At 42.1% G+C, this 57,671-nt stretch carries 49 protein-coding genes and 1 pseudogene (2 of these 50 only partly in view); 22 read left to right on the top strand and 28 right to left on the bottom strand.

Translation table 11 applies throughout. The annotated features are described in order from the left end of the window. Positions 1 to 244, bottom strand: the 5' end (the start) of a protein-coding gene (locus tag FFL34_RS08800) for a hypothetical protein (protein ID WP_138603126.1). The gene continues 944 nt to the left of window position 1, outside the view; only the first 244 of its 1,188 coding nucleotides appear in the window; its start codon is at positions 242 to 244; its stop codon lies beyond the left edge, outside the window. A gap of 228 nt (positions 245 to 472) precedes the next feature. Further along, complete coding sequence (locus tag FFL34_RS08805; protein WP_138603127.1) at positions 473 to 1,978, bottom strand: malate:quinone oxidoreductase; 1,506 nt, start codon at positions 1,976 to 1,978, stop codon at positions 473 to 475. Positions 1,979 to 2,308: 330 nt separating this feature from the next. Here FFL34_RS08805 and FFL34_RS08810 point away from each other — a divergent pair, with 330 nt between their 5' ends. Both FFL34_RS08810 and FFL34_RS08815 read left to right on the top strand, forming a co-directional pair. Continuing rightward, positions 2,309 to 3,058 (top strand): uracil-DNA glycosylase family protein, encoded by a 750-nt coding sequence (locus tag FFL34_RS08810; RefSeq protein ID WP_138603128.1) that lies wholly within the window; start codon positions 2,309 to 2,311, stop codon positions 3,056 to 3,058. Positions 3,059 to 3,269: 211 nt separating this feature from the next. Then, positions 3,270 to 4,640, top strand: a complete 1,371-nt coding sequence (locus tag FFL34_RS08815) for an FAD-binding oxidoreductase (RefSeq protein WP_234031466.1) — start codon at positions 3,270 to 3,272, stop codon at positions 4,638 to 4,640. A 74-nt stretch (positions 4,641 to 4,714) separates the two neighbouring features. Here FFL34_RS08815 and FFL34_RS08820 read toward each other — a convergent pair whose 3' ends face one another. Genes FFL34_RS08820 through FFL34_RS08830 form a run of 3 tightly spaced genes read right to left on the bottom strand, consistent with a single transcriptional unit; the run spans position 4,715 to position 8,699 of the window. Beyond that, positions 4,715 to 6,508: an ABC transporter ATP-binding protein gene (locus FFL34_RS08820; RefSeq protein ID WP_138603129.1), complete on the bottom strand. Its 1,794-nt coding sequence runs from the start codon at positions 6,506 to 6,508 to the stop codon at positions 4,715 to 4,717. Further along, positions 6,505 to 8,238, bottom strand: coding sequence for an ABC transporter ATP-binding protein (locus FFL34_RS08825; protein ID WP_138603130.1), 1,734 nt, complete (start codon positions 8,236 to 8,238; stop codon positions 6,505 to 6,507). The genes FFL34_RS08820 and FFL34_RS08825 overlap by 4 nt, the downstream gene beginning before the upstream one ends. Next, entirely contained in the window at positions 8,235 to 8,699 is a 465-nt protein-coding gene (locus FFL34_RS08830; protein WP_138603131.1) for a MarR family winged helix-turn-helix transcriptional regulator, read from the bottom strand. The genes FFL34_RS08825 and FFL34_RS08830 overlap by 4 nt, the downstream gene beginning before the upstream one ends. A gap of 230 nt (positions 8,700 to 8,929) precedes the next feature. On the opposite strand from FFL34_RS08830, the gene FFL34_RS18245 reads away from it, so the two are divergent. Next, positions 8,930 to 9,094, top strand: a complete 165-nt coding sequence (locus FFL34_RS18245; protein ID WP_171046337.1) for a hypothetical protein — start codon at positions 8,930 to 8,932, stop codon at positions 9,092 to 9,094. A gap of 5 nt (positions 9,095 to 9,099) precedes the next feature. Here FFL34_RS18245 and FFL34_RS18250 read toward each other — a convergent pair whose 3' ends face one another. Beyond that, positions 9,100 to 9,243 carry a hypothetical protein gene (locus tag FFL34_RS18250; RefSeq protein WP_171046338.1) on the bottom strand — a complete coding sequence of 48 codons (144 nt, stop codon included), beginning with the start codon at positions 9,241 to 9,243 and terminating at the stop codon, positions 9,100 to 9,102. Positions 9,244 to 9,419: 176 nt separating this feature from the next. Here FFL34_RS18250 and FFL34_RS08835 point away from each other — a divergent pair, with 176 nt between their 5' ends. The 8 genes from FFL34_RS08835 to FFL34_RS08870 all read left to right on the top strand — a co-directional run bounded on the left by FFL34_RS08835 (position 9,420) and on the right by FFL34_RS08870 (position 19,569). Further along, entirely contained in the window at positions 9,420 to 10,217 is a 798-nt protein-coding gene (locus tag FFL34_RS08835; RefSeq protein ID WP_138603132.1) for a LysM peptidoglycan-binding domain-containing protein, read from the top strand. 500 nt (positions 10,218 to 10,717) lie between these two features. Continuing rightward, a complete protein-coding gene (locus tag FFL34_RS08840; RefSeq protein ID WP_234031467.1) occupies positions 10,718 to 11,527 on the top strand; it encodes a transposase in 810 nt (269 codons plus the stop codon). Positions 11,528 to 11,693: 166 nt separating this feature from the next. Next, positions 11,694 to 13,265, top strand: coding sequence for a PucR family transcriptional regulator (locus tag FFL34_RS08845; protein WP_138603133.1), 1,572 nt, complete (start codon positions 11,694 to 11,696; stop codon positions 13,263 to 13,265). Positions 13,266 to 13,535: 270 nt separating this feature from the next. Further along, complete coding sequence (locus tag FFL34_RS08850) at positions 13,536 to 15,905, top strand: molybdopterin-dependent oxidoreductase (RefSeq protein WP_138603134.1); 2,370 nt, start codon at positions 13,536 to 13,538, stop codon at positions 15,903 to 15,905. A gap of 12 nt (positions 15,906 to 15,917) precedes the next feature. Further along, positions 15,918 to 16,553, top strand: a complete 636-nt coding sequence (locus tag FFL34_RS08855) for a 4Fe-4S dicluster domain-containing protein (protein ID WP_138603135.1) — start codon at positions 15,918 to 15,920, stop codon at positions 16,551 to 16,553. Between the two features lie 3 nt (positions 16,554 to 16,556). After that, positions 16,557 to 17,747, top strand: a complete 1,191-nt coding sequence (gene nrfD / locus FFL34_RS08860; RefSeq protein WP_138603136.1) for an NrfD/PsrC family molybdoenzyme membrane anchor subunit — start codon at positions 16,557 to 16,559, stop codon at positions 17,745 to 17,747. Positions 17,748 to 17,923: 176 nt separating this feature from the next. After that, positions 17,924 to 18,598 carry a TorD/DmsD family molecular chaperone gene (locus FFL34_RS08865; protein WP_138603137.1) on the top strand — a complete coding sequence of 225 codons (675 nt, stop codon included), beginning with the start codon at positions 17,924 to 17,926 and terminating at the stop codon, positions 18,596 to 18,598. 38 nt (positions 18,599 to 18,636) lie between these two features. Further along, entirely contained in the window at positions 18,637 to 19,569 is a 933-nt protein-coding gene (locus FFL34_RS08870) for a 4Fe-4S dicluster domain-containing protein (RefSeq protein ID WP_138603138.1), read from the top strand. A gap of 159 nt (positions 19,570 to 19,728) precedes the next feature. Here the strand turns inward: FFL34_RS08870 and rlmH are convergent, their stop codons facing one another. Beyond that, on the bottom strand, positions 19,729 to 20,208 hold the full coding sequence (gene rlmH, locus FFL34_RS08875) for a 23S rRNA (pseudouridine(1915)-N(3))-methyltransferase RlmH (RefSeq protein ID WP_138603139.1): 480 nt from the start codon (positions 20,206 to 20,208) through the stop codon (positions 19,729 to 19,731). Between the two features lie 203 nt (positions 20,209 to 20,411). Here rlmH and FFL34_RS18920 point away from each other — a divergent pair, with 203 nt between their 5' ends. Further along, positions 20,412 to 20,954, top strand: coding sequence for a nuclease-related domain-containing protein (locus FFL34_RS18920; RefSeq protein WP_318279654.1), 543 nt, complete (start codon positions 20,412 to 20,414; stop codon positions 20,952 to 20,954). After that, positions 20,917 to 21,225, top strand: coding sequence for a hypothetical protein (locus tag FFL34_RS18925; protein ID WP_318279652.1), 309 nt, complete (start codon positions 20,917 to 20,919; stop codon positions 21,223 to 21,225). The genes FFL34_RS18920 and FFL34_RS18925 overlap by 38 nt, the downstream gene beginning before the upstream one ends. A gap of 1,091 nt (positions 21,226 to 22,316) precedes the next feature. Here FFL34_RS18925 and FFL34_RS08885 read toward each other — a convergent pair. Together FFL34_RS08885 and FFL34_RS08890 are read right to left on the bottom strand one after the other, a co-directional pair. Further along, positions 22,317 to 23,069, bottom strand: coding sequence for a hypothetical protein (locus tag FFL34_RS08885; protein ID WP_138603140.1), 753 nt, complete (start codon positions 23,067 to 23,069; stop codon positions 22,317 to 22,319). Positions 23,070 to 23,253: 184 nt separating this feature from the next. Further along, positions 23,254 to 24,663: a SpoVR family protein gene (locus tag FFL34_RS08890; RefSeq protein WP_138603141.1), complete on the bottom strand. Its 1,410-nt coding sequence runs from the start codon at positions 24,661 to 24,663 to the stop codon at positions 23,254 to 23,256. A gap of 371 nt (positions 24,664 to 25,034) precedes the next feature. Here FFL34_RS08890 and gdhA point away from each other — a divergent pair, with 371 nt between their 5' ends. Beyond that, complete coding sequence (gene gdhA / locus FFL34_RS08895) at positions 25,035 to 26,417, top strand: NADP-specific glutamate dehydrogenase (protein WP_138603142.1); 1,383 nt, start codon at positions 25,035 to 25,037, stop codon at positions 26,415 to 26,417. A 153-nt stretch (positions 26,418 to 26,570) separates the two neighbouring features. Further along, on the top strand, positions 26,571 to 26,918 hold the full coding sequence (locus tag FFL34_RS08900; RefSeq protein WP_138603143.1) for a hypothetical protein: 348 nt from the start codon (positions 26,571 to 26,573) through the stop codon (positions 26,916 to 26,918). Between the two features lie 119 nt (positions 26,919 to 27,037). Here FFL34_RS08900 and yhbH read toward each other — a convergent pair whose 3' ends face one another. The 4 genes from yhbH to FFL34_RS08920 form a co-directional block, all read right to left on the bottom strand. Continuing rightward, positions 27,038 to 28,207 carry a sporulation protein YhbH gene (gene yhbH / locus FFL34_RS08905; RefSeq protein WP_138603144.1) on the bottom strand — a complete coding sequence of 390 codons (1,170 nt, stop codon included), beginning with the start codon at positions 28,205 to 28,207 and terminating at the stop codon, positions 27,038 to 27,040. Between the two features lie 136 nt (positions 28,208 to 28,343). Then, positions 28,344 to 30,239: a PrkA family serine protein kinase gene (locus FFL34_RS08910; protein WP_138603145.1), complete on the bottom strand. Its 1,896-nt coding sequence runs from the start codon at positions 30,237 to 30,239 to the stop codon at positions 28,344 to 28,346. Positions 30,240 to 30,513: 274 nt separating this feature from the next. Further along, positions 30,514 to 31,494, bottom strand: a complete 981-nt coding sequence (locus FFL34_RS08915) for an ornithine cyclodeaminase family protein (RefSeq protein ID WP_138603146.1) — start codon at positions 31,492 to 31,494, stop codon at positions 30,514 to 30,516. 42 nt (positions 31,495 to 31,536) lie between these two features. Further along, on the bottom strand, positions 31,537 to 32,841 hold the full coding sequence (locus tag FFL34_RS08920) for an MFS transporter (RefSeq protein ID WP_138603147.1): 1,305 nt from the start codon (positions 32,839 to 32,841) through the stop codon (positions 31,537 to 31,539). 207 nt (positions 32,842 to 33,048) lie between these two features. Between FFL34_RS08920 and FFL34_RS08925 the strand changes: the two genes are divergently transcribed. Further along, positions 33,049 to 34,680, top strand: coding sequence for an acetolactate synthase large subunit (locus FFL34_RS08925; RefSeq protein WP_138603148.1), 1,632 nt, complete (start codon positions 33,049 to 33,051; stop codon positions 34,678 to 34,680). Between the two features lie 22 nt (positions 34,681 to 34,702). Further along, positions 34,703 to 36,139: an aldehyde dehydrogenase family protein gene (locus FFL34_RS08930; protein ID WP_138603149.1), complete on the top strand. Its 1,437-nt coding sequence runs from the start codon at positions 34,703 to 34,705 to the stop codon at positions 36,137 to 36,139. Positions 36,140 to 36,261: 122 nt separating this feature from the next. Here the strand turns inward: FFL34_RS08930 and FFL34_RS08935 are convergent, their stop codons facing one another. From FFL34_RS08935 to FFL34_RS08945, 3 genes are all read right to left on the bottom strand, one after another. Next, entirely contained in the window at positions 36,262 to 37,428 is a 1,167-nt protein-coding gene (locus FFL34_RS08935; protein ID WP_138603150.1) for a TraB/GumN family protein, read from the bottom strand. A gap of 143 nt (positions 37,429 to 37,571) precedes the next feature. Further along, on the bottom strand, positions 37,572 to 38,186 hold the full coding sequence (locus tag FFL34_RS08940; protein WP_138603151.1) for a YpjP family protein: 615 nt from the start codon (positions 38,184 to 38,186) through the stop codon (positions 37,572 to 37,574). A 213-nt stretch (positions 38,187 to 38,399) separates the two neighbouring features. Beyond that, positions 38,400 to 38,954, bottom strand: coding sequence for an O-acetyl-ADP-ribose deacetylase (locus FFL34_RS08945; protein ID WP_138603152.1), 555 nt, complete (start codon positions 38,952 to 38,954; stop codon positions 38,400 to 38,402). A gap of 200 nt (positions 38,955 to 39,154) precedes the next feature. Here FFL34_RS08945 and FFL34_RS08950 point away from each other — a divergent pair, with 200 nt between their 5' ends. The 3 genes from FFL34_RS08950 (at position 39,155) to FFL34_RS08960 (ending at position 40,681) form a co-directional block, all read left to right on the top strand. Further along, complete coding sequence (locus tag FFL34_RS08950; protein ID WP_138603153.1) at positions 39,155 to 39,715, top strand: GNAT family N-acetyltransferase; 561 nt, start codon at positions 39,155 to 39,157, stop codon at positions 39,713 to 39,715. A gap of 16 nt (positions 39,716 to 39,731) precedes the next feature. Beyond that, positions 39,732 to 40,019, top strand: a complete 288-nt coding sequence (locus tag FFL34_RS08955; protein WP_138603154.1) for a hypothetical protein — start codon at positions 39,732 to 39,734, stop codon at positions 40,017 to 40,019. A gap of 284 nt (positions 40,020 to 40,303) precedes the next feature. Next, a complete protein-coding gene (locus FFL34_RS08960) occupies positions 40,304 to 40,681 on the top strand; it encodes a DoxX family protein (protein ID WP_138603155.1) in 378 nt (125 codons plus the stop codon). Positions 40,682 to 40,877: 196 nt separating this feature from the next. Here the strand turns inward: FFL34_RS08960 and FFL34_RS08965 are convergent, their stop codons facing one another. The 12 genes and pseudogenes from FFL34_RS08965 to FFL34_RS09020 form a co-directional block, all read right to left on the bottom strand. After that, positions 40,878 to 42,080 (bottom strand): S1C family serine protease, encoded by a 1,203-nt coding sequence (locus tag FFL34_RS08965; protein ID WP_138603156.1) that lies wholly within the window; start codon positions 42,078 to 42,080, stop codon positions 40,878 to 40,880. A gap of 38 nt (positions 42,081 to 42,118) precedes the next feature. Next, positions 42,119 to 42,904 (bottom strand): MBL fold metallo-hydrolase, encoded by a 786-nt coding sequence (locus FFL34_RS08970; RefSeq protein ID WP_138603157.1) that lies wholly within the window; start codon positions 42,902 to 42,904, stop codon positions 42,119 to 42,121. After that, positions 42,888 to 43,832, bottom strand: a complete 945-nt coding sequence (locus tag FFL34_RS08975) for a two-component system regulatory protein YycI (RefSeq protein WP_138603158.1) — start codon at positions 43,830 to 43,832, stop codon at positions 42,888 to 42,890. The genes FFL34_RS08970 and FFL34_RS08975 overlap by 17 nt, the downstream gene beginning before the upstream one ends. 2 nt (positions 43,833 to 43,834) lie before the next feature. Beyond that, positions 43,835 to 45,142, bottom strand: coding sequence for a YycH family regulatory protein (locus FFL34_RS08980; protein WP_138603159.1), 1,308 nt, complete (start codon positions 45,140 to 45,142; stop codon positions 43,835 to 43,837). Beyond that, positions 45,142 to 46,968 carry a cell wall metabolism sensor histidine kinase WalK gene (walK, locus tag FFL34_RS08985; protein ID WP_138603160.1) on the bottom strand — a complete coding sequence of 609 codons (1,827 nt, stop codon included), beginning with the start codon at positions 46,966 to 46,968 and terminating at the stop codon, positions 45,142 to 45,144. The genes FFL34_RS08980 and walK overlap by 1 nt, the downstream gene beginning before the upstream one ends. 9 nt (positions 46,969 to 46,977) lie before the next feature. After that, positions 46,978 to 47,682 (bottom strand): response regulator YycF, encoded by a 705-nt coding sequence (gene yycF, locus FFL34_RS08990; RefSeq protein ID WP_138604708.1) that lies wholly within the window; start codon positions 47,680 to 47,682, stop codon positions 46,978 to 46,980. 328 nt (positions 47,683 to 48,010) lie between these two features. Further along, on the bottom strand, positions 48,011 to 49,501 hold the full coding sequence (locus FFL34_RS08995; RefSeq protein ID WP_234031468.1) for a peptidoglycan DD-metalloendopeptidase family protein: 1,491 nt from the start codon (positions 49,499 to 49,501) through the stop codon (positions 48,011 to 48,013). 376 nt (positions 49,502 to 49,877) lie between these two features. Beyond that, on the bottom strand, positions 49,878 to 51,164 hold the full coding sequence (locus FFL34_RS09000; protein ID WP_138603161.1) for an adenylosuccinate synthase: 1,287 nt from the start codon (positions 51,162 to 51,164) through the stop codon (positions 49,878 to 49,880). A 178-nt stretch (positions 51,165 to 51,342) separates the two neighbouring features. Further along, the gene (gene dnaB / locus FFL34_RS09005; RefSeq protein ID WP_138603162.1) at positions 51,343 to 52,716 is read right to left on the bottom strand and encodes a replicative DNA helicase; all 1,374 of its coding nucleotides are present in this window, start codon (positions 52,714 to 52,716) and stop codon (positions 51,343 to 51,345) included. 57 nt (positions 52,717 to 52,773) lie between these two features. Beyond that, complete coding sequence (gene rplI / locus FFL34_RS09010; protein ID WP_138603163.1) at positions 52,774 to 53,220, bottom strand: 50S ribosomal protein L9; 447 nt, start codon at positions 53,218 to 53,220, stop codon at positions 52,774 to 52,776. Continuing rightward, positions 53,217 to 55,189: pseudogene (locus tag FFL34_RS09015) on the bottom strand (DHH family phosphoesterase). The gene rplI and the pseudogene FFL34_RS09015 overlap by 4 nt, the downstream one beginning before the upstream one ends. Positions 55,190 to 55,216: 27 nt before the next feature. After that, positions 55,217 to 56,158 (bottom strand): YybS family protein, encoded by a 942-nt coding sequence (locus FFL34_RS09020; RefSeq protein WP_138603164.1) that lies wholly within the window; start codon positions 56,156 to 56,158, stop codon positions 55,217 to 55,219. Between the two features lie 452 nt (positions 56,159 to 56,610). Here FFL34_RS09020 and FFL34_RS09025 point away from each other — a divergent pair, with 452 nt between their 5' ends. Both FFL34_RS09025 and modA read left to right on the top strand, forming a co-directional pair. Next, complete coding sequence (locus FFL34_RS09025; RefSeq protein WP_138603165.1) at positions 56,611 to 57,099, top strand: hypothetical protein; 489 nt, start codon at positions 56,611 to 56,613, stop codon at positions 57,097 to 57,099. Between the two features lie 10 nt (positions 57,100 to 57,109). Further along, positions 57,110 to 57,671 carry the 5' portion of a molybdate ABC transporter substrate-binding protein gene (gene modA, locus FFL34_RS09030; RefSeq protein ID WP_138603166.1) on the top strand. Its footprint extends 203 nt past the window's final position, so the window shows 562 of its 765 coding nt (coding positions 1–562); it begins with the start codon at positions 57,110 to 57,112; its stop codon lies beyond the right edge, outside the window.

Below are 57,671 nucleotides of genomic sequence, written 5' to 3' on the forward strand. Positions count from 1 at the left end.
TAAGCTCTTGCAGCGACAGCAATGTCCCCATATTTACAACCAACAGATACATTAATGCCGTCGCAACAACCGATGGAATACCTGCTTCCGCAACAATCTCTTTCGGGAAAAACGTCCAATACCCTAATAAAAATAGGATGGCACAAATAAAAATGGAAGGAACCCACGCCTTCGTCCTCACAGCGACAAAGTCTCCAATAAATAAAATGAGAATAACAATAGCTAGTGCAAGCATCTGTGACATAATCCGACAACTCCTACTAAAATGTGAGATAATATTAAGTATTGTAACAATTAATTCATATAAATAAAAGAATTTTTTATCATTTTATCTATGAAAATATTTCCTTTTACTAAAGGGGGGAAAAAGGGTTGGGGCAAATAGTTTATAATACTTATCTTATTTAAAAAATGAAAAGGAAGCATCCATTGCTGAAACAGCAAATGGATGCTTCCTTTACTTACTTTTCAATTATACCGGATTCGCCTGGCTTTCATCAGCCAAACCTAGTGCCTGGGCCGTTGTTTTATGAATGTCCTTGACTAATTCCGGATTATTTCGCAGTGACATGCCATATGAAGGAACCATTTCTTTTATTTTTGGTTCCCACGCGTCTATATACGCTGGGAAACATCTCTCCAAAATCTCCAGCATGATGGAAACCGAAGTAGATGCCCCCGGAGATGCCCCGAGCAATGCCGCAATCGTACCATCGTCGGAGTTAACAACTTCCGTACCAAATTGCAGTGTTCCTCTGCCACTGTTATCTGTATCTTTGATCACCTGTACACGCTGACCGGCAGTCACGATGTCCCAGTCTTCATTTTTTGCTGTCGGGATAAATTCACGTAGTTGCTCAATATATTGGTCTTTCGATAACATGAGCTGCCCAATTAAATACTTGGTTAGAGGCATGTTTTTAGCACCTGCCGCTAACATTGTAAGGGCATTGTTCGGTTTAACTGATCCCAATAAATCCATATTCGAACCGGTTTTTAGAAACTTTGGTGTAAATCCGGCAAACGGTCCAAACAATAACGTTTCCCGACCGTCAATATACCGTCTGTCAAGATGTGGTACAGACATTGGGGGCGCCCCAACTGGAGCTTTACCATATACTTTTGCCTTATGTTTTGCTACAACATCAGGGTTATCGCAAACTAAGAATAGTCCGCTTACAGGAAATCCGCCAACATGTTTACTCTCTGGAATACCTGTTTTTTGCAGTAATGGCAACGCTCCTCCACCAGCACCGATAAAGACGAAATTCGCCGTATGCGTCTCCAGTGTTCCGCGTTCAAAGTTCCGCACATCCACTTCCCATGTGCCATCGTCCGTACGTTTGATATCATCAACTGTGTGACTGTATTTGATATGAACATTTTTCTCTTCTAAATAATCCAGCAGTTTACCCGTTAAAGCTCCAAAGTTGACATCAGTCCCGGTGTCCATTTTCGTTGCGGCAATCGGCTGATGGACAGATCGCTCTTCCATGATTAACGGGATCCATTCCTTTAGCTTTTCCGGGTCATCGGAAAACTCCATCCCTTTGAACAGCGGATTATCTGACAGCGCTTTAAAACGCTTTTTCAAGAACTCTACATTATCTTCGCCGTGAACTAAGCTCATGTGTGGCAAAGGCATGATAAAGTCCTGCGGGTTATCAATCAAATTGTTGTTTATAAGATGGGACCAAAACTGCTTTGACACCTGAAATCTTTCATTAATGGTTAGTGCTTTACTAATATCAATCGACCCATCCGGCAGTTCCGGCGTGTAGTTAAGCTCACACAACGCAGAATGCCCAGTTCCAGCATTATTCCAAACATTGGAGCTTTCTTCCCCGGGGCTATCGAGTTTCTCAAAAATGGTAATGTCCCAATCCGGTGCTAATTCTTTTAAAAGTGTAGCTAATGTAGCGCTCATGATTCCGGCACCAATCAGGATAACGTCCGTTGTCGTATGTTTGTTACTCATGCTTTCATCCCCATCCTTTAATATTTACAGAAAGGATGCAAATGCTACTACTGATACTTTCATACATCCCTTCTAAATCAAGAATCTCTTATTATAGTTTACCAAAGTTTCTTAAAGACTGAAATATATATTTAATAAATATTCATTATCCATAGTATGATTACAGTTTATAATTGGTAGTAGGCCCAGTGGGTAGGCCCAGTAGGCCCAGTGGGGACAGGAACCTTGGACCACTTTTTCGTGGACCAGCGTTCCTGTCCCTCTGGTTCTCTCCCGTGCACCGGGGTTCCTGTCCCCTCGGTCCCTCAGAATAAACAAGGAGGCTGGCATATGTTACATGCAACGATTGAGCGATTTTTGCCATTCATTCGAACACTGGATACTGATCAACCGCTTACCAAGCAGGATTTATTGACAACATCTTTATTGATGGAGTGCGATGGTGACCTGTGTATGTACTATGCTCCCCATAACGACTATATCAATAAAGACGCAAGCATTGTTATTGTTGGAATCACCCCAGGTTGGCAGCAAATGAAAATCGCCTTTGAGCAATTTGTAAAAAGCCTTTCGTCTGGTGATTCACTGGAAACATGTCTGAAAGAGACAAAACATGCCGCTCGATTTGCTGGTGCAATGAGAAAAAACCTCCAATACATGCTTGACGAATGTGGTATTCCGAACGCACTCGGCATCCCTGCATCAGCTAATTTGTTCGGCAACAGCAGACACTTGCTTCATACAACATCAATCATTAAATATCCGGTATTTATCAACGGAAAAAATTATACTGGACATCAGCCGCCTATTCGCAGTTCAGCGATATTACAGCATTATGCCTGGGTAACATTCCCGGATGAACTGGCAAGTATCCAGCCACCCACGCTCGTTATCCCACTTGGAAAAACGGCGGAACAAATCATTACTAGACTGGCGGAAGAAAAGAAACTGCATGGTCATACGTACTTAACCGGTCTCCCACATCCATCCGGTGCAAACGGTCATCGTGTGAAACAATTCCAACAACAAAAACGGCAACTTCAGGAGAAAATCAAGGCATGGGCTGACGGGAGAATGTGATGGCCCAGTGGGGACAGGAACGCTGGACCACTTTTTCGTGCACCAGCGTTCCTGTCCCTCTGGTTCTCCGCTGTCCCTCTGGTTCTCCGGTGTTTACGGATCAAGTGGTTAATGGTAAACTTTGGTCGGTTTATTTCACGTAATTTTTCCACTAATGTGGCATAGAATTTACCTGTGAAAAAAGTGATCATTTATGATGGAGGGGATTGCATTGAGCGAACATATCAAAGCGAAAGACGAGGTAATTATATTTCCGGATCATCCTACATATGAGGAAAAAAGAAAGGTATGGAACACTGGGATCAATCGCTATCCGGCAGCCATATTTGTGTGTAGAAATGAAGAAGATGTTGTTGCTGCAGTAAATTATGCGAAGAAGCATGAATTAGACATAGCCATCCGTGGGGGAGGCCACCATTTTGCAGGCACAGCTGTTTGTGATGACGGGGTTATGATCGATTTGTCATCTATGAATCATGTTAAGGTGGATGAAAAGCGGCAAGTGGCCATTGTAGAAGGAGGCGCCAAGCTTGGTGATGTTGATGCGAAGACACAACAATTTGGTCTGGCTACACCGACAGGAACCGTTTCGGAAACCGGTATAGCAGGACTTGCACTTGGTGGTGGTTTTGGCTATCTCCGTGGTAAACATGGATTAACCAGTGATAATATTGTCGGAGCACGGATGGTCACAGCTGATGGCCATTTGATTGACGTCAATGAGAATAATCACCCGGACCTCTTCTGGGCAATCAAGGGTGGTGGCGGAAACTTCGGTGTCGTGACAAGCTTTGAATTTCAGCTGCACCCAGTTGGGCCTGAAGTGATGGCACTTGATGTTATGTACGATTACAATGACCTGGATACAGTTATTTTTAACCTCCAGGAGTATATGAAGACTGCTCCCGATGAGATCACAGTTAATCTGGCAATCGTACAGCTGCCTCCTGCACCGTTCCTACCGGCAGAATTGCATCATAAACGGGTTATCATGCTTTCCGGGATGTATGCAGATGAGGTCAACGATACAGTGGAAGAGGCAGTTATACAGCCGCTACAACATTTAGCCAATCCTATCATGGACCATACCGGCAAAGTAGCATATAACGAACTGCAAACGAAGCTGGATCCAATGGTACCGAATGGTGTACCGGTTGGTGGCACCTCCCTGTTTTTCAAGGAAATGACAAACGAAATGCTGTCTGTTTTAAAAAATGCAATTGAAAACGCAAATCTTCCAATGGTTATGGCTCAATTATGGCCACTTCATGGGAAAATAAATCGTGTACCAGCTGAAGAGACGGCATTTGCAGTAAGAGATGCGGGTTATATGCTGCTCATTGATGCTGAAGTTTCAAAAGACGACCCGGAAACATGCGAGCAATGGCTAGCTTCCGTTTATGAGCAACTGTTGCCATATGCCCATCAGAAGACGTCTTATCTAAATGGCATTAACCCGGATGAAACAATTATCAAAAACACTTATGGCGCCAATTATCAAAAGCTCGCCAATATCAAGGGAAAATATGACCCCAATAATGTATTCTGTCATAACCATAACATCGCACCCGAAAATGCCTAAGGCGGACCAGTGGGGACAGGAACCTTGGACCACTTTTTCGTGGACCAGCGTTCCTGTCCCTCTGGTTCTCCCCATTACCCGGCCTGTTCTTCGGCGAATTGGCTGTTGTATAGGTCGGCATAGAAGCCTTGTTGTTCCATTAATTCGTCGTGTGTGCCTTGTTCGATGACGTTGCCTTGATTCATGACAAGGATTTTATCTGCATTCTTTATGGTAGACAGCCGGTGAGCAATGACAAAGCTGGTTCTGCCTTCCATCATCTTGTTCATTGCTTCTTGAATAAAGACCTCTGTTCGTGTATCTACACTGGATGTGGCTTCATCAAGAATCATGATTGATGGGTCAGCCAATATTGCTCGGGCAATCGTAAGCAGCTGCTTTTGGCCCTGGGATATATTGGAAGCATCCTGGTTCAACATCGTATCATAGCCATCCGGTAATGTTCGAATGAACTGGTCAGCGCGTGCTGATTTGGCTGCTTCAATCACCTCGGTCTCAGACGCATCCCGTTTACCGTAGGCGATATTATCCTTGATTGATCCGTTAAACAACCATGTATCCTGCAGTACCATGCCAAATTGTGCACGCAAATCATGCCGTGACATGGAAAGAATATTTTTACCATCAACCTCAATGGAACCTGCATTTACTTCATAAAAACGCATCAGTAAATTGATCAATGTTGTTTTGCCGGCGCCGGTTGGTCCAACAATGGCAACCGTCTGCCCGGGCTTGACGTCAATATTCAAATCCTCCATCAACCATTCGTCGTCATAGCCAAATGCGACATGATTGAACGTAACAGCACCTTCTGCCGGGGGGACGTCTCCCGATGCTGTTTCAGGAACCTCTTCTTCTTCATCAAGGAGATTGAATACACGCCTCGCAGCTGCAATGGTTGCCTGAATGATATTAGCAATGTTGGCTGTTTGGTTAATTGGCTGATTGAATTGTTTTGTATACGTAATGAATGCTTGAATATCCCCGATGGAAATGGCCCGTTGTGTCACCAATAGACCACCGACAATACTGATCAGGACATAGCTTAAGTTTCCGATAAACGTCATAACCGGATTAATGATCCCGGATATAAACTGGGCACGGCGCCCTGCATGATAAAGCTCTTCGTTCATATCGTCGAATGTCTCCTGTGCATATGCCTCCTGACCAAAGGCCTTGATGATCTGATGATTTGTATACATTTCCTCGATATGACCGTTCAGCTTACCAAGTGAATGTTGTTGATTGGTAAAATGGCTCTGTGACTTTTTTAAAAATGGCTTAATCACAAACAAGGATACAGGGATACTGACGACGGCAATAAGCGTCAATAGCGGACTGATGGTCAACATCATTATTGCGATACCTACAAGCATCACCATCGAACGGATGAACTGCGTGATACTTTGCTGCAATGTATTGCCGATGGTGTCGATGTCATTGATTACCCGGCTCAGCGTATCCCCGTGTGAATGACTATCATAATAGTTAAGCGGCAGCTTTTCCAATTTCTTAAAAATATCGGCCCTTAAGTCATACACTGTATTCTGCGCGACACTTGCCATTAAATATTGCTGTATAAATGTAAACAGACTGCTGAAGACGTATAACCCCGCAAGCAGAAGGAGCATTTTGCCAACTTGGACAAAATCAATCCCCTCGCCGGTACCTGTTAGCTTGGCATAGGCGCCTTCGAATACCTCTGTAACCGTATCACCCATCACTTTAGGTCCTAAAATGGCGAATAACGTACTTAACATCACAGCAATCAGAACAACGACTAACCGCGTGCGCCTTGGAGCAAGATAACGAAGGAGCCGCTTCAGTGTTGCCATTGATTGATTTGTGTTTTTGTTCGGTTGACTCATGCGATCCCCTCCTCACCGTACTGGGACTTGACAATTTCGCGGTAGGTGTCACTGGATGCTAGCAGTTCCTTATGTGTACCAACGCCGTCTATCTGGCCATTATCAAGGACGATGATCCGGTCTGCATGGATGACGGAACTGACTCTTTGTGCCACGATAAGAATAGATGCATCAGTCACTTCATCCGCTAAAGCTTGCCTTAGTTTGGCATCTGTTTTATAGTCAAGTGCTGAGAAACTGTCATCAAATAAATAAAGATCCGGGCGTCTGACAAGCGCTCTGGCAATGGCCAAACGCTGCTTTTGACCACCTGATAAGTTCGTGCCACCTTGATCGAGATTGGTGTCATAGCCGTGTTCCATATTGGAGATGAAATCATCCGCCTGGGCAATTTTTGCTGCCCAGCGAACTTCCTCTATGGAGGCATCCGTTTTACCGTAGCGAATGTTGTCGGCAATTGTCCCGGAAAATAAAGACGCTTTTTGTGGAACAAGACCAATCCGCGAACGAATATCAGCCTGATCGATTTCTCTGATGTCGGTTCCATTCACACGGATGGCCCCTTCTGCAACATCATAGAAACGTGGAATCAGATTGATTAGCGTGGACTTTCCTGATCCCGTCCCACCTATAATGGCCGTGATTTCACCTGGATTTGAGTGGAAATCTATATCTCTCAGGGCAGGCTCCTCGGCACCTGGATAATAGAATGTGACATGATCAAATTCCAAGGAGCCTTTTTCCTTGAAGTCTTCTGTTGTTGCACTTCTATTTTTATCTATGATGGTCGGCTTGGTCTGGAGCACCTCATTAACGCGATTAGCCGAGACAGCTGCACGCGGCAACATGACAAACATCATGGAAGCCATAACGAGGGAGAACATAATTTGCATGACATACTGGATAAACGCCATCAAATCACCAATCTGCATATTCCCGCCACTAATACGGATACCGCCAAACCAGATAATCGTAACGACCGTTAAGTTCATGAGCAACATCATAAGCGGCATTAAGAAAGCCATCAGTTTATTAACTTTAATCGTCACATCGGTCAAATTGGTGTTAGCTGTCTTCAATCGGTCTGATTCAACAGCTTCTTTGTTAAAAGCACGAATAACACGCACACCTGTCAAATTTTCCCGCATAACTAAATTCAGTTTATCTAGTCGCTTTTGGACAGCTTTAAACAGTGGCATGCCTTTTTTCAAAATAAGAACAATAGCCGCTACTAAAAACGGCATAACCCCAAGGACAACGAGGGATAATTTGGCATCTTTGGAAACTGCCATAATGATTCCGCCAGCCATCATAAGCGGTGCCATAATAACCATACGGAGCAGCATCATCATCACGCGCTGTATTTGGGTAATATCATTGGTCGTCCTTGTGATAAGGGAAGCTCCCCCAATTTCATCAAATTCCTGGGATGCAAAAGTTTGGACATGACTGAACACGTCCCGGCGAATGTCCCGCCCGTGCCCCATGGCAATTTTCGAGGAATAAAAACTCGCCAGAACCGCAACACCGATGCCAAGTGCAGAGACACCAAGCATAACTGCGCCAACCTCCCAAATATAGGAGATATCCCCTTCAACGACGCCGTTATCAACGATGTTTCCCATCAATGTTGGCAGTAAAAGGTTCGACATGGCTTGTGCAAAAACAAGTCCAAATACCAATGCAAGTTGCCATTTATAGGGAGATAATTTTTTGAGGATCTTGATCATTCGGTTCCACCACCTTCAAAAAACGATACAATATGCTGGTGCATATGAATGAGCTCGTTAAACTGTTCTTCTGTAAAGGAATTAACAGCATTATTAAAACGGCTGTGCACACCGTCTTCCTGTGATTTCATATCATCAAGCAGTTCCTTGCCGCGATCACTTAATGATACATTCATTTCCCGCCGGTTTCCTTCAACATGACTCCGATTAAGCAAATCGGCCTGGACAAGTCCGTCTATCGCATGGCTCAACGTGCTTTTAGGATAATGCGTCCGGGCCTGCAGTTTTTTCTGCGATATTTGCTTGTTGTGCTGCATCATGACAAGGATGGCAAACTGCGGCACCGATAAGTCATTGTCAGCGGCCGTCTGTTTGACCTGCGTCATAATTGATTTCTGCAGCTGCCAGAATGATTGCATAAGTGCCATTGGCCGATTAACTTCATACATATCCTTTCCCATATCCTCACCCACTTTCAAAGGAAAATTTATAAGAATGTACAATTTTAAACTGTTCAAATATGAACCATTTATGTATATTATACCTGTTTAACTATAATGTCAATGGGGACCAGAGGGACAGGAACCTTGGACCAGTTTTTTGTGAACCAGCATGCCTGTCCCCATGGTTTGAAAAATGAATACTTTTTTCGTCTTTTTCCATACTAAAAGAAAAAGGAGGAGAGCACACAATGGCAAAACGAACAAAGAAAAATGACCCGCAGCAAAAGAATAAACAGGGCTTTGATTCCAGTAAAACTGACTCAGAATTTTCCAAGGAGTTTGGCAGTGCTAGTGCAAATCAGGCACATAAGGAGAAAGCAAAAAAGAAAAGGGAACTCAGGTCAACAGACTAGAACAACTATACTTTTAAAAGAGGGCCAATTAAAATAACTAAATCCAACCACCAACAAGCAGGGTCATAGTAACGTTGATAGCTATAGGTACAAAAAAGCATCCCTTTATTTTCAAGCGTAAAGGGATGCTTTTTCTTTTCAACAGTCATTCTATAGGCACTTCCCTATGTCGTGTTATACCGCATGAGGAAACAATTAATGCGGCAAGAGTGATATCTCCACAGCCTTCTTGCAAGCCTCGGCCAATCCTAGCCTATTTTACATTCACCACTGTTTATGTAGGCGAATACCATAAATAATAAAAATGAGCGCAGGAGTGATTTTAATGCCTATTGTTAGTGGGACTTCTTTTGTCTATACAGTTAAACAAGGCGACACACTTTATTCGATCGCCTCAATCGTAGGAGGAACCGTGCCGCTCTTAGTAGAAGCAAATGCGATTTACCCCCCTGTTACCGATCCATATCTCATTTTCCCTGGTCAGGTTCTAGTTATTTCAAAACCTGGTACTAGACAAGTTAATCACATTGTCAGCAACGGAGAAACACTAAGCCGAATTGCCCGACGGTACGCAGCAAGTATAGATTTATTGCAAGGAATAAATACGCATGTCACGAACCCTAACTTTATTTATCAAAACCAGATTCTTCAAACTCCGGCCCTGATTTATTCAGTCGAACGAGGGGATACATTAAACAAAATAGCTCAGCGCTTTGGTGTTTCCTTATCCTCATTATTAGAAGCAAATCGTGAGCGCCCGGGTATCTCACCCGATATTATTTACCCTGGATACCAACTCATTATCCCACTTCCGACATCAAATAATATCGTTGTGTTCCAGCCACTGCCTGGGACAAAAATACGTGAAGGTCAAATACTTTCGGGATTTGCACGTGCATTTGAAGGAACAATCCTTTACCGCATAATTGATCATAATGGTCAAATTGTAACGGAAGAATCACCTATTCAAACAGCTGCAGGCGCCCCGGCTTACGGCTCATTTTCCACTTCCATTAGATTTAATCAGCAACCAGCTACACAGACAGGTGAACTATGGGTCTACACAAAAAGCCCACGAGATGGCAGCATGCAGGATTTAGTGCAAATAGCGGTAGCTTTTTAGGGGACAGTGGGCAGGGGCCCGAGGGGACAGGAACATTGGACCATTTTTTGTGAACCAGCGTGCCTGTCCCCATGGTCATTTCCTATTTTTCTAAAAGCGACTTCATTAAATTGGGTAGCAATCGAAAGAATAAGCCTTTATATTTTAAATCAGCCAAACCAGCAATAAAAAGGATTGCTGCCATTAAAAATAACAATGGTTTTTTGTTGTATTTGGTAAGCTTGATCATAGATTTATACCTCACTTTGCTAAAGAACCAGGGGGACAGGAACATCGGACCATTTTGTGAACCAGCGTGCCTGTCCCCATGGTCCTGCCAAAAAATTTTTTTAACTAACTTAAAAGTGGTATTTTAGAGCTATTGTAAGATAGTTTTTAAACTTTTTCTATAAAAAGGCAAGTGAAATATTCGTTTCAAGAGAAAAACGAGGCGAAAACTACTATTTGATGCAAATACGTGTTTTGACCTCGCTGCAGATATACCTTATATTATTGATAAAATGCGGAGTGGCGCTGCGCAGTCATTCCAGATTGATGAGGTGATTCATCTGGTTAGAAAACCGAGGAAGAAAAGTCGTACTGGCATCTATCATATTATGCTGAGGGGGGTTAATCGACAAGTAATTTTTGAGGATGAAGCGGATAAGCATAGACTTTTGGAGACGATAAAACGCTTTAAAGAGAAAAGTCATTTTAAAATCTATAGTTATTGTTTGATGGATAATCATATTCATTTGTTAATGAAAGAGACGGAAGAGCCTGTTTCAATGATTATTCAAAGAATCAGCTCAAGTTATGTCCATTGGTATAACAACAAATATGATCGTACTGGCCATTTATTTCAAGAAAGGTTTAAAAGTGAATGTGTCGAGACTGTTTCTTACTTCTTAACCGTTCTCCGTTATATCCACCAAAATCCCATAAAAGCCGGATTGGCATCCAATGTTTTAAAATCTGAATGGACGAGTATACATGAGTATATCGACAAGCCACGGTTTATAGATATTAATTTGGGCCTCAAGTTATTTTCCCCGGACAGAGCAAAGGCCATCCAATTATTCACCCTATATATGCAGGAATCAAATGATGACAAGTGTTTGAATGACCACATAAGGCTAAGAATGACTGACAACGAAATTAGAATCTATCTGGCCGAATTGGGCGTACCAAACAGCAGCCTGTTGCAACAAATGGGAAAGAAAGAGAGAAATGAATTGCTTGTTAAACTAAAAGCATTGAATGGTGTATCTCACCGGCAACTGGCCAGAATGACCGGCTTATCAAAAAGCGTGATTACACGAGCACGTTAAATGGTTTGAAATGAACCGAGGTTCCTGTCCCCTCGGTTCCTACATGTCCCCTTGTTTCCCACAATAGCGGGTTGAATAAATTTTTGTTAAAATATATGTGTAGGTTCGGCGACGTGTGTATTTGCGACTAATTATAAAAATCCTCTGAGAAAAGGGTAATGACCAAATGAAGATTTCATTTAATGATGTTTTAATATCCGTTCCATTGTATCAATTGACGTTTTTAACCGTTTTTCCACAGGAGGAAATTTTTTATGAACACATTACCACGAAGATTCTTGATGAATGGTCAAGTGGTTCAACGCTACTTGTTGTTAAGACAAAAGAGGAATGGAACAAGCTAAATGATATCCGCATTACCAACCAGGTTATTCAGCGTCCAAATCTGTGTGCGATTGTGGTCTGTTATGAGTCAGGTCATTATTTTAACAGAGAGGCTCTAGAGACTTATCAACAGTGTCAGATTCCTATTGTGCAAATAAATAATGTCCATCTGATTGAGGATTTATTTGAGGCAACTCAACCTATCTTTCATTATAACAATTTAAGTTTAGAGTTGGATGGGTTTTATAAACGGGGCTTTATGGATATCGCATCAAACTTATCTTTAGCTTTTCATACCCCTTTTCTTTTTCTGGATGATCATTACGAATTGCTTTGGCATGTAGGTTCACCTCGAAATGTAAGCGATTGTATTCAATGGCTTCATACAAATCAACAGACAGTAAATATGATGGTGGAAGAAAATCAAAAGAATCAATTTCAGGCAAATGATGCTTTACCATATGAACTATATACGCTGGCAATCGCCGGTCAAGCACAACTTATTCTAGTGACAGATTCAGGACTTGCTTTATGGCAAAAAAGGATAATCGACAAATTGATTGGATTCACTGCTGTTTTGTTTCAAACAGAAGAGGTAATTCGCGACCAAAATGATCGATTTAAAGAATCCTTTATGTATGAATTGTTTTATCGTAAATTTGAATCGAAAGAAGCGCTTGTTTCTCAAGGAAAGGCTTGGAATTGGAACCTAGAAAAACCTCATCATCTGTTAGTGATCGAAATTGAAGCGATGACTGAAGAAACAAATAAAGATATCACTCTGCTTGATGAAATAGTCTTCCATTTAGAAACTAGAAAGTCGGAATTGGAACGTCCGCTTATTATTATATCTTTCCAAGAGCATATCATTATTCTGATAGAAAGTGATGAATACCACAATATGCAGAGAAACAAGAAGGCGGCCATGGCCGTTGCTTACTGGGCTGAACAAGAAATGAAGTCAATCCAAGATCAATATAATGCGTATATCGGTATAGGGAAATGGTATAAGGATACGATTGATCTTAATAAAAGTTATCAAGAAGCGAAGATGGCCATTCGATTCGGTAAAGTGTGGTTTGAGCAACAACGTGTTTTTCATATGAGTGACCTCGGTGTTGTTCATCTATTATCCAATATTGATCAGGATACTTTATTTGCTTTTTGTAAAGATTATTTGGCCCCGTTAATCAATAGTGACAAACTTTATGATACGGACTATCTTCTAACGTTGAAAAACTACTTTCATTTCCACGGGGCCATCAACGAGGTCGCGGAGTCATTATATATTCATCCTAATACATTGAGGAAACGGTTGAATAAGATTGAGAAAATCACTGGGTTCAATCGTCAAAACTTCGAACAGCTTCTAACAATCATGATTGCTATTAAAATATATTATTCATTTACTTAACGCAATAAATCACCAACGAGCCAAGTTTTCCAATTTGGGGAGAACTTGGCTTGTTTTATCTTAAATTGTACATATATTCGCCACATTTTGTTCATTAACACTATGAACGTGGAAGTAACGATGTATGAATTCCACTTTCTCGGTGGGTGAAGTGTGGTATTCCGTCCACTATCTTAAATCGATAAAACTGATTAGGATAAAGTTAGAACTTGTTTCACACAACATATGATCATCATTTATTTTACCTAGAAAATGAAATGGGGGCTCCGAATGGGTATCTCAAGAAGAAATTTTATCAAAGCTGGACTAGCAGGCTCCACGGCGCTCGGATTATCTGGTCCGATGGCATCTAAGAAATGGTTTCAATCAGCTACAGATAATAGCAAGCAAGCAAACGAAATCGATGCGTTCACTTATCATACGCCTAACTGTGGCGGACGATGTGCGTTCAAATGTACTGTAAGGGATGGTAAACTCTCTCTAATTCAACCAAACACATGGGCAGATAATCGCTTTTCAACCATTTGTTTAAAAGGGTTAAGTGAAGTCGAGCGTGTGTATAGCCCGGATCGTTTGCAAACGCCGCTGAAGCGAGTAGGAAAACGGGGTGAAGGGAAATTTGTTCCTATTTCATGGGACGAGGCTCTTGATTCGATTGCCGATAATTTAAAAAAGGTGATTGATAAACATGGTGGAAAATCAGTCCTTTTAAGTCTTTCATCAGGTGTCGAACATAACTATCAACACTTAAGCACGTTACTAGGCACGCAATGGGTTTGTGAACATGGCATCGATATCGGTGCTGCGAATGGTCTTGAAAAATGTATCGGTGGAAATGTCTATGCCTACGTCCAAAATGAAGTGACTGACTGGGTCAATTCTTCAACAATTATTATGTTAGGTTGCAACTTACTCGAGACAACGATTACAGATTCGAAATTTTTCTTTGCTGCTAAAGAAGCGGGAACAAAAATAATTGCCGTTGATCCGAACTATTCCACAACAGCTTCTAAATCAAACCAATGGATTGCAATTAATCCAGGAACAGATGGTGCATTATTGTTAGGGATGATTTCGCTCATTATTGATAATGAATGGTATGATCACGATTTCTTAGTGAAAAATTCTTCATTCCCGTTCCTAGTACGAGAAGATAATGGTCAATTCTTGCGTTCTAATCAATCAGTTAAAGAAGATGACATTCAACCACCACTTGTTTGGGATGAAATCAGCAACTCAGCTAAACCTTTTAATAAAAAAGGTATCAAACCAGCTTTGGTTGCAGAACACACCATTGATGGCGTCAAAGTGAAGACGGTCTTTAGCCTTTTAAAAGCGAATCAAAAACAATATACATTGAGCTGGGCAGCCGAAGAAACAGGTATTGAAAAACATATCATTACGGAATTAACGAAAGATTATGCGACAAAAGGTCCTGCAGTGCTAGGTTGGGGATTCGGTGGTTTGGACAAGATGTCGAATGCGGATATTGTCGGACACGCAGGAGCCATTCTAGGAACATTAACCGGTAACTTTGGACGCGTAGGCGGTTCTGTAGGTGCATTAACACACCACGCTGCGGCATGGAGCGCCAAGCTAAACGACTGGAAATTCCCTAAAAAATTTCAAATTTCACCACTTGAAATGCCAACATCTGATTTCCGGGAGAAGAAAAGCTCTGTTAAAGCAGTCATCAATGTTGGGAATACATTACAACAACATTTCGCGAATTTAAGTAAAACACAAGATTGGATTCAAAACTTAGATTTTCTGTTAACGATTGAACCTTTCCATAACCCTAGTGTGAATTATTCTGATATTGTGCTTCCGGCAGCGACACCTTTTGAAAGTGAGTATGACATCGTTAACATGCAAATTAACCGTTCTCACGTATTGTTATCAGAAAAAGTAATTGATCCGTTATATGAAAGTAAGTCTGATTTTCAAATTGAAAAAGAAATACTAACTAAGTTTGGTCTAGATAAATATCTTCCCAAGACTCCAGAGGAATTAATCGAGCATCAGCTCAACTCAAAAGACCCTGCTTTGAATGGTATTAATGTTAAAACACTTAAAAAAAATAACTTCATTATGAGATTGAATGTTCCTGATAAACCTTACCGGGGGTTAATGGATCAAAAGTATGATACACCAACTGAAAAAATTGAAGTTTATACTGAACAACTAGTTGCGTTTAATCAAGCATTACCTAATTATGAACGACCTTCTGAAGTATATAAAGGTAATCCTTTAATGGAAAAATATCCTTTGCAATTTATTCAAGCCCGTTCGAGATATCATGTTCATTCGCAATTCACGAACGTAAAATGGCTTACGCAACTGGAAGGTGGCGGACCGAAATTGGACATAAATCCGGCTGATGGGAAAGCAAGAGGGTTAGCAAACAATGCAAAAGTTGAGATATTTAATGATCGAGGTTCATTTAAAGCGACCTGTAAATTTACAGAGGCCATGAGACCTGGACAAGTGAGAATGCATGAAGGTTGGTGGACGGAACATATGATTGAGGGAAATTTGCAAAATGTGACGAACGATACGTTTATTGACCGACACTACAAATTAACAAATGGCCCGGTTATTCCTTTTAACGACACATTAGTCGAAGTGAAAAAAATATAGGAGGTGCTTTTAATGTCAAAAATGGGTATGGTCATTGATTTAAACAGGTGTATAGGATGTCAAACATGTGTCATGGCATGTAAAGTGCAAAATAACGTTCCGGATGGAATGCTTTGGAATCGTGTCTTAACGATGACGGAGGATGAAGAAGTCGATGGGGTGGAAGGTACTTACCCTTATGTATCAAAACAGTATGTGCCAGTTTCATGTCAACACTGTGAAAATGCCCCATGTGTTAAGGTTTGTCCGGTGGAAGCAACGTACAAAGATGAAAATGGTCGAGTATTAATTGACTATGATCGTTGTATCGGTTGTCGTTATTGTATGGCAGCTTGTCCTTATAATGTACGTGTATTCAGATGGGAAGAAGCTGTCCAACATCCTAACTTTAAGTTTGGAGATGGAAGAGTGCCCGAAAGAAAAGTAGGAATCGTTGAAAAATGTACGATGTGTAAAGAATTGACAGACGATGGGCAAGAACCGCGTTGTGTACAATGTTGTCCGGCAGAGGCAAGAATTTTCGGTGACTTGGATGATCCTGATAGTAAGATCAATACATTAATTCGTGATAAAAATGGGGAAGTCTTGTTGAAGGATAAAGGAACAAAACCACAAGTCTATTATTTAGGCCTGAATGGGGGAAAATAAACCATGACAAAAACAGCGAAATTTAATTTTTCTATCGGTATCCTTGGTTTATTAACACTTTTAGGTATGGGTGCGTTGGTATATCAACTGGTCAACGGACTAGGTGTTACAGGAATGAACAACGTTGTTTCCTGGGGATTATATATTACGATGTTTATGTTTTTCGTTGGGTTATCAGCTGGAGGGCTCATTGTATCGTCCTCTGCAACAGTATTTAACATTCCTGCTTTTAAAGTAGTCGCAAAGCCGGCAACCATTTTATCGACAATATGTATTGTGTTAGCTACTGCTTTTATAGTAGTTGACTTAGGAAGTCCTTTTAGAATGTTCAACCTTATTTTACACAGTCAGTTTAAGTCGCCATTGATGTGGGATGTTATTGTTATCTCTCTCTATTTAACAATTAATCTCGTATACTTATATTTGTTGACAAGAAAAGAACCTAATCAAAAAATTTTAAAGATCACATCAAGTATTGCTTTACCTGTGGCTATCCTTGTGCACTCGGTTACAGCATGGGTTTTCAGTCTGCAAATTGCACGTGCAGGATGGCATAGTGCACTGATGGCTCCTTTATTTGTTGCATCTGCACTGGATTCAGGCCTTGCACTTCTCCTGCTTGTTTTAATTGCATTAACTGCTTTAAACATCTTTCATGTTGATAAAAAGCTGATCGGAACATTAGCGGGTTTATTGGTTACTTGTGTTGCAGTCGATGCATATATGGTTTTCTCTGAAGTCTTAACAATGGCTTATCCGCAAGAAGAATCAACGATGCTTATTTTAAATGAAATGCTTTCAGGTTCTATGGCACCATTTTTCTGGGGCGAGGTTATTCTAGGTTTTGTGATTCCTATTGCCATTTTAGTATTTCGAAAGAATCGCCAAAAAACAGGGTTAATCATCTTTTCGTCTGCAATGGTTGTCATTGGTGTATTTTGTAAACGTGTGTGGCTTGTGCTAACATCATTCAGATTCCCAAATGTAGACGGTTCGCCAGGGGTCACGATTGGTTCTTTTTCCGGAAATGGCGTTTCCTACGATACAATGTGGACAACGATTGGTCAATATGCTCCTACGTTCGTGGAATTGTCCGTTGTGATCGGCCTTCTCGCTTTAGGTAGCTTAGCCTTTATCTATTTATGTAAGAAATTGCTTATGCCATCTAAAAACGAAACATCTAGTGAACAATAGAGTGGCGTAGTAGGGAACTGCGATTAATGGGTAGATTGGATATGATTTTTTGAAAGTGTCGAATGATTAGGACAAGAAAATGCATGTCCAATCTACCATATTCATTACGAGACCTTTGACATGAACGAAGCAAATGCTCGAATAATTGCATTTCTTAGTAAGGGAGAGATAAAAAAATGACACAAAGTTGGACAGAAGTTTGGTATTTTCGAGAAGCGTTATACAATTCGATTGCAACATGGTTTTTAGAAGGGGTCACGGCTGATAGAAAGGATTTGGTAACCCAACAGTATTGGCACCAATTTCCAGTTGGCTCGGCTAATTCTCATATTCAATCTGGTCTTGAACATCTAATCGAGACTACGGGTATATTGGAAAAACAGGATGCAGATCAGGCGATTGAACAAGTGATGACGGAATATACAACATTATTTTTAGGACCTGGTATTCCTAAAGCTCCTATTGTAGAGTCTTTTTATTTAGAAGATCAATTGTTTTTCGGGCCTTCTACAGTCGCCATGAGACAGCTCCTAAGCAAGTATGGCCTTGAAAGTAAAATGAAAGATCGACATCCTGAGGATCATCTTGGTATTGAGTTACTGTTTTTATCATATCAATCACAAGCGTTTACCACGCTTGATGAAAAAGAATGTGTGAATTTGGCACAAGAACAAATAGCTTTTATTACTGATCATTTATTAACTTGGATTCCTAACCTACACAGTAAAACAGTGGAACATGGAGATGTCGGTTTTTATAGTGGAATTGTCGAATTACTATGGGGGATTCTCCTCTGGGATACGGAATTGCTACAAGAATATAGCGATAGTCATGAGCATATAACGCGATAGTATCATGGTATCATGTCGTTGGAAAAGGGGGTGAAACTATGCTAGGCGTCAATATTTTAGGCCATTGGTTGGAAAGTTTGGATTATACTTTCGAAATTACGGAAGGCTGTACACGTTACCAAAGTCCGCGCTCTACGTGTTCAGAATGTATAAAGAGCTGTCCTGTAGAAGCAATGTCATTAGACGACGGAAAACCAGTGATTGATCCTAAGACGTGCGTCGAGTGTGGGTTATGTGTGGCAAGTTGTCCAGTTCAAGCGGTGGAGGGTTTCCTTCCTGAACGCACTGTCATCGACCAATGTTTAGTAATAGATGAAGCTTTCCCCCCGACACCAAAGGAATTGCTTGTATACCATAAAAAAGGAGTTACGACGCTTGTATCCAACGATGACTTCATTGATTCCAATTGGAGACAAGTGATTCATGATACAAATACCTTGTTGGCTGAATTAGGGGAACCTGTATTTCAATTAAGTTTTACACCCCCTGCTCCACCAAAATCGAAAAAAATATCAAGACGAGAATTATTTTTTGTGTGGGAAAAGGATTTAAAAAACGTAGGTAAAAGTATGATGCCCGCTAAGTGGCGATTTAATCACAAACAGTTAAATATGGCAAAATATTATCCAGATTACCAATTTGTTACTATCACTCTAGATACTGAAAAATGTAGTTTATGTAAAACATGTCAGATGCTCTGTCCAAAAGGTTGCCTGGCAATAAGTGATACTCATTTTTCTATCTCAAACCAACAATGTACGAATTGTTCGCTATGTCAGGATACTTGTCCTGAAGGGGCTCTTTCTTTGACAGCTAAAATAGCGCCTCATTCCACCGAAGAACATACCTTATTTAACCATACATGTAGCGGGTGTAAGCAATCTTTCCAAAGTTTTGATGAAAATAAAGACCTTTGCTTCGTTTGTGTCAAAATGAGTGATTCACCTTTCGCTACGCAAACTATCGTTTAGTTCTTAGAAGGATATACAAGAAAGCATCAAGGGAGAATTAAAAACGATTACTCCACATCTCATTAACACTTGAGATATCGTGAAGCGGGTAATGAACATATATTTTCAATACCCGCTTCCGATAAAAAATTGCCACCTTACCTACAATAATTTTTGCCTCTACTTGTGATACGGTTCTCCCCGCATAATCCGAAATGCTCGATACACTTGCTCCAGCAGAATCATTCGCATCATTTGGTGGGGAAATGTCATTTTTGAAAACGACAGTGCCAGGTCACTCCGCTGCTGTACGTCTTCGCTTATACCGACCGAGCCGCCGATGACAAAGGCAATGTTGCTCTTGCCATAGGTGGCGAGCTCGTCCAATTTGGTGGCGAATGTTTCCGAAGTAAGCATCTTCCCGTTGATCTCCAGGGTGATGACGTACGTATCCTGGCTGATGTTGGATAGGATTCGTTCGCCTTCTTTTCGTTTCACATTCTGCACTTCTGCATCACTCATGTTTTCCGGCGCCTTTTCATCGACAACTTCCACGATTTGGACCTTTGCATATGAACCAAGCCGCTTCAAGTATTCATCGATACCTTGTTTCAAGTATTTTTCCTTTAACTTTCCAACGGCAATGACCGCTATTTTCATCAGCTGAACATCCTTTTCGCTACATTCTTTGCTTTTAGTTTACCAAAATGAGGTCCGTGGGGACAGGCACCTTGGGTCATTTTTTTGGCCCAGCGTGCCTGTCCCTCTGGTTCTTATGGTTCTTCAATTAATTTAATATATTACTATATTAATTTGCTGACATTTAGTATGATAGACATAAATATGAAGAAAGGATGTGGGACATGCTATACAAATCACGTACGAAACCTGTTGAACTGAAACAATTAAGCTCGTTGGATACACGAATGACTTTACCTTCAAAGGATAAACAGCATTTTATAAATTTGAGCAGGGGCTATGAAGGTGAGGTCTTGTTTGATTCATTAACCGAAAAACTTACGTGTGACTGTTTACTATTAAATGACCTACTGCTAAAAGCTAATAACTCGCTCTTTCAAATTGACTCGCTGCTTATTTCATCCAGGAAAATTCATTTGTTTGAGGTGAAAAATTTTGAAGGAGATTATAATTATGAAACAAATCGATTTGTTAAGTTGCCGCAATATGAAATTACCAATCCTTTGCACCAGTTAAGCAGAAGCGAATCATTACTGCGACAGTTACTTCTCAAAGATAACATTAATCTTCCAATTGAAGCCTCTCTGATTTTTATCAACCCAGAATTTACGTTGTATCAGGCGCCTCTTAATAAGCCAATGATTTTTTCCAACCCAGATCAAAAACTACTTGAGCGAATTAAATTCAACGCCTTCCAATTTAAATGAAAAACATAAGCGACTAGCAGATAAATTGGTCTCCCTTCATATCGAGGAACCGCCTTATAAGCAACTGCCATCTTATACTTATGAGGACCTGCAAAAAGGAATTACTTGCTCAGCATGCAAATCCTTTTCCACTGTGATTGCGGGAAGAAGACTTGTTTGCAAGGAATGTGCGCATGAAGAAATGGCTGCAGCAGCCGTTGTGCGGGCTGTTGAAGAATTTAAGCTACTGTTTCCGGAACATAAGATAACGACACGTCGTATTCATGAATGAAGTGCAATATCAAAAAAGGATAAGAAAAGTACTGGATGATAACTATACAAAGAGAGGGACAAACCGGTGGGCCTACTATGAGTAAAGTGATTTGACCCTGAAAGCCAAAGGGCGTGTTAAGGCGGCTGGAGGACGATTAATCTTGCAGATGCTTCTTATTGAGCTTTTTGGCTGCTTTCAGGGCGCACTTTTAGTCTAGAGACAGCTTCTCGAAACCTTTTCCACTGCTTTCGAACACCTTTTTAGTCTCGAGACGGCTTATCGAAACCTTTTCGACCGCTTTCATACACCCTTTTGGTCTCGAGACGGCCTATCGAAACCTTTTCGACTGCTTTCATACACCCTTTTGGTCTCGAGACGGCTTATCGAAACCCTTTCGACCGCTTTCGAACACCCTTTTGGTCTCGAGACGGCTTATCGAAACCTTTTCGGCCGCTTTCATACACCCTTTTGGTCTCGAGACGGCTTATCGAAACCTTTTCGACCGCTTTCGAACACCCTTTTGGTCTTGAGACAGCCTCTCGAAACCTTTTCGACTGCTTTCATACACCCTTTTGGCTTGAGACAGCCTCTCGAAACCTTTTCGACTGCTTTTGAACACCTTTTTGGTCTCGAGACGGCTTATCGAAACCTTTTCGACTGCTTTCGAACACCCTTTTGGTCTCGAGACGGCTTATCGAAACCTTTTTGGCTGCTTTCGAACACCTTTTTGGTCTCGAGACAGCTTATCGAAACCTTTTCGACCGCTTTCGAACACCTTTTTGGTCTCGAGACAGCCTATCGAGACCTTTTCGACCGCTTTCGAACACCCTTTTAGTCTCGAGACGGCTTATCGAAACCTTTTCGGTCGCTTTCATACACCTTTTTGGTCTCGAGACGGCTTATCGAAACCCTTTCGACCGCTTTCGAACACCTTTTTGGTCTCGAGACGGCTTATCGAAACCTTTTCGACCGCTTTCGAACACCCTTTTGGTCTTGAGACAGCCTCTCGAAACCTTTTCGCCGAATTCCAAAGCCACTTTTTAGTCTCGAGAATCTCTATGCCTCATACAAAAATGACGACGCCTCCACAAGTATCGCCATAGCATCGATTATTTATGTCTGTCGTTTCCTGACTTTCGTTGGTCCATCAACAACGTTAAAGGTTCGTCGGACTTCCTCATCCATTTATACACGTATGACGCGGTTACGTTGCAGCTGTCCTCAATTTTTTCTGCCAGATGGTTGCTGCGTTCATACAGGATTGACCGGAATTCACTAATTTGCCGGTGAATTTTTTCCATCAGGGCCTCCTGATTTTCTAGGCGGTCAAGTACGTTATCCTGCGTCTGATCCTGTTCCGATAGCTTAGCGGACAGTTGTTCATTCTGTTCGGCAAGTTTTTCCAGTTGCTCGTTCATGCCGCTGTTAGTGGATTCATATGCTGCCAAACGTGCTGCAATTTCCCGATTTGATTGGCTGAGTGCGTCGATCCGGGTGGCGGTTTCCTGCTTGCGGGCGTCATCGTGTTCTAATATAGCCGCCAACTTGTTACTATTTTCCTCAATTGTTTGCAGCCATTCCAATGTCTGGTGCTCAAATGTCTCTTGCGCTTGTTTCCGTTGATTCAGCATGTGCAGCTGACGATTGATTTCCTGCCATTTGCCTGAAGTGGCGCGGTTCTGCTCATTGTTCATCCTTTTCAATTCCTGAAACGCTTCAGACAACTGCTTATTCACTGCCTTTTGTTCCTGAATCATTTCGGAAAAGGTATCCTTATGGAAATAACCCTGATTCGGTTCAGGGATTGCCGTGTCATTTTTATAAACGGATGGATGTTCATTTCGGTTCATATATAATCCCAAGCTGATCACATCCCTTATTGCGTTTTGCTATCAGCGTATGCAAGAAGGGAGGCATTCGGGACAAATGGCCAGTGAACGCTAAACCAAGCAATCATACCTGCAATTATGTATAAGGAAGCAGACGTCATGCCTACTTCCATTAATCAACATTTACTTTTCATATCCTGTATATGACCCTGCCTATTTATAAAAACTTCCGGTGTACCTTCTCTCCATTATACGAAAAGACGACTCGCTTATCTTCCACAACAGTTTCTATATGGACAGCGCGGCCCCAGAGTTGATAAATATATGGCAAAACATTTTCCAAATAGTGCAGGTCAAGTTCGGTACCTTCATAGCCGTGCATTAAATACAATTCACCATTGCGCATATAATCGCCATTTTCGACGGTAATAAACGGGAAGCCACCGTTCTCCCTCATGGATACAAGCTGATCACGCACTTGTTCGTAATCTTTGTCGGTAATCGTATAATCGGAACCTTGTTTCTCAAATAAATACATATCTTCTTGATTTACCAAGTCTTTCGTTAAATAATTGCGGATAAAGGAAATATCTGATTCAATCTCCCGTACTTCAAAAATTTTCTCCCGCCCTGATCCAGGTACAACTCCAAGGTTCCGCATCTCCTCTGTCGGGTTGTTGTAGCGTCTTTCAATGTCTTCAAAAATTTTTATCCCAAGGTAGTACGGGTTGATCTGCTGTTTGGACGGCTGTACGACACTGGCGTTCAATGACGCGAACTCTACCGCTTCATCAGAGGTCAGATCCATTTCCCGTAAAATCCGCTGATGCCAATAGGACGCCCAGCCTTCGTTCATAATTTTCGTCTCCAGCTGCGGCCAGAAGTAGTGCATCTCCTCCCGCATCATTGTCAATATATCCCGCTGCCAATCCTCGAGTTCACGACTATATTCCTCAATGAACAGCAATACGTCTTTTTCCGGTTTGGGTGGGAACTTTTCTTGACGTTTTACCGGTAGCCGCTTGTTTCTTTGCATCGTTTCATCCATTTCCCACAAATCATCATAAGGCGTTTTGGCGTTGGCTTGGACGGTAGGTTGCTCATCCGGTTCGTCGGGTACGTCTGGCCGGATAAGGGATGGGTCGATATGCTCCTGGATGGATAATACCGCATCCAGAAACTGCTCTACTTGCTCCTTGCCATGAATGAGCTCATAATTCTCTATCCGTTCGGCTGTTGCCGTCATACTCTCAACCATATCACGCCTCGTGTTAGCAAACCGAGCGTTATTTTTGAAAAAATCACTATGGGCAAGGACGTGTGCAATAATAAGCTTATTTTGGATAAGACTATTCGAATCGAGTAAAAAAGCATAGCAGGGATTGGAGTTAATGACCAATTCATAAATCTGACTTAATCCCAGGTCATAATGGGTTTTCATTTTATGAAACTGTTTACCGAAGCTCCAGTGGGAGAAACGGGTCGGCATCCCATAAGCTCCAAACGTATAAATGATATCAGCCGGACAAATTTCATACCGCATTGGGTAAAAATCCAGGCCGAACCCAGAGGCAATTTCCGTAATTTCGTCAATCGTACGGTTCAGCAATCGTGTATCCGTCACCATGATCCCTCCAAGTGTCCTTTTTACAGTATATGACACAAAGGAGAAAATTTGACCAATCAATGTTCAGTAATTTACTGAAAATTTTTGTTCAACACATGCAATGGACTTGGATTAGCCTGTATACTGGGCCGCAATAGCGTTCATTTCTCTAATGAAACGGTAAATAAATGCGCCATAAAACATTCATAGACGTCTATTATTTTAAAAAAATATATAAAAATTTTCATTATTATTGTTATAATTGGAATCTTATTATACAATAGAGAATTATATAAGTAAAATCAGTAAAGTATCGCGCACAATGCAGCCACTTTACTGCAAACGGTTGTCAGAAGTCTTACATTCTTTTAGAAAAGGAGAGTACCGATCGTATGGAGACAAAAGAAAATGTGTTACAAGCGGGGACAACGCAAGCACGGGATTATGTGACCAATGTTTATGAGGCCGTCAAGCGACGCAATCCCAATGAAGAGGAGTATTTGCAGGCTGTGAAAGAAATCTTTGAATCGCTGGTTCCTGTATTTACTGCTTATCCGGCCTATATGAAATACGGCATACTAGAGCGACTTACGGAGCCGGAGCGGTTTATTACGTTTAGAGTGCCATGGGTGGATGACAGTGGCAATGTCCAAGTCAACCGTGGCTTCCGAGTACAATTTAACAGTGCACTTGGACCGTACAAAGGCGGCCTGCGTTTCCACCCATCCGTAAATGGCAGCATCATTAAATTTTTAGGGTTTGAGCAGATCTTCAAAAATTCATTGACAGGCCAGTCAATCGGTGGCGGAAAGGGCGGTGCTGACTTTGATCCAAAGGGAAAGTCCGACGTGGAAATTATGCGCTTCTGTCAAAGTTTCATGACCGAGCTATACCGCCATATCGGACCGGATACGGATGTGCCTGCTGGAGATATCGGTGTTGGTGCTAGAGAGATTGGATACTTATTCGGTCAGTACAAACGCATTCGTGGGACCGTTGAATCCGGTGTTTTAACAGGTAAGGGACTCAGGTATGGTGGCAGTCTGACCCGGAAAGAGGCGACAGGGTTTGGCACGATTTATTTTGTGCAAGAAATGCTTAAGGATAAAGCACTCGACTTTTCAGGCCGTACGATTATTGTCTCCGGCTCCGGAAATGTGTCTATTTACGCTATGGAGAAAGCGATGGAGCTTGGCGCAAAGGTTGTCGCATGCAGTGATTCAAACGGATTCATCTATGATGAGAAGGGTATTAACGTTGAAACCGTTAAGCAATTGAAAGAAGCTGGAAACGAACGAATTTATGCTTATTTGGATCAGCACCCACATGCTCAATATGTTGATGACTGCAGCAGCATCTGGTCCATCCCATGTGATATTGCTCTGCCATGTGCAACCCAAAATGAAATAGACGAAGCAACTGCAAAAACACTCGTCGCCAATGGGGTTAAAGCAGTCGGTGAAGGTGCCAACATGCCATCTACATTAGAGGCAATTAATGTATTCCTCGATAACGACGTCCTCTTCGCGCCGGCAAAAGCTGCCAATGCTGGTGGTGTTGCTGTTTCGGCGTTGGAAATGGCGCAAAATAGCGGAAAACTGTCATGGACATTTGAGGAAGTGGATGCCAAACTACAAGAAATCATGAAATCCATTTACCAAAACAGCAAGCAAGCCGCAAAAGATTACGGCCATCCAGGTAATCTGGTCGATGGCGCTAACATAGCCGGTTTTATCAAAGTTGCTGATGCGATGGTGGAACAAGGGATTATTTAAACAATTCCCGTTTACTCGGACGATTAACCTTATGCGCCACTTACCGTACACGCACGTACATGTACACCTGCTGCATTCGAGTCAAATATTGCCACAGTCCCTTTCTGTATGATTGTCTCTAACAAGGTCAATCTATAGGTAGGAGGGATGATAATGGGCTTCCAGTTCTTAACCATTGAGGAATTTAATGATTTATTGCAGCAATGGAACGGGGAAACGATTAAAATTTCCAAGCATGAACTTAATGACCTCGACGAAACACTCATGACTCTACAAGAGATTTCCTACGACCGTAACACCAGACGAATAGATGATTACGAACCTATGCACGCACTGCAGCTGAACGGCGCTGGAACGATGGAAACAGATATAGGCGAGCCCCAGACGCTTCCTTCATCATTATACGAAATCCCGTTGGAGGACAATTCCTTATACGAATTTGACGGCCATCAATTCTTAGTGAGCACTTCCCGCGGAGTATATAAAATTGAACGAGAGTGATCGCTATAGTTTCAACCGCAATAGCAAAACTAGGAGCAAGTAGTTAAATGCACAGGCCCCTCCCGCTTTAGCATTCATTCGCCATCACGTTTGAAAAAAGCCCCCGCACTTGCGGAGGCTCAAACGGTGGCTATTTCCTTTTGGAAAAATGTTTTTAAAGCATGATACACGTCCTGTTTTCCTTTCAAAATATGATGGCGGAATTTCTGATTCTGGAATTCCTGATATGCACGCATCAGTGTGGACTGGCGATTGTACATATTCACCTCAGCATAACCGAACATGTTGCTTACGTCCATTATCTCATTCACAAGTTTAATGCACTTAGGATTGTCGGATGTGATGTTTTCACCATCAGAAAAGTGAAATGGATAAATGTTATAGCGGTTGGGACTATATTCATCTGAAATCAACTCTAACGCTTTCTCATAGGCGGATGAGCAAATAGTTCCACCACTTTCTCCTTTAGAAAAAAATGCTTCTTCTGAGACAACTTTTGCTTCCGTATGATGAGCAATAAAAGCAATATCAACATGTTCATAGTTAGTTCGTAAAAATCTCAGCATCCAAAAAAAGAAACTTCTAGCTAAATATTTCTCAAAACTACCCATTGATGCACTTGTATCCATCATCGCCAGAATAACTGCTTTTGACTCGGGCTTTGTCACATCATTCCATGTTTTAAAACGGAGGTCATCATTATAAATAGGGGTAATTTGTGTTTTTCCTTTCATGGAATTACGTTTCAACGCTGATAAAATGGTGCGTTTTTTATCAACATTTCCCATCAGTCCTTTTTTGCGAACATCATTGAACTCAATAGCTTCAGTCGTTATATCCGCTTCTTCCTTTTGCTGCAGATTTGGCAGTTCAAGCTCCTTGAAAAGTGCTTCTTCCAGTTCTGCCAAGGACACTTCAGCCTCATAATAGTCACTACCAGGCTGGTCACCAGCTTGCTTTCCTTGACCCGACCCAGCTTTTCCCTGGCTTTTGCCATTTGGATCGCGAGCAATGACGTCGCCTACCTGACTGTCACCATCACCTTGGCCAACTCGCTTGGACTTATCATGATTATAGCGGATTTTATATTCATCAAGTGATCGGATGGGTACTTTAACGACATCACGGCCATTAGACATAATAATATTTTCTTCACTGATTAAGTCAGGCAGATTATTGCGGATGGCATCTTTGACTTTATCCATATGACGTTCCTGATCTTGATAGCCTTTGCGATGGAGGGACCAATCTTCCCGAGAAACGGTGTAACTCCTTTTGTCTTCGTCCACGTTTTACCCTCCTTATCCTTTTATTTAGTTTATGCAGTGGCGGTCAAACAAGTTATTACGTTCTATTTGTAAATATTATAGAAAAAATAACAAGGACTAAAGCGACATTAGTCTTGTTATTCTTTCCATCTCGTAATCACCGATTGAGCAGGCTACCGACATATCGCAATAAGTCATTGGCTGAGACAGAATTATAGCCATATTCATCAATCAGACGTGCGATTACTTCATTAATCTTTTTCAGCTGTGATTCATCCGGTGTCTGCGATGTAGTCGTAATTTTGACGACATCTTTGAGATCGGCAAACAATTTTTTCTGGATAGCTTCCCGCAATCGTTCATGGGAGCCATACTCAAAGCGCTTTCCTTTGCGCGCATAGGCAGAGATGCGGATCAAGATTTCCTCTCTGAAGGCTTTTTTCGCGTTTTCTGAAATACCAATCTGTTCTTCAATCGAGCGCATCAGTTTTTCATCCGGACTCATCTCTTCACCGGTTAGTGGATCAGGTAGCTTAGTCTTGTTACAGTAAGCTTCCACGTTGTCGAGATAGTTATCAAGCAAGGTTCTCGCTGATTCCTCATACGAATAGACAAATGCCTTCTGTACTTCTTTTTTAGCAATGTCGTCATATTCCCGACGTGCAACCGAGATATAGTTTAAATATTTCTCTTTATCCTCGTCAGTTATCGACGGATGCTGTTCCAGTCCTTCCTTTAAAGAACGCAGCACATCAAGCGCATTGATGGACGGAACATCTTTACGGATAATGGCAGAAGAAATTCGATTGATGACATAACGTGGATCAATGCCGTTCATTCCTTCATCCGGATATTCCTTTTTCAGTTCATCGACATCGACCTGGCTATACCCTTCGACATTGTCACCGTCATATAGGCGCATTTTTTTAACGAGGTCGACGCTTTGTTTTTTCGATTCCTCCAGCCTTGTCAAAATGGAGAAAATCGCCGCTACCCGAAGTGCGTGTGGGGCAATATGAACATGTGCCATATCACTTTCACGAATCATTTTTTCATAAATTCGTTCTTCCTCGCTCACTTTCAAGTTATATGGAATTGGCATAACGATAATCCGTGACTGCAGTGCTTCATTTTTTTGGTTAGCAATAAATGAGCGGTACTCGGCCTCGTTTGTATGTGCCACAATCAACTCATCAGCACTGATTAATGCAAATCGACCTGCTTTGAAATTACCTTCCTGGGTCAGTGACAGCAAATGCCACAGAAATTTCTCATCACACTTCAGCATTTCTTGAAATTCCATCATTCCACGGTTGGCTTTGTTTAGTTCACCGTCAAAACGGTAGGCACGCGGATCAGATTCAGACCCGTATTCCGCAATCGTCGAAAAGTCAATGCTGCCTGTCAAATCGGCAATATCCTGTGACTTCGGGTCAGATGGGGTGAATGTACCGATGCCAACCCGGTTATCCTCCGAAAGAAAAATACGTTCCACCTTTACATCCTCAATACACCCACCATATTCTTTCTCAAGCCGCATCGCATTCAGCGGTGAAAGATGTCCCTCAATGCGGATGCCATATTCGTTATAAAAGTCCTCACGCAGATGCTGCGGAATGAGATGAAGCGGATCCTCATGCATCGGGCAGCCCTTGATAGCATACACCGCCCCTTCATCTGTCCGTGAATATTGTTCAAGCCCGCGCTTTAGCATGGTCACAATGGTTGACTTACCGCCGCTGACCGGACCCATCAAAAGTAATATTCGTTTGCGTACATCAAGCCGTTTAGCTGCGGGATGAAAATATTCTTCCACAAGTCGTTCAATCGTGTCCTCTAATCCAAAAATCTCCTCCCCAAAAAAATTGTACATTTTCCGGCCATCCCGTTCCGTTAATCCCGAATTTTTAATCATATTGTAAACACGTGAATGGGCTGTCTGGGCAACTTCCGGATGCTCTTTCACGATTTCCAGATATTCTGCAAACGTACCTTCCCACTTTAACTGTTGTTCCTCTTCACGATGTTGCTTCACCTTATTAAGAATATCCATGTCATTCCTCCATCCAGGAATCGATTTCTATATCCTATGCAAGCATTGTGATGAAAATGCTCATTCACGATGAATCAAACTTGCCAAGACAGATTTTTAACTCCATATATATGGCTCTAAAACAGAGCTAATCCCCTATTCCATAAAGAGCCCATTGCACCGAAAATGTATTTCGTGCAATGGGCTCTTTAAAGTATGTTACAGATGGTGACACCGCACTCGTTTCACTCACGTATTAACAGGATATAAATACTTCACTGAATGCAGTTTTACGTTATATGGATGCGTGTTGACCGAGATCAAGTTCTTTGGCTTTTCTATAAACACCGGTGGCAACTGCATGATCAAAATAGGCACTTCCGACTGATTTAAAGAAAGTAATCTCCTTTTCATTTTCCCGTTTCAGCGTATCACCGTCTACTTCATACAATTCTGCATAAACGTCGGAAAAACTCCAATTACTTTCTTCCGCTGCATGAATCAGTTCACCGGCCTCTTCTTTCACACCATGTAAATCGTCCACAATAATCTTGTTTGCTTTTTGGATTGTCTGTAAATCAACTTCCCGCATCGTTGGCAAAAAGGACCCGACACCATTAATATGTGTCCCCTGTTTCAATAAAGTACCGTCAAACACGGGTTTGTTCGATCTCGTTGCACAATTGATAATATCCGATGACTCCAGCACACTGTCCACATGATCGACGACATCAATGGTACAGGTGACACCGAACTCGATTAACTTATCCCTGAACTGTTGCGCCTTGTTCACAGTTCGGTTGAATAGAATAATCGTATGAATGTCCCTTGCTTCCAAAACACCAAGCACCTGCTCAAATGCCATAGCTCCTGTGCCAATAACACCGAGCACCCTTGCATCCGTTCTGGAAAAGCTTTCTGTAGCCACTGCGCTTAATGCACCGGTTCGAAGCCGCGTTAGGTAGGAGGCGTTCATCACGCATACGTGCTCTCCCGTATGCGCATCACTCAGCACCAGCACTCCTTGTGTTGTTGGCTTCCCTTCTTTCGGATTTTCTGGAAATATGCTCACTACTTTAACCGAAGCAATCTCTTGTTCCAAATCAGCACTTGGCATATACAGACCTGATCCATTAACAGCCGGATAATTCATGACCGTACGCTCCGGACTGCGGACATAGCCGTCCCGTTTCGCTCCAAGTCCTTTTTTCAAATCGGCAATACCATCCTTCATCGAATAATTTTCCATAATCTCTTTCTCCGATAAAATAAGCATGTATGGCTCTCCTTCCTAAATGCAGTTCCGGTGATTTGTAATTTATTTTGTCTCCAACGTTGCTGCTGTTTCATCCTGATCCAATTCCTGATGACGTTTATCTTTAACCGTCCAAATAGCGACAAGGGAAACAACCGCTGTGAAAATAATATAAACAGCAACAGGAATATACGAATTATTAAATTGAATCAATAAAGCCGTTGCTACTAAGGGCGCTGTTCCTCCTGCTGCAGCAGCACCGATTTGATAGCCTAGTGAAATGCCCGTGTAGCGCACATTTGCACTGAAAATCTCCGAAAACATCGTACCCAGAACGGAGGTAATCGGCGCCCAAATGATACCCAAGCCTATAATCGTTGCAATGAACAGAAGCACGACCGACTCCTGATGAATAAGCCAGAAATACGGAAAGGCATACAAAATCATTAAGATCGTGCCGCTGACATACAGCTTTTTCCGTCCAATTTTGTCAGACAAACTTCCCATCACCGGCATCAGAATCGTTGTCACAATCGTCCCCACAGTCACCGCATTAAGCGTTGATGTTTCAGTAAAGGATAAATTTTGCGTTCCATACGAAACGATAAATGTACCAAATATGTAGAATGGTGCTGTCTCAACAACTTTTGCACCTGTTGCTATCAATACTTCGCGCCAATGGTATTTTAATGTTTGGGCAATAGGAAGCTTTGGAATATTACCCTTCTGCCGCGTCTTCTGAAAAGACGGGGTTTCTTCAATACCCTTACGAATCCATAACCCAAAAATCACCAATAATGAACTTAATAGAAATGGAATACGCCAACCCCATACCACAAACGCATCATCTGACAGGAGCGTCATCGCTGAAAGAGCGATGGTTCCCATTAACATGCCAATTGTGACACCCATCTGCGGAACGCTTCCGAACAACCCTCGCTTTTCCTTGGGAGCATACTCGACTGCCAGTAATAGGGCACCCCCCCATTCACCGCCGAGTCCTAAACCTTGAACAAGCCGTAAGAGAATTAGTAGTACCGGCGCCCAAATACCAATCATTTCATACGTCGGCAAAACACCCATTAAAAATGTTGACAGTCCCATCAGGCTCAACGTTAGGACAAGTGTACGTTTCCTGCCAATTTTATCCCCAATATGACTAAAAATAATACCGCCCAGCGGCCTGATAAAGAATGCTAGTGAAAATGTCGCAAATGCATACAACGTTCCAAAAGCAGGGTCTTCCGTAACAAAAAACAATTGATTAAAAATAAGCGCCGCTACAGTGCCATATAGGAAATAATCGAACCATTCAACCGCACTTCCGACAACACTTGCGATTAATATTTTTCGGAACCCTTTTTCCATTAGTTGCTGCCTCCTTACTGCCTATTGATAGAAATGAATGAATTTTCAAATAGTAATGTAACAATAATAGATTTTTTCAAATATTTCAACCCATTTCAAAGTATTTTTGTACTTTTCTTTTTCCTCATAATTATGCAGGTTTTAAGGAAAGCTATAATGGAAAACGACAGACCTATTTTCTAACTTATATAAAAAAGGATGGATAGCATGAAAGTTGCCGAATTGTTCGTTAAGTGTCTGGAACAAGAAGGTGTCCAATATGTTTTTGGCGTTCCAGGCGAAGAAAATATCGATCTGATGGATGCATTTAAAGATTCAGCGATTGACTTTATTGTGACCCGCCATGAAACAAGTGCCGCATTTATGGCTGGTACATATGGCAGATTGACTGGCAAGCCAGGTGTCTGTCTCGCCACACTGGGACCGGGTGCTACCAATCTGATGACAGGTGTAGCTAACGCCAATATGGATCACGCACCACTCGTTGCTATTACCGGGCAAGCAGGATTAGACCGGCAGCACAAAATATCGCATCAATATTATGACTTGATCAACATGTATGAACCCGTTACCAAATGGAACGCTCAGATCAAATCGGCTTCGATCACCCCGGAAGTGGTCCGCAAAGCGTTCCAGGTTGCCGGACAGGAGAAATGGGGAGCAACCCATATCGATTTACCAGAGGACATTGCTAGCATGGAAGTTGACGGTGAACCGCTTCAACCGGCTGACAGGCCACACACAGAAGCAAGGGAAGAGATTATTACCCAAGCTGCCGATATGATCAAAGAAGCCAAGCATCCGCTCATCCTTGCCGGTAATGGCATTGCCAGACAACAGGCAACAGAAGAGATGCGTGCACTTACCGAAAAAAGCCAAATATCTGTTGTCCACTCCTTTATGGGTAAAGGTGCAGTGCCATGGACAGACGATCTCAGTCTCCTAACGGCTGGAATAGGTGGGAAAGACTACATTACATGCGGTTTTGACACCTCTGATTTAATTATAACCGTCGGATTTGATATGGCTGAATACCCGCCAAAAAACTGGAATCCTGAAGGCTCAACGCAAATTATTCATGTTGACACCGACGAGGCAGAAACAGATGAACATTATCCGGTCGCTTTAAGCGTACTCGGTGACTTGAAAGCCAACCTGAAACAGTTAACCAAAGCAGTTGAAACACGGGAACCGGACAAAAGTTGGGCAACCAATGTCCGCCAGCAAGTCATCGATGAGTACCAATCGTTTCAAGCAGATGACCGTTTTCCAATGAAGCCGCAAAAAATTATAGCTGATTTGCGCGCTGTTCTCGGTAAAAATGACATTGCCATATCGGATGTCGGTGCTCATAAAATGTGGATGGCTCGTATGTACCATTGTTATGAACCAAATACGTGTCTTATTTCTAACGGGCTTGCTTCTATGGGGGTTGCTGTTCCTAGTGCGATTGCAGCTAAAATGGCCAACCCTGACCGCAATGTTGTTGCCGTCTGTGGTGATGGATCTTTTCAGATGACCGGTGCTGAACTGGAAACAGCGAAACGGTTGGAGCTGCCAATTATCGTGCTAATGTGGCGGGATAACGGCTATGGCTTAATTGAATGGCACCAGATGAAAAAATTTGACCGCGCATCCTACATCAAGTTCGGCAATCCAGATTTCAAGCAGCTGGCCACATCTTACGGTTTTGAAGCCATGAGTATTGAGACAGCTGAGGATCTGAAGCCGGCCTTGGAAAAAGCTACTACCATGAACAAACCAGTCTTTATCGATTGTCCAGTCGACTACAAGGAAAACATGAAACTGACCGAAAAACTCGGCGATATCATTTGCTAGTATGCAGAAAGGATGATAAAACATGTTCGGCTCTATCATTAATGGCAAGGAGTACAACGATAGTAAGAACACCAAGGACGTACTGAATCCTTATACAGGGGAAAAAGAAGCAGAAATTGCACTGGCATCTAAAGAGGAATTTGAACAGGCGGTCACTAACTCCTTTGACACCTTTCATAACACGATGAAAGAAATGCCGGCACATGAACGATCGGACATTTTACGGAAAACAGCGGATCTGATGGAAGAAAGAACAGATGAATTTGCCGAAACCATCACCAAAGAAGCGGGTAAACCAATCGCCTTTAGTCAGGGAGAGGTGCAACGCGCCATTCAGGTGCTGCGCTTTGCCTCCGAAGAAGCTAAACATATTAGTGGTGAAGTGGTACCGATGGATGCGGCAATCGATGGGGACGGGCGTCTCGGGCTTGTTAAACATATTCCGCTTGGAGTCGTTGCAGCGATTACGCCGTTCAATTTTCCACTGAATTTATCATTGCATAAAATTGCCCCAGCCATCGCTGCCGGGAATACCGTTATTTTTAAACCTGCTGAAAAAACACCAGTATCTGCCTACAAGCTCGTTCAATTATTCCAGGAAGCAGGTCTTCCGGACGGTGTACTGAACTTGCTGATGGGAACTGGTGACATTGGTGAGGCACTCGTCAACAGCGATCAAGTGCATAAAATTTCGTTTACCGGCAGTTTACCCGTTGGCCGGTCCATTAGGGAATCTGCCGGGTTCAAAAAAGTGACGCTGGAACTTGGCTCTAATTCCCCGAATATTATTTTTGACGATGCCAATATCAGTGAAGCAGTAGACCTGTTGGTAAAGGGATCGTTCGCTTTCTCCGGGCAAGTGTGTATTTCCGCACAGCGCATTTATGTACAGAAATCCGTTTATGATCAATTTTTGGAACAGTTTATTGCTAAAACAAAGAACTTAAAAGTCGGTAATCCGGCAGAAAAGGACACAGACATCGGACCAATGATTGATGAAAAAGAAGCAGAACGTGCCAAACAATGGATTGACGATGCCGTGGAAAACGGAGCCAAGGTTGAAGTTGGCGGCAACCGGGAAGGAACAGTACTACGACCGGCCATCATGACCAATGTTAAGCGTAACATGAAAGTTATTGCCGAGGAGGTCTTTGCACCGATTGTATCGGTCATTCCATTTGACAGTGAGGAAGACGCGATTGCCTATTCAAACGATTCGATTTACGGACTGCAGGCAGGTGTTTTCACGAAGGGACTTGACCGGGCATTGAGAGTTGCCGACAAGCTTGAAATGGGTGGTGTTTGGATTAACGAAATATCCACCTACCGCCAGGACAACCATCCATACGGCGGCGTGAAGCAGAGCGGCGTTGGTAAAGAAGGCGTAAAATATGCCGTTCAGGACATGACCGAAACGAAATTTATCGGCTTTAAGTTAAAGGATGCAGGAAAAAAGTAACAATAAAAGCTTGAGGTTCGCCTCAAGCTTTTTATTGGATGACTGGAATCCGGGCCGATGTGTCGATATTCACCGTAAACCAGTCGTCCCCCTGTTTCAACACATCACGGCTGATCACCTGACTACATATTTTCAAAAAATAACCGAATGACATCGGCACCGCCAATAAATGTACCAAGTGAACTGCCGACATTGGCAAGAACAACGATGAGCAGAATGCGTGTCACTTTGTTATGCCAAAATCCTTTTAGGTGGTGGACGTCATCCGACAACTTTTCAAAGTCACCTACATTCGGTTTACGGATCATCGCCTGGACGATACCTGCAAACCAACCAGCGGCTATTAACGGGTTCAATGACGACAGTGGTGCTGCGGCAAAGGCAGTCAAAATTGTCAGCGGATGCCCTAGCGCAATGGCCGTCCCGAGTGCCGAGAAACTGCCATTCCATAAAATCCAGCTAATCGTCTGTTGCCATCCCGCTGCTGGATTTGCCCAAAATGTATAGGCAATAACCGCTAGAATTAGTATAGGGATTGCCCAGCCAATGATTTTGGGAACCTTTGATTTTGGTGGGCGCTCCCGGAGACGTTTTAAATCATGTTCACGTGGTATTTCCTGCTTAATCCCGGGAACGTGTGCTGCACCAAGGACGGCGACCACTTTTTCACCGGGAGCATGTTTTATTTTCTGAGCAAGGTATTGGTCACGCTCATCAATAAGCGGCCTCTTCAATCTTGGAAAATGCTGCGTAAATTCTTCCAGCATACTGTCTAGCATATCCTTCGATTTTAACTTTTCTAGTTCCTCTTCCGAAATCGACTCCTGGCTAAAGATACCACCAATCACTTGCATCAGCAGCATCATTTTCCCTTTCAGCCCGATGTTGCCCCATATACGGGAAAACGTTATTTGAATATCACGGTCAGCCAGTACCAGTTCAGCGCCAATTTCATTTGCCGATTCGATACCCTGAATCATCTCCTGACCAGCGTTGATGCCGAATTGTTTGGCCATCCGTTTCTGAAAGGAAGATATAGCAAGATTCATTAACAGTAATGTCGCTTTCCTTTCTTTAATGACTTGAAATATATCCATTTCCTTCCATTTATTGCCCTCTGTTACTGATTGGTACCGCTGTTTATCCAATTCTATACATACAGCATCCGGTTGTTCACTTGCAATTACTTCTTTGACCTGTTCAGCACTTTGTTTGGATACATGAGCTGTGCCAATCAGAATATATTCCTTTCCATTCTGGTGAATTCGTGTAATATTTTCCTCGTCCATAAATGACTCTCCTATTCATTACTCAACCACTGTTACGGCGGGCATTACAGATACTTTTCCGCTCGCCAGTAACCAACGACGACTAGATACCTGAAAGTCCATTATACACAAACAAAAAGCCTGGTGCACGACCAGACCTCCTATCAAGCCATCCATTTCGGTGGTGTATTTTTGTCCCAATAAATCTCACCGATATCATAGTGTTCTTTAAATCCGTCATCGTTCACATGGTAATGGAAGTTGAACCAGTATCCTTCCTGCGGGCGTCGATCACGTCTGACATGGAACTTGGCAACATCCTGCCCTGTTCGCTCATCACGGATATTGAAAATCCGTTCACCGTTGCCATTTGCAGGACGTTCGGAAATACTGGCATATGGAATATCAGCCGCTTCCATATTAGCAAGAATCAGCTGAATAGACTCCTCCATTTTTGGAAAAATAGTTGTCTCGAATTCACCCTCCACTTTGGGTGCAATACGTGGTCCCATTTTTTCCAGCACCTGTTCTTTCGCACGTTCACTAAGTAGCTCGGCAGCATCGTCAGCTGTGAACGCCGGAACCGGTACTGGAACTGATGGGACACCAGTCGACACCTGTTCGTCTTGGTCATGTACATGAACCTCATCCGGCAGATCAGCGCCAGCAGTCTCCTTGCTCCGCTCAGCCTCTACGTCCATATCAAAATCAGGAATGTATAATCCTAATGTTATAACAGCAATAAGCGCGACTGAAATTTTCCGCATCCAAAGCTTCATCGTGATTTCTCCTTTATTCCGTGTGAACAATTAGTAAACGGTTTTCTTCATATGTTTAGTTGGGGACACAGCCCCTATGGACTAACTTTTACTTTTATCGATTCATACATCAGTCTATACTAAAATTTTACCACTTGTCAGACAAAATTTCCACTTAGTTTGGCATGTTTAACAGAATTGAAACATCATTTCCATATTTATTCTATAATCCGGCTACTTTGCTATCATTTCTTCCAGGGACGTTTTATATACCTCATAGTCCTTTTCGGAAAACAGTGTCATGACAACCCTTTCGAAAGCTTGTCCACGGAGAAAATGGATAATGGTCTCAAGTGCAATCCGCGATGCCTTGTTAACAGGAAAATGATACACTCCCGTTGCTATCGATGGAAAAGCGATACTTGACACCTGATAATCCGCAGCAAGCTGTAATGCATTCCGGTAACAGTTGGCGAGCAACACCTCTTCATGTTGGCCATTTCCTTTCCAGACGGGGCCGACAGTATGAATCACATATGTTGCCGGAAGCTGATAACCACGTGTAATGACAGCCTCACCAGTCGGCAGTTCTTTCCCCCCAAGTTCCTCTTGGCGTACGTTTTTACAGGCTGCAAGTAATTCTTTCCCGGCCGCTCGATGGATTGCGCCATCCACGCCACCACCGCCAAGGAGAGTTCCGTTAGCTGCATTGACAATTGCGTCTGTCCGCTGTTTAGTAATGTCGCCTATTTGCAGTTCGATGGTACTGCCATCAATCATTGTTTTCATCCTATCAGCCTCCTATAATTATTTATACTTTTATTTTTACTTATTCCCGGTACACTTTCAACCTAACGTTAATACTAGCCAGGATAAACCCCATCCAATATTGCTCTTTGGCCACTAATAACACCAATCATTGAAATTTAATACACTTCCTTTGCTTCTTTATGATACATTTACATTAACTACAATAAGGATGTGACATCATGTTTCTGTTTCAAATTGATGATGAAGTAGCGTTAAAGCGCTTGGAACTGTCGGATGCAGACAGGTTGTTTCAGCTCACTGACCAATCGAGAGACCACTTACGTCCATGGCTGCCATGGGTAGATCATACAAAAACAGTCGACGACTCCAAGGCGTTCATTCAATCCAGTTTAAAAACCTTTTCCAATCGCCAAGGACTTACAACCGGTATCTTGTATAAAGGCGAACTTGCCGGAATCATCAGTTTTAATAGTCTTGACTGGAAAAATGAAATTGGCTATATCGGTTATTGGCTCGGGGTGAACTATCAGGGAAATGGCATTATGATCCGGGCTGTCAGTGGATTAATCGACTATGCTTTCTACTCCCTTGGATTGAACCGTATTGAAATCCGCGCCGCCGTTGGTAACAGAAAAAGCCGTGCCATCCCGGAACGGCTAGGTTTTATGCTGGAGGGACAAATACGCCAGGCGGAATGGCTGCATGAGGACTACACCGATCATGCTGTTTATGGCATACTGGCCGATGAATGGGATAGTCAAAAGCTTAATGGTTTTTGAGGAAAGAAGGTTGGTTATGACTAAAAAACGGAAAACATTTCATTTATGGGTGCCACTTTTATTATTAGGTATCAATATAATTTTCTTAGTTTTTATAATTGAAGAACTGATAGACGCTTCTCCTCCGAACTATGGTGGATTAGGATTTTTAATGCCCGTAATTGGTTTAATTTCTTTCACATACATTAGAAATTATGCAAAAGAAAAGCCGGTTTTATTGATATGGATATTACAAGGGTTAAACTGGTTTTTTATTTTTTTCCCAGTGGTTATTCTCATCGTTTTTATACTGGCTTTTATATAATCTATTCTCAAACAAACAGACACACTGCTATATATAGTGAGTCAACATACTATCCACAACTTATCCACACAATTCTGGGGATAAGTGGGTTATCAACATTCTGAATAAAGTTAAATGAGCAAATAAATAGTTTTATTACAATAATTCTCCCATGTTAAAGTAAACAGTCCCTCCATTGTCCGTGTAAAACTCAAATCATCTGATTAAAAATTCAATAGATTGGTCAAGGTTGTCCGAGAATGCGCATATACATGATTGTATCATCACAATGGAGGTGCTCCCTTATGCAACGCATGCATCTAATGAAATGGGTCTGTTATGCAGTCGGCTACGTCTTTCTCATTTCTGGTATTTTGAAACTGACCACTAATAATTTTAAAATTGCTTTCATGAATTTAGGCTTGCCATTTCCGGATACCATTTTATTCCTTGTTGCGATCACGGAAATTGCCTGCAGTGCACTCATCATCGGGAGAATGTACGTTAAACAAGCAGCCGCACCGCTTATATTTATTATTCTTGGTGCTATTTATTTATCCAAATTACCTGTACTGATGAACCAGGGCTTACTTAAATTCGCTTTTGATGCCCGGCTCGACATTGTCATGCTCATTCTTCTTCTGCTGCTTTGGCAGTATAAACCAGGTAAACAGCTATCCTGAACGTAACAAGTATGAATTCCTCGTACTTATCCACAGACTTATACACATATGCACAAATGTTCGTAGCTATTTTGTTATGAAATACATGTTCTATACGAGATATTGATGGCTATCTACAGATTGTGGATAAATTGTTGATAACTTTCTGCTCATCCCGTAAAAATAAGTAATAAGCTATCCCTCTGTAAAGGATAGCTTATCGCTGTTTGGCTAATTCTATTGTCGTTTCTTTCTTCTCCCCATCACGATAATACGTAACGGTTAGCGAATCCCCAATTTCTTTGTTCTGATAAAGGATTTTTCGTAAATCAATCATATTCATTACTTTTTTACCGTCCAGTGCCGTGATGACATCGAGCCGTTTAATTCCTGCCCGATCTGCTGGGGATAGTGATTCAACACTCCATACATAAACGCCACCTTTTACATCATTAGGCAGGTTCAATGTCCGATTCCACTCGGTTTTTGGAACTTCATCAAGTGAGTATATTTCCACACCCATATATGGACGCTTTACCTGACCGTTCTTCTCCAACTGGTCAACAATCGGTCTAGCCGTATCAATCGGGATCGCAAAACCAATGCCTTCCACCGCTTCTTCATTTATTTTCATGGAATTAATCCCGATCAGCTGACCATCAATATTAATAAGCGCCCCACCACTGTTTCCGGGGTTAATCGCTGCATCCGTCTGAATAACCTCAGCCTGCCAGTCAGCCCGTCCATCCTGGTCAAAATCCTGTGGTATGGTTCGTTGTGTCCCACTAATCACTCCTTGTGTTACGGAGCCTAAAAATTTCCCCAGTGGATTTCCGATAGCAATGGCCGGCTCGCCGACTTTAATGTTTTCCGATGTCCCCATTTTAATGGTTTCTTTCACCTTTTTGGCATCCATCCGTAATACAGCCAAATCAGAAAACAAATCACTGCCAAGGATTCCGGCTTCAACACGGGTATCATCAGACAGAATAACTTCTACTGCATCTGCACCCTTAATTACGTGATGGTTGGTAATGACATATGCTTTGCCATCTGTTTTTTTATAAATAACACCAGAGCCGGAACCGGCCTCACGCTGATTACCCTGCTGCCAGAAGTCACCCTTACGCTGAATGTTAATGACGCCAACAACGGCCGGCGAAACACTCTCCACAACATCCGTTATTTGCGAGGAAACGTTGACTGATATATAGTCATTGGCATCTATACCGGCATTTGACGCATTACCTGCTTGCTCAGCTGTATCCGTTGATGTCCCAGGCAATACATCAGAGCCCCAAATAGTAGGCAATGCAATCAGGACAGACGCCATGCCAATGATGATTCCTATAAGTGTGGGTACCAGCCAGCTGCGTTTATGAGGTTGCGGTGAATGATGATCATCATCAAAATAAGCCATTTTATTTCCCCTTTGTCATTAAGTGAAACGTCAATCATTTAACCGACTTCATATAATAAGGTCGGTGTTTTCGGATCGGTGTCACAAATGTCAAGGTTAATGCCCCGTTCCGTTAGAACATGGTGGACTGACATTCGGGCCAGATCTTTCATGTTATTATCTTGGCTTAAATGTGCCAAATAAATACGTTTTGTTCGATTACTTATGATTTCACTTAATGCAAGACCGCAATCTTCATTAGAAACGTGACCGGTATCGCCCAGTATACGGCGCTTAACATTCCAAGGATAACGTCCCATACGCAGCATTTCCACATCATGATTCGCTTCAAATACATACGCATCCGCATCCTCCACTGTTTTCCGAATCCTTTCCGATACATAGCCCAAGTCCGTCACAAGGGCAACTTTTTTACCATTATGACGGAACGTGAAAAACATTGGTTCAGCCGCATCATGTGAAACACCAAACGATTCCACGTCTATATCACCGAATGTCTTTACTTCTTCTACGCCAAAGTGGAATTTTTGATCTAATGCAATTGTTCCAATGGCATTCTCCATAGCCTGCCACGTCTTTTCATTAGCATAGATGGGTAAACGGTATTTACGGGCCAGAATCCCAAGCCCCTTAATGTGATCACTATGTTCATGGGTAACCAGAATGCCTGAAAGTGCTGATGGATCAATTTTTATTTCACCGAGCAGCCTGTCCATCTGTTTCCCACTTAAACCGGCATCGACCAGCAGTTTCTCCTGGTCTGATTCAATATAAAAGGCATTTCCAGTACTTCCTGAAGCTAAAACACTAAAACGCATCGTCATTTGCTTCACTCCGTTTATTAGCAGATGATATATTCTCATTGATGTAATCCAGTACGTAATCTTTAATGTCACTTTCATCCGGTAGGTTTTGGACTTTCTTCATTATTTCTGATACAGCATCGTTTAGAAACGTCAGTTCATCGCTTTTAACAACTTGATTTTCAATAGCATTCACATAGAAATTTTCATCCTCATTGACCGTTATAATCCAGGTTGGTGCAAAGACCTGTTCACCGCTTGGGAGTGGTATTTTCGTATGAAAGCCAATTTTTACACCTGTTATATCATCACCCGGCCAGATCCTGTTACCTTCATAAAGAACCTTGATAGCATCCATCGGCTTGACCAGTGTCTTTTCTTCTGACGGGGATTCGGCTTTACCAAGCATTGTCTGTGTATAAAAAACCATTTCATTGTCATCATTGAGATAAACAAGAACAATCCCATGCTGGTTATAATAAATGGAGCGGTCTTTTTTCTGCTGGAAGAAAATGAGTACATTCATCGACTTATTCCATGAGCTGAATGTATAATTTCCCGGCAAAAGGATCCTGCTTTTAACAAGCTCATTGATTAGGTCTCCATTCGCCTTTTCAGGCAGCTTTACCGGGTCTTTAAAACGGGATAAAATAAATGTCTCATCAATGACATTGACCTGCTGATTTTCCAGCGTATTGAAATAGTTAAGATCGTCTTTCGTAAACGTTTTTTTTCCCGCTGTAATGTACGACTCTTTTAATTCTTTATTTGGCAAATCGGCACTAATTGTTATATTTTCTGATTCAAGCTCTTGTTCAAGTGTTGACTTATCCGGACTCTCAAAGCCAAAGTCCCAGTCCTCCTGTTTATCAAAAAACATGAACAAAAGATAAACATCCAGGACGAGAAAGCAGAGGATAAATAACGTCTTTATTTGTTTCCATTCCATCCTCAGATCCCTCCTTTTTGATTTGACGCAGCATCAAAGTCAATTTCTTGCCAGCTACCATTATATTTTATAAACCACGCCGGATTGAGCGTTATCACATCAGCACTGCTCTGATAAATAAGATTGTAGCCGACACGAATATCTTCTACATACGCAGACTCATACGTTTTGCTGTTTTTAAGGTAGTTACTGACGTCTTTACCAGACGGAAGTTCTACTGGGTCGCTGCCAAGCAAATTGACCAAGCTGAATAATGGGCGGTTATACCGGTTGGGCTGACTAAGATCTTTAATCCTAAACTGTTGTTCCATGACAGATGTATGATTGCTGCCATAGACTGGATACCCATTATAGAACAACTGATAGCGAATGGTATTGGATGATGCAATCACTTCCATCAGATGATACTCGTCCGTCCACCCCATGTGATTATTGATATTATTTTTGCTCATTTCCAATAACGTCGCTGGATCCACTCGTTCAAGCGGGGATTGGAGTGGATTCTGAAACTCCATTGTCCGTCTGTTTTCATAGACACGCATGATACCGCGTGCACTGTCGGTAAAATAAACCTCATTTTCATTTATCCGATTCCTACTGACGATATCCGGATTTCTGAACAGTGTATCGACCATTAAATTGGAACTTATTTCCTGTACTGCCACAGATCTACTGGTCATTTCAACCTTATATTTCGGTATATAAATCGTATTTTCACTTGTGTTAACCCGCAGATATTCTCTTAAGCCTTCAAACGTTGTAAGACGATTCCATAAGCGTTCATACTTCTTCGTATTATTCACCACTGCCGTCGCCTGCTCTTCGCCGTTACGGGACAAGAAAATGATATTTATGGATGAAGAATCCCGATTAAACGTAATAAAGATCCGTTCAAACCCCCAGTCAGGAAAAGTTTGGTCGGTGTTAAATGTAAACAGACTTCCGAGCATGTTCATTGGTATGGCATCCGGAAAGACGATTTCCAACTGATTGCCTTCTGATGGCCTGCCATTGCCTGTTCCAGTACGGAAATCATATAACACCCATGACTGCATATTCTGATAGAGTAGCTTGCTATTTTTCGGGTCCGTAAAACTATAATAATTTTGCCCGTTCCGAAAAATAATTGATTCCGGTTGAATGAGGCCTTTTACCGTTTGCTCTACTCCACCAAGCTCCACTCTTTCCTCGTATTGTTCCTCTGGGAAACTCTCCACTTCCGGTTTGTAATTCCACAGGGCAAAGGAAAGCAACAGACTGGCTCCAACCAGCAGCGACAATATAATTGATTTGACGGTTTCAAGCTTCATCAATTACCCCTCCGCTTCGTTGTCATTAGCGGAAGTGTAAAGAGAACGGTCGTCCCTTTACCTTCTTTACTTTTGGCCTTAATGGTTCCGTCGTGTGCTTCAATTATTTCCCTGGCAATGGCTAAGCCAAGGCCTGTACCACCAAGCTTGCGTGACCTTGCTTTATCAGCACGATAAAAACGGTCAAAGATTTTATCAACCTTCTCCCGCGGGATGCCCATGCCCTCGTCCGTGACACTCACCAGTAACCGACCTTGCTGTTTCATTGCTTTAAAACGGATCGTACCACCTTCAGGCGAATACTTAATCGCATTAGAAATGACATTGTCGAGCACCTGAAACATTTTGTCCCTATCCATCCAGACAGTGTATTCGGTATCCGGCAATTCACGCTTAAGTGTTATTTCTTCTGTCACGTTCATTTCAAACCGATCAATGACATGGTGGAAGAAAGCAACAAAGTCTGTTTGTTCTTTTTTCAATTCATAATCCTTGTTGTCCATCCTAGAAAGTTGAAGCAGGTCGTTAACCATACGAATCATGCGCTCTGTCTCATTTCTAGTAACTTCCAGAAACCTCGGGGCAATTTCTTTGTTTTCCCATGCACCTTCTGTCAATGCTTCAATATAACTCCGCATGGTTGTCAACGGTGTCCTTAGTTCATGTGATACATTGGAAACAAATTCACGGCGCTCCTGCTCAATTTTTTCCTGTTCTGTTACATCACTGATGACTGTTATAAATCCGCTAATGTCGTTTTCCTCATCTGAAACAGTTGAAAACTTAGCGCGAATCAGGAAAATAGTGTCATCATCACTGAAATCTATAATCATAGAACCACTATCAGGAAGTTCGGAAATATCAACTGCATTTTCATCAAGTCCCAGCACATCAACCAGGAATTCTCCCTCTGCATCATCAGGACTTCTGTTAATCAAAGTAGATGCAGCATCATTAAGTAATGTAATCACGCCATTCCGGTCCGTTGCTATAACGCCATCAGACATATTGGATAAGACCGAACCTAATTTCCGCTTCTCCTCTTCGGTTAGTGCCCTGGAGTGTTTCAATTTTGCTGTGAGATCGTTAAACGACTCAGCCAGCTGCCCAATTTCATCTTTCCCGTACACATTAACCATTTGGGAAAAATCTTCTTTAGCCAACGTTTGTGCCTGTTTGCGCATTTCCTTAATTGGTTTCGTTATGGTCCGTGCCACCAGTATTCCGAGTAAAGCGGAAACCGTGACTGCTAAAATGGAGCCTTGCAGGAAAATGCGGTTAATGTTTTCCAACTGGCTATAAACGCCTTCAAGCGATGCCTCAATATAAAGCGCACCCACCTGTGTATCTTCATTATCATAAATGGGGACCGCTCGCACATAAATTAGGTTTCTTTCTCTGTTGTATTGCTTTTTTTCATCTGGACTGCCATAAAGGACAGCACTCCTAACAATTTCATTCGTCAACTTTTTTCCGATGTTTATGTTACCCGTATTATTGCTTGAGGCAATGATTCTGCTTTGCATATTCACAACTTGAATATTGATAATATCCTCAGTGTCATTAATGCTAATGATGTTTTGCACTTCTTGAGAAAGCGTTGGTTCTTCGCCGTCCTCGGAACGATCTTTGCTAAACGCCTGTGTAAGATTAACCTTAAGGATGTCCACACTGGCACCAATGGACTGCTCAAAATTATCATTCAGTTCACTTTCCAGTCCCCGTGCAAAGTAAGCACTAATGACCTGAATGGAGATAAGCAGCAACAGAATGAAGACAATAATGAATTTCAGTTGTATCGAGCGGAAAAAACCTACTTTATTCATGAACCAATTCTACTCCTGTTCAGGGTTACGCAAATAGTAGCCAACCCCACGACGGGTCACAATCCATGTTGGGTTACTTGGATTGTCCTCAATTTTTTCACGGAGGCGACGGACAGTTACATCGACTGTCCGGACATCACCGAAATAGTCATAGCCCCAGACCGTTTCCAGCAAGTCCTCACGTGTCATTACCTGGCCGATATGGCGGGCAAGATAGTGAAGCAGTTCAAATTCACGATGCGTTAATTCAACGTGGTCCCCATCGCGTGTAACCGCATAAGCATCGGGGTGAATCTCTAGCCTGCCGATTTGGATGTTTTTCGTTGTTTTTACGCCGTCATCAGGAATCTGCTCCTGTCTGCGCAAATTCGCTTTCACCCTTGCAATCAACTCCCGGTTGCTGAAAGGTTTCGTCACGTAATCATCTGCACCAAGCTCGAGACCAAGTACTTTATCAATTTCAGCATCTTTTGCAGTCAGCATGATAATTGGCATGGACTGTGTTTTGCGGATTTCCCTGCAGACTTCATTGCCGTCCTTGTTCGGAAGCATGATATCAAGCAAAATCAGATCCGGCTCCTCCGCCTTCGCAAGTCTGATTGCTTCCTCTCCATCGTAAGCCACGACCACTTCATATCCTTCTTTATCTAAATTGAATTGTAAAATGTCTGCTATCGGTTGTTCATCATCTACTACCAGTATTTTTTGACTCATAACTGTCACTTCCTTTGTAAAAGGTTGTTCAAGACCCGGGAATATAACTCCGGATTCGTTTTCTTTCTGTTGTTTAAATGCATTAACGTTCTTATGCTCCATTCTATCGTACTTCACATAAAATGTCTTATATTAGTGGTCAAAAATCGGAACCTATAAGAGGTAGAGAGGTCAAATTGAATAAAAAGACTGACTCAGCCTAATTTGCATGAGTCAGTCTTGGATTTGTTTTTTACTGAAGCCGTCTAGAGTCTCTGTGGATACGGGCTGATTGTGCCAAACCTCTATTAACATTTATTCAAGGGCAACAGTCTTTAGAAAACAATCATTAATGAAGATAATTACTTGGATGCTGCAGCGAACCATTCTTGTACACTTCAAAGTGCAAGTGCAGTCCTGTTGAGTCTCCTGTTGAGCCCATGACTCCGATTTTCCGCCCTTTTTCAATCGTCTGACCCGGGCTAACGCCAATGGATGAAAGATGCGCATAAACAGTGCGCATGCCATTGTTATGGTCAATCACAATTTTATTGCCATAACCGCCGGACCAGCCTGCAGAAACAACGGTACCATTATCGGCGGCAAGTATGGAGCGATTACTTGGCCCTGCAATGTCCATTCCTTTATGCATCGAGCCCCAGCGCATACCTACGTGACTGCTAACATAGCCGCCAACAGTAGGCCAACGCAAATTACCTGTCCCACGTGACGGGATTACTTTTGTTCCCTTCACGATAATCTTTTTTACTGGCTCTTTCGTTACCTCTTTCTGAACAACTTTCCTGTCTGCTATAGCACCATTGCGTTTTTGCAGCGCATAGTGAACCAATTTCTTGCCTTCTTGGCCATTCTGTTTTACTTTCTTGTCGCCTTTATAAAGTTCATCTGACTTAATGACTTTTGTTTCATAATCGATGGTTTCTTCAACCTTTTTTTCCTTTTTAACAATGACATCAACAAATGGTTTATAATCCGTTACGTGAATTTCCTGGTCGATCTGCAAAACGGATGATTCGTTTAATCCGTCATTCAGTTCTAGTAGTTTATCAAGTGTCAAATCGTAGGTCTTCGCAATCTCTACAAGTGTTTCCCCTTTTTTAACTTTATGTACCTTATCCGCCAGGGTGCCCTTCTCTAACTTCTTCAGACCCTGTTGCTCGGTTAAAATGTTGGATGGCCTAGCCTTTTGATCAGATAGTGAAACTTTTTCCGACAGAATAACGTCTGTAATAATAGAATCACCGATACCTAAGTTATCCGTATCCTGTTGCTCGTTAACAAGCGCCTGTAATTCATGACCAGTCTGTTCACTTTCTGTGTCCTTTGGTGCTAGTTTCTCTAGTATTTTCTTATCGACGTATTTTTCCTTATATGCCTTGAGAGCTTGTTTTGCCTCTTCTTTACTTTTAAAGTAGCCGACGCGGTTGCCTCCAATGTTCAATTCAACCGCCTCTGCTTTAACGGACAGTTCGTCTTTTAAATAGCTACTAACTTCTCGATTATTATACGAAGGATTAAACACACGCTCTGGTATCAATGAAACTTGTTCACCGATATCCAGGGGAAAATCCTTGAATTCAGTTTCTTTCTTTTCAACTTTCGTATCCATTAAAGTCTGGATTGCTTTTTTATCATTCACTTTTCCAACATGTTTACCGTCAACGTAAACGTGGAATATTTTCTCCAAATCCCCGTCTCCTTCTGCTGCAAATACTGTCGGAAAAGTCAATGAAAGACCTAAACATGTCATAACTGTGATTTTTTTCAGCATCTGCCCTTTCTTTGAGGAACGATGGGGCATTTCTTTTCTGTTAAACAATGCTGTTCTCCCCCTTGCCAACACTTTATATCAATTATTTGGCAATACTTCTAAATTCCTCTATCAATTTACCATAATTCTACTAGCAGTAAAATAGTGCTAGTCCAAATGTAATCAAATTGTATAATGGATTACATTTTTTTACAGAAACAGCTTTGTTTTGCAATCATAAAGGCATATTTAATGGAAATATGGAGGAATTTATTACATTTATATTACAAAAAGTGACAAAAGGTAATAATAGATTGCTAACAACAGCAATCAAGGGCTTCATAGGCTATGGTAATTTTTCTTTTCGCCAAACAAATAAAGCCTCCATCCAAGTAGACAGAGGCTTTTTTAGAAGATAAGAAACTATAAAATTTTGCGATATGATTTAACTATAGACACTTCGAACAACATTCGTCTGTAGCCGATCGGGGCCGACAGAAAAGACAGATAGTTGAATACCCGTTAGCTGTGCAATACGCTCCAAATAGTGTCTGGCATTAGCCGGAAGTTCGTGAATCGTCTGGACATTGGTGATATCCTCTGTCCAACCAGGCATTTCTTCATATACCGGTTCACATTCTGCCAGTACACGTAGACTGGCTGGGAATTCATACATCAGTTCACCTTTATATTTATATGCCACACAAATTTTCAACGTTTCAATACCTGTCAAGACGTCAAGTGAGTTCAATGATAAATCAGTTACACCACTCACTCGCTGTGCGTGACGGACGACAACACTGTCAAACCAACCGACACGACGCGGCCGCCCTGTTGTCGTGCCATATTCCTTTCCGGTTTCCCGGATTTGGTCTCCTGTGGCGTCATTTAATTCTGTTGGAAACGGGCCGTCCCCGACACGTGTTGTATACGCTTTGGACACGCCAACGACATGGTCAATTTTAGATGGGCCGACACCGGAACCAATAGTCACACCACCAGCAATAGGATTAGACGATGTCACAAACGGATAGGTTCCCTGATCAATATCGAGCATCACACCCTGAGCGCCTTCGAATAGGACACGGCGACCATCATCAAGTGCGTCATTCAGCACGACTGACGTATCACATACATATGGTGCCATCTGTTGACCATATTCGTAATACTCCTCCAGAATAGCTTCAACACTGATCGGATCAACTTCATAAATCTTTTCAAATAAACGATTCTTCTCTTTCAGATTCTGTTCAAGCTTCGTGCGGAATGCATCTTTATCCATTAAATCAGCAATACGTATACCCATACGAGCGGCTTTATCCATATAGGCTGGGCCAATTCCTTTTTTCGTTGTCCCTATCTTTTCCGTGCCTTTATCTTCTTCCTGAAGCGCATCGAGTTTTAAATGATACGGCAGAATGACATGGGCACGGTTACTGATGCGCAAATTATCCGTTGAAATATTACGGGCATGCAGATATTCAATCTCTTCGGCAAACGCCTTTGGATCGATAACCATTCCATTACCTAACACACACGTCTTATCATTGAAAAATATTCCAGATGGGATCAAATGCAATTTATACGTTTCACTATCAAATTTAATCGTATGCCCTGCATTGTTACCTCCCTGATAACGAGCGACAACCTCGGCATTCTGCGACAGGAAGTCAGTAATTTTACCTTTTCCTTCATCGCCCCACTGCGTACCAACTACAACCACTGAGGACATGGCGCACCTCCATATACATTAACATTTGTTTTTCCATTATCAACAGTGTAATTCTATCAGTAATAAGCCTTTCTGTCAAACTAAACACGAACGATATCACGAATCTATCAACTATCATTCGTTAAATGATTTTTATCATTATTAAATAAAAAAACCAGCTCCATAATAATGAAACTGGTTATGCTTGGACAGGTTGCGGCGGGACATCACTTTCCGAATAACGGTGATCGAGATCAACGAATTTATTATATTCTTTAACAAAAGCCAACTCGACATTCCCCACCGGACCGTTCCGCTGCTTAGATATAATGATTTCAATAATATTTTGTTTTTCCGATTCCTGATCGTAATAATCATCCCGGTACAGGAAGCCAACGATATCAGCATCCTGCTCAATACTTCCGGACTCGCGCAAGTCAGACATCATCGGACGCTTATCCTGACGTGCCTCCACACCACGAGAGAGCTGTGATAAGGCGATTAACGGAACATTCAATTCACGCGCGAGTCCCTTTAGTGCACGCGATATTTCCGAAACTTCCTGCTGTCTGTTTTCACGGGAATTTCCATTGCCTTGAATAAGCTGCAAATAGTCAATCAAAATCATGCCAAGACCTTGTTCCTGCTTCAAGCGCCGACATTTCGAGCGAATCTCGCTGACACGGATACCAGGGGAGTCGTCAATATAAATACCTGCGTTAGAAAGGCTCCCCATAGCCATAGTCAGCTTGCTCCAGTCGTCGTCTTCAAGTTTTCCAGTCCGCAACCGCTGTGCATCAATATTGCCTTCAGCACAAAGCATACGAGACACAAGCTGATCTGCCCCCATTTCAAGACTGAAAATCGCCACATTTTCATCCGTTTTTATAGCAACGTTCTGTGCGATATTCAATGCAAAAGCCGTTTTACCGACAGACGGGCGGGCGGCAATAATAATCAAATCGTTACGCTGGAATCCGGACGTAATTTGATCTAAGTCACGAAAACCTGTTGCGATTCCTGTAATATCCCCATCATGATGATGGAGTTGTTCAATATTATCATAGACATCAATAAGAACGTCTTTAATAGCTTTGAAATTTCCGGTGTTTTTCCGACCAGATACTTCAAGTATATTCTTCTCCGCCTCATTCAAGACATTTTCCACATCATCTTCACTGGAAAAGCCTGATGTGACAATATCTGTCGCGGTTCTGATTAGTCGGCGGAGCAATGCCTTCTCTTCTACGATTTGGCTATAATAAACGATATTGGCTGATGTTGGAACACTACCGGCCAAATCGGACAAATAAGCAACACCGCCGACTTCATCGAGCTTTTTTTCATTTGATAGAAGCGTTGTCACCGTTACAATATCAATCGGTTCACCTCTGTCGGTCAATTTCAGCATAGCATCAAAAATCCGCTGGTGACTAGCCCGGTAAAAATCGTCTGGCATCAAGCGTTCAGCAGCTGATGGCATGGCATCGGGGTCCAAAAAGATAGCCCCGATGACTGCCTGTTCAGCTTCAATGTTATGTGGTGGTGTCCGGTCATTCCAAAGTTCACTCACTGGTTTCCCCCCTTTATCGAGGGACAAATACTTTGCAGTTGCTGAAACATAATTTAATTATGCCTCCACAACATGCACGTTGATCGTTCCGGTAACTTCCTGATGCAACTTGACCGGCACCTTCGTATAACCGAGTGTACGAATAGGTTCATCCAGCTCGATTTTTCGTTTGTCAATTTTATAACCATAATCTTTTTTAAGGGTATCGGCAATGTGTTTGGACGTAATAGACCCAAACAAACGACCACTATCCCCTGATTTTGCTCTGATTTCAACATCTAAGTCTGCCAGTTCATTTTTAAGCAGTTCTGCTTCTTTTTTCCGTTCATCTTCTTGCTGTTGCTGTTTCTTCTTCTTGGCTTCCAATGCTTTCATGTTCCCTGGCGTTGCTTCTTCTGCTAAATTGTTCTTCAGGAGGTAATTGCGGGCATACCCATCAGAAACATCTTTCACTTCGTCTTTTTTCCCTTTGCCTTTAACATCTTTTTTAAATATTACTTTCATTCTGTTTCCCCTCCAGTAAAGTATTCATCCAATAAATCTTTCAATAATGCCTCAGCATCATCCATGGTTGTATCCTCAATCTGTGTCGCGGCGTTGGTCAGGTGTCCTCCGCCGTTCATCTTTTCCATGATAACCTGAACATTCACATCGCCAAGTGAGCGTGCACTTATCCCGATTCTGCCATCGTCACGTTCGGAAATGACAAAAGATGCGTTAATTCCGCTCATGGTTAGTAATGTATCAGCAGCTTGCGCAATCAGCACGCTGCCATAGACCTCTCCAGGTTTACCTTTAGCGATAGCAAGCGAGTCACGGTATATTTGCGCACGCTCAATTAACTTGCTTCTTTTAACGTAAATATCAAGATCTTCCTTCATGAACCGCTGCACTACTACCGTATCTGCACCTTTTGATCGCAAATAAGAGGCAGCATCGAACGTACGCGATCCCGTCCGAAGTGTAAAACTCTTGGTATCAACAATAATGCCGGATAAAAGTGCTGTTGCCTCCAACATTCTTAATTTAAGTGTCTGCGGCTGATATTCGAGCAATTCAGTTACAAGCTCCGCCGTTGAAGATGCATATGGCTCCATATAAACAAGCGTAGGATTTTCTATAAATTCCTCTGCTCGGCGGTGGTGGTCAATAACCACTTTGTATTCAGTCTTATTTAACAGCTTCTCATTTGCAACCATGGTTGGCTTGTGTGTATCAACTACAACAACGAGACTTCGGCTAGTAACCAGTGCCTCCGATTCGTCCGGTTCGATAAAGTGTTTCCACAGTTCTTCATCTTTTTTCATTTCGTCGACAAACCGATAAACACCTGTGTTAACATCTTCAGGGTCAAACACAATATATCCTTCAACATCATTAGCTTTGGCAATGTTTAAGATGCCGATTGCAGCACCGAACGAATCCATGTCCGGCGATTTATGCCCCATAATGATGACATTATCACTTTCTCGAACGAGTTCCTTCAAGGCATGTGAAATAACGCGTGCCCTTACCCTCGTTCGCTTCTCCATTGGGTTCGTACGGCCGCCGTAAAACCGTACTTTACCTACTCCATCTTTTATAGCAACTTGGTCTCCACCCCGGCCTAGAGCCAAATCAAGACTTGACTGTGCCATCTCACCAAGGTCAGGTAGCAAGTTGTCCCCAATGCCAATTCCGATACTCAATGTGATTGGAATATTCTGTTCGGCATTCAGTTCACGAACTTCATCAAGTATATCAAATTTTGCCTTTTCCAGCTGATTCAATGTTTCCTTTGTTAAAACTGCAATAAATCGATCTTGTGATGTTCGTTTCAAATAGATCCGTAATCAGTTGACCAGCTGTTCAAAACGGACGTAACTTTCGAATTCAGCTGACTTTTAAGCGTATCATCCATATTCTGGGTAATCTCTTCATAGTTATCAAGATAAATAATGGCGATTACGGTTTTCTCATTTTCATAACGTGTTTCAATCTCGGATTGTACGGTACGATCAGATAAATATAAGAGCCGTTCATCCTTCCTTATAGATACCTGGAATTGGTAACCCTGTAATTCAAGCCAAACTTCATCGTCCGCTTCTTTAATACGCGATACAAGGTCATCTGAGAGTACATTCAATGACATACCGACAAGCGTATCTTCCTCAGCAAAACGATTCATATATGGATTTGCCCACTCTATCATGTACTCGTCATTGAACAAGATAATTCCAATCGGCATCTCCAGCAATGCTTCTTCCCCTACACGTTTAACACGATGGGAAAGTGTTTCAATATACCTTTGTCTTTCATTCTGCAGCTTTCGTTCCGACTGGATACTGTAGTAAACCGAAACGGCCAAAATCACCGTCATCACTAGTCCCAATATCCATTGAAAGTACCAAATAAACCCTACAATAACAACCGCTATAAAATAAAGCAACCACAAATGGGCGGTTAATGACGGTTTTCGTTGAAAGTCCTGCATATCATCAGCTCCTACCTAAACTCCAGCTCACGTTTTGCCATTGGAGATGCGGTCCCTGAGTGCAAACCCTATATCTATTATACCTAATAGGCGCACAAGATAAAGGAAGATGAACGGAAAGAAAATGGTCAATATGACACTTATTACCGGCAGTGCTTTTGTTTTATTTTTCTCATGTGCATAATAAAAGATAAACGATAAACCTTGCAATGCCATAAATATTCCAGTAAGCATCAACACATTATTCACAGCCTGTGCGGCAAGCCCTGATAAATCGATGAACGATATAATCAATGCGAACAGATAAATCCAAATAAGCGAAACCGGCAGCCGGAATGTACGAAACGGCGGGAAATGCAATGACCTGTCTTCCAGTCTTCCAATTATTTTGTAGCTGACCCACTGGCTAATAAATGCCATTAAAAGGCCAATTAAAGCGACCCATACCGGGATAAGCTGTATCAGCATATCCAACTGTTCCTTCACTAACTGCATTTGCTCTTCCGTCTGACCAGCAAGCCCGAAATCCCCCATGACATCCCGGCTCATCTCCAATGACTCTTGTAGCATCTCATCCATTTCATTAATTAAATCGACTTGCAGAAAAACCTGGCTAAACAAAAACAGCGCAACTAATCCAGCGACAAAGCCAATCGTACCACTAGCCAGCGTCTCATATGCTGTATACTTCCTGTAGATACCTCGCCCAATCATAATCCCACCAATTCCCATTAACACAGGGATCGGCGCGGAATAAACAGTTGTGAATACTACTGACAAACCAATAGCGGCAAGCAACATGATAATGGACGGCTTCCAATCATGTCTCGACGCGAACAACACAAAAGGTACAGGTAGCAGAAAAACAGCTGCAATAGAGATAACAGGAACAAAGGCCGATATCAGCATCAGTATTATAAAAACCGCTGTGAGTAATGCACCATCCGTCAACTGTTTAGATTGATTCATTTACTGCACCTACTTTTCATCTATTCATATTCATGACTGATTAGCTTCTAATTTAGATAGCATCAACTATTCATTACTATATGATAACACGATTTATGCTTTCGTTGCCATTTGAAATCCCTAAAATAAAGTGAAACTTCAATCAGTAAAAGTTACCAACAGCTGTTAGTTAATCAAAATCAAGTGTTTACAACGTACACGAGCACTCGCGCAAGACACCGCTTTTTATCGTACTGACGGTTTATTCTCACTTATTCCTTAGGACACATGTGGTGGGTTAAAGTGGGTACCTTGCTCACGATTACATGGGGGCTAAACTATTTCCCGGGAAATAATTCGGGAATTTTGTCGAGTGTTAACGAAATGCAAGGATTATCCATGGTCATAAAATAATTTTAGTGGTATTTTGTTACTATAACCACTGATACATAATATATTGAGGATGAATTAACATGGTATTCTTGCGGATATTTTTACATAGTCTGAAGTTGCCGTCCAAGCAAGCGGTGTTCCAATTAAACCGGATTGGCATGGATTTTACTGTTATATACATGTTCCTATTAATGCTTCTCATCTCGACTCCATCACTGGTTGATAGGCTATCAACGGCCAGCGGTACGGATGAGAATATGAACGTGCTATTTTTTCTTATCTACTTTTTTATATTTTTTTACTTGCCTTTAACGATAATGGCATTTTTATTCATTGCACTGATAGCCTATTTAGGCACCAGTCTGGCGAAACTACTGCGACGAAAAATCAGGTTTCCAATTCTATGCAAACTAACTGTGTACACGACAACCATTCCGATTATGCTATATACGGTTACTGCACTTCTATTTCCGCTTGACGATTTGTGGCTGAGCTTGTATATGCTTTATTCACTGGTACTTATCATAAAGGTTATAACCGTTTATCCGAAACGAAAAAAACGAACATAGGAGTTGTTTTATGCGCTATTTATGTTTTATTTTCCTGACCACTACCCTCATCATAACATCCGGCTGTACAAGCCAAGATGACACGGATAAAACAAAAGTTCTTATATCTGCTTCAGTGAGTCTATCTGATGTAATGGCTGAGCTTAGGGACACATTTGAAGAAAAGCATCCAGACATAGTATTGTCATTACATTATGGTGCTTCCGATAAATTAGCCAAACAAATCAGTAAGGGAGATCCGGTTGATGTATTTCTGTCAGTAGGTGAAAAGTCGATTGTTCAACTAAAAGAACAAGATTTGCTAGCAACGAAAACGAGAACCTTTGCCACCAACCGTCTGATTCTGGCAAGCAACAAACAACAACCAGTTTCGTTATCATCACTTAATCAATTACCGGAACTTGATACAAAACAAATCGCCATCGGCAGTCCTGAAAGTATTCCAGCCGGCAGATATGCAAAACAGGCGTTAAAGTCCAGTGGAGTTTGGAATGCCACAAAAAATAAACTCGTTCATACTGACGTCGGCGGACAGACCCTCTCCTACATCGAGTCAGGTAAAATCGGTATTG

It is taken from the genome of Lentibacillus cibarius, from assembly GCF_005887555.1.
GTDB classification, from domain to species: domain Bacteria; phylum Bacillota; class Bacilli; order Bacillales; family Amphibacillaceae; genus Lentibacillus; species Lentibacillus cibarius.

What these genes read in the sequence shown, in the direction of transcription:
- rplI (WP_138603163.1), bottom strand. Translation starts at nt 53,220, where the DNA reads ATGAAAGTAATATTTAAAAAAGATGTTAAAGGCAAAGGGAAAAAAGAC.
- FFL34_RS08805 (WP_138603127.1), bottom strand. Translation starts at nt 1,978, where the DNA reads ATGAGTAACAAACATACGACAACGGACGTTATCCTGATTGGTGCCGGA.
- gdhA (WP_138603142.1), top strand. Translation starts at nt 25,035, where the DNA reads ATGGAGACAAAAGAAAATGTGTTACAAGCGGGGACAACGCAAGCACGG.
- FFL34_RS08840 (WP_234031467.1), top strand. Translation starts at nt 10,718, where the DNA reads ATGCGGAGTGGCGCTGCGCAGTCATTCCAGATTGATGAGGTGATTCAT.
- FFL34_RS08945 (WP_138603152.1), bottom strand. Translation starts at nt 38,954, where the DNA reads ATGAAAACAATGATTGATGGCAGTACCATCGAACTGCAAATAGGCGAC.
- FFL34_RS08940 (WP_138603151.1), bottom strand. Translation starts at nt 38,186, where the DNA reads ATGAAGCTTTGGATGCGGAAAATTTCAGTCGCGCTTATTGCTGTTATA.
- FFL34_RS08810 (WP_138603128.1), top strand. Translation starts at nt 2,309, where the DNA reads ATGTTACATGCAACGATTGAGCGATTTTTGCCATTCATTCGAACACTG.
- FFL34_RS08825 (WP_138603130.1), bottom strand. Translation starts at nt 8,238, where the DNA reads ATGATCAAGATCCTCAAAAAATTATCTCCCTATAAATGGCAACTTGCA.
- FFL34_RS08960 (WP_138603155.1), top strand. Translation starts at nt 40,304, where the DNA reads ATGCAACGCATGCATCTAATGAAATGGGTCTGTTATGCAGTCGGCTAC.
- FFL34_RS08830 (WP_138603131.1), bottom strand. Translation starts at nt 8,699, where the DNA reads ATGGGAAAGGATATGTATGAAGTTAATCGGCCAATGGCACTTATGCAA.
- FFL34_RS08835 (WP_138603132.1), top strand. Translation starts at nt 9,420, where the DNA reads ATGCCTATTGTTAGTGGGACTTCTTTTGTCTATACAGTTAAACAAGGC.
- FFL34_RS09020 (WP_138603164.1), bottom strand. Translation starts at nt 56,158, where the DNA reads ATGAATCAATCTAAACAGTTGACGGATGGTGCATTACTCACAGCGGTT.
- FFL34_RS08920 (WP_138603147.1), bottom strand. Translation starts at nt 32,841, where the DNA reads ATGGAAAAAGGGTTCCGAAAAATATTAATCGCAAGTGTTGTCGGAAGT.
- FFL34_RS09000 (WP_138603161.1), bottom strand. Translation starts at nt 51,164, where the DNA reads ATGTCCTCAGTGGTTGTAGTTGGTACGCAGTGGGGCGATGAAGGAAAA.
- FFL34_RS08925 (WP_138603148.1), top strand. Translation starts at nt 33,049, where the DNA reads ATGAAAGTTGCCGAATTGTTCGTTAAGTGTCTGGAACAAGAAGGTGTC.
- FFL34_RS08890 (WP_138603141.1), bottom strand. Translation starts at nt 24,663, where the DNA reads ATGGTGACGGATACACGATTGCTGAACCGTACGATTGACGAAATTACG.
- FFL34_RS08915 (WP_138603146.1), bottom strand. Translation starts at nt 31,494, where the DNA reads ATGCTTATTTTATCGGAGAAAGAGATTATGGAAAATTATTCGATGAAG.
- FFL34_RS18245 (WP_171046337.1), top strand. Translation starts at nt 8,930, where the DNA reads ATGGCAAAACGAACAAAGAAAAATGACCCGCAGCAAAAGAATAAACAG.
- FFL34_RS08910 (WP_138603145.1), bottom strand. Translation starts at nt 30,239, where the DNA reads ATGGATATTCTTAATAAGGTGAAGCAACATCGTGAAGAGGAACAACAG.
- FFL34_RS08900 (WP_138603143.1), top strand. Translation starts at nt 26,571, where the DNA reads ATGGGCTTCCAGTTCTTAACCATTGAGGAATTTAATGATTTATTGCAG.
- FFL34_RS09025 (WP_138603165.1), top strand. Translation starts at nt 56,611, where the DNA reads ATGGTATTCTTGCGGATATTTTTACATAGTCTGAAGTTGCCGTCCAAG.
- FFL34_RS08850 (WP_138603134.1), top strand. Translation starts at nt 13,536, where the DNA reads ATGGGTATCTCAAGAAGAAATTTTATCAAAGCTGGACTAGCAGGCTCC.
- walK (WP_138603160.1), bottom strand. Translation starts at nt 46,968, where the DNA reads ATGAATAAAGTAGGTTTTTTCCGCTCGATACAACTGAAATTCATTATT.
- FFL34_RS18920 (WP_318279654.1), top strand. Translation starts at nt 20,412, where the DNA reads ATGCTATACAAATCACGTACGAAACCTGTTGAACTGAAACAATTAAGC.
- FFL34_RS08820 (WP_138603129.1), bottom strand. Translation starts at nt 6,508, where the DNA reads ATGAGTCAACCGAACAAAAACACAAATCAATCAATGGCAACACTGAAG.
- FFL34_RS18250 (WP_171046338.1), bottom strand. Translation starts at nt 9,243, where the DNA reads ATGACTGTTGAAAAGAAAAAGCATCCCTTTACGCTTGAAAATAAAGGG.
- FFL34_RS08970 (WP_138603157.1), bottom strand. Translation starts at nt 42,904, where the DNA reads ATGACGATGCGTTTTAGTGTTTTAGCTTCAGGAAGTACTGGAAATGCC.
- FFL34_RS08980 (WP_138603159.1), bottom strand. Translation starts at nt 45,142, where the DNA reads ATGAAGCTTGAAACCGTCAAATCAATTATATTGTCGCTGCTGGTTGGA.
- FFL34_RS08845 (WP_138603133.1), top strand. Translation starts at nt 11,694, where the DNA reads ATGAAGATTTCATTTAATGATGTTTTAATATCCGTTCCATTGTATCAA.
- nrfD (WP_138603136.1), top strand. Translation starts at nt 16,557, where the DNA reads ATGACAAAAACAGCGAAATTTAATTTTTCTATCGGTATCCTTGGTTTA.
- rlmH (WP_138603139.1), bottom strand. Translation starts at nt 20,208, where the DNA reads ATGAAAATAGCGGTCATTGCCGTTGGAAAGTTAAAGGAAAAATACTTG.
- FFL34_RS08855 (WP_138603135.1), top strand. Translation starts at nt 15,918, where the DNA reads ATGTCAAAAATGGGTATGGTCATTGATTTAAACAGGTGTATAGGATGT.
- FFL34_RS08950 (WP_138603153.1), top strand. Translation starts at nt 39,155, where the DNA reads ATGTTTCTGTTTCAAATTGATGATGAAGTAGCGTTAAAGCGCTTGGAA.
- FFL34_RS08965 (WP_138603156.1), bottom strand. Translation starts at nt 42,080, where the DNA reads ATGGCTTATTTTGATGATGATCATCATTCACCGCAACCTCATAAACGC.
- FFL34_RS08975 (WP_138603158.1), bottom strand. Translation starts at nt 43,832, where the DNA reads ATGGAATGGAAACAAATAAAGACGTTATTTATCCTCTGCTTTCTCGTC.
- FFL34_RS08870 (WP_138603138.1), top strand. Translation starts at nt 18,637, where the DNA reads ATGCTAGGCGTCAATATTTTAGGCCATTGGTTGGAAAGTTTGGATTAT.
- FFL34_RS08930 (WP_138603149.1), top strand. Translation starts at nt 34,703, where the DNA reads ATGTTCGGCTCTATCATTAATGGCAAGGAGTACAACGATAGTAAGAAC.
- FFL34_RS08935 (WP_138603150.1), bottom strand. Translation starts at nt 37,428, where the DNA reads ATGGACGAGGAAAATATTACACGAATTCACCAGAATGGAAAGGAATAT.
- FFL34_RS08955 (WP_138603154.1), top strand. Translation starts at nt 39,732, where the DNA reads ATGACTAAAAAACGGAAAACATTTCATTTATGGGTGCCACTTTTATTA.
- FFL34_RS08865 (WP_138603137.1), top strand. Translation starts at nt 17,924, where the DNA reads ATGACACAAAGTTGGACAGAAGTTTGGTATTTTCGAGAAGCGTTATAC.
- yycF (WP_138604708.1), bottom strand. Translation starts at nt 47,682, where the DNA reads ATGAGTCAAAAAATACTGGTAGTAGATGATGAACAACCGATAGCAGAC.